Origin of the sequence: Arthrobacter sp. ZGTC412, assembly GCF_002929215.1 — a bacterium.
In the GTDB taxonomy this organism is placed as follows: Bacteria; Actinomycetota; Actinomycetes; order Actinomycetales; family Micrococcaceae; genus Arthrobacter.
In genome coordinates, this window is record NZ_PJII01000024.1 from 1 (window position 1) to 56,693 (window position 56,693).

The following is a 56,693-nucleotide window of genomic DNA, read 5'->3' on the forward strand; positions in this document are numbered from 1 at the left end:
ATGATGGCTCTTTTCAACAAGGTGCAATTGTCCGCCGTTCGGCTACAGCGGTCTCAAGCCCAATACCGTGCACGGGGCACTGAGCGGAACTGCCGAACCATCCTCTAGGTGGCCCGGCAGGTTGAAACAAAGTGTGAAACAGGGTGAGTCTGGCGCGGCACCTTAGAGGTGCCGCGCCAGGATCGTCAGTTCCCGGAACGGGTGCCGGAAGAGCGCGTGTTAGGCGTGGTTGTTATGTGCCCGGTTGCCGGCCTTCGCCAGGCCGCGGGCCACCATCAGGCCGACTGTGAGGAAGGTGATGTACTGCATCGCGTCGTTGGCGTTGAAGACGTCGACGCCGTTTTCGTTGGCGTCGTCTCCGACAACTGCCGCGGTGATGATCGTGGCGATGACCGCTGCAACGTAGACGGCGAATTCAAGGGTCCGGGTGGAGATCTTGATGTCGTTGGCGTTGCGGACAGTGCTGGAGTGTTCATTTTGGGTGTGGGTAGTCATGTGGTTCTCCTGAGACGGTGATGTGAGCGGCCGTGGCGGCCATGCAAACTTTGATCCCTCTACTGAAACCATGTCGACAACTTCTCTACACCGTAGACTGTACATGTAGACTACTTGATAAGCAAGCTTACGTATCTCTCAATGGGTGGGCCTGACGCAAACCAGCAGGACGGATCCACCATGGCCCCCGCACCGAACCCACATCCCCCCACCAGCCCCCGCAGGGCGCGCCTGAGCAGGGACCTTGTGCTTTCGACCGCGTTGGCGCTGGTGGATGCTGAAGGCCTGGACGCGCTTACAATGCGCCGCCTCGGGCACGAGTTGCAACGCGATCCCATGAGCCTTTACCGCTACGCCTCCAACAGGGCAGCCCTTCTCGACGGGGTTTCCGAAATGGTCCTGAACGAACTGGCCATCTTTCCCGACGACCCGGACTGGCAGGCGCAGCTACGTAAGATCGCCCACGACCTGCGGCTCCTGGCCCTGCGGCACCCCAACGTGGTGCCACTGTTGGTCACCCGCCCTCTCTCCACCCCCCTGGGGATGCGACCGCTGGGGACGCTGCGGCCCCTGGAACAGATCCTGGCGTTGCTGATAGACGCAGGCTTCACACCGGCAAGTGCCCTTCACGTCTACCGTGCCTATTACGGGTTCCTCTATGGGCACATCCTGAACGAGCTGCAGGAATACATCGTGGACCCGGACGAAAACGAAGCCATCCTGCGCCTGGGCCTCCACCGCCTGCCGGCCAAGGACTTCCCCCACCTCCGGGCGCTGGGTCCGGTCCTCGCCGATTACGACGGCGACGCCGAACTCGACCAAGGACTGAGCATCCTGCTCGCAGGATTAGCGACCCAACTGGCAACACCCCACGCCAGGGCGATACAGCAACCATAAGCCCGTGGGGGATGCGGACCTCTGGCAGCACCCGAAGCTCCTGCCACCTGCAGTAACACATCACATCCGGGAAGCAAGAGCGCTTGGTCATAGGGAGTCGGTTTTCCGCCGCTTCCCGCCATCGATGAACACCTGAACCGCGACGACATGCGCTTCCGTCAGGCCCTGTTCGGGTACCGGTTTCTCCAATAGGACAGGCTGGTTAAGGTGATGGGCCCAGTCGTGAACGTCAGGGCCGAGGACGTCATCGATCCACACGACCGAGTCCCAGTCCGCCTCACCGGAAGCCTCCATCCGTTCCAGCCACCGTGCCACTGATGACAGCTTCGGCGTCGGCTCCTCAGCGTCGCTGTCCCGCATTTCCACTTTCACTCGCAGGGGTTCCACGTCGAGTTCAAGCTGTGCGTCCAGGCCGGCCACGACATCCGCCGGCGAGGTTGTCACCCAGGCGATGCGGCCTTTAGTAGCGAGCCGCCGCACCAAGGCAACCTTCGCGTCCGAGAGGTGCAGGTCCGGGCGATCGCCATCACCGCGATGGACCTTCGGGTTCAGCACTCCGTCGACGTCGAGGAGGATGATCGGCTTCATGGATGTGACCTTAGTCCGTCTTACGGACGCGTGGTAGCCGGAATTTCATAGGAACCCGGCGGTTCGCTGATTCAGATAGTCCGGAGCGGCCTGTCTTAGCGCGTGGCTACTGAACGATGGATTCGATTGGCCTGAGCGCAGTTATGGGGTCGGCATGGCGGTGGAGAACTTTCCAGCCGCCGTCTTCCATCAGGAAGATTGTCGTTACCCTCAAGGCTATTGGTGAGAACCCGCCGGATCCACCGATTTTTACCCGCGTTCGTTCCAGTTCAACAATGTAAGCCAGGTCGGTTCCCACAAACTCCGAAACCCGCTCAAAACGGGTCGGCTCGCCCTCTCGGAAATGGGAGATGCATGATCCATGGTCCTCTCGACGTCCTTCCAGCCACGCACGGGAGGGCCGAGAGGATTGGCGAGTATGACTTCACCCCGCCTGGAAATCAACTCCTTCATCGGTGCGGAGTCCCCGGTAACAACAAGCCTAGTTTGGCGCCGGTGGCAGGTGCAGCCAGTTGTTCGCGCTGCTAACGGGGACGGAGCTGCCGGGGCGGGCCCAACCTGGTTGCGGCCTGGCTGTCAATGAAGCAGTTTCATTGAGTGAAACGGGCCCAGCGGGACCAAGTGCCGATGCGCAAAGGTTGAGTAGTGACGCGGTCCACATTTGGTGGCCCGGCGCATGAACGAGACGGCACGGTAGGACATGGAGTCAACGATGACGGCAGGGCCGGTACTGAAGGGCATCAAGTTTGCCCACCCGGAGGGCTCAGCCCCGCTGCTGCTTGATCTCTACCTACCCGCCGCCTCCCAGCCGGGCGCACAACAGTCCGCCGCCCCGCAGCAGCCCGGATCGTTGCCGGCAGTGGTCCACTTCCACGGCGGCGGCTGGCGTGTAGGTGGCCGTTCTTCCCTTGGCCCTCAGGTGGATTCCCTCAACCTGAGCCCGATCGAGCGCTTGGTGGACGCCGGCTTTGTGGTGGCTTCAGCTGATTACCGGCTGAGTTCCGTGGCACACTTCCCGGCCCAATTGCTGGACGCCAAGGCTGCTGTCCGCTGGCTCCGGGCGCATGCCTCTGACTTCAACGTGGACCCGGACAGGATCTACGCCTGGGGCGATTCAGCGGGCGGCCACCTGGCAAGCCTGGTGGGCCTGACGGCCGGGTCGGAAGAGTACCGCGGCGATAAGGATCGGGCGGACGTCAGCGACGTCGTTGCCGCCGTCGCCGTCTGGTACCCGCCCACCGACCTCCTCCGCATGGGGGAGCAGGCGCTGCCCAACGCCGTCGCCACCGCCGATGATCCAGGCTCACGTGAGGCGCTCCTCCTGGGAGCCCAGCCAGCCGACGCGCCGGAGAAGGCAGCGGCCGCGAGCCCGCTGACCTACGCGGGGAACCACGCCCCGCCGTTCTTCCTGGCCCACGGCACTGCGGACCGCTTTGTCCCGCCGGCGCAGTCCGCCACGCTGGCCGCGGCGCTGGAAGCCGCGGGCACCGACGTCGAACTTTTGCTGATTGAGGGCGCCGACCACATGTGGCAGCTCCCCGGGCAGGACCCTGCAGCGGCCGCGAAAGCCGCGGACGCCACCATCGATTTCTTCCGCCGCCAGGCGCACAAACCCTGACTCTAAACATCCCCGGCACCCAGCCCCGGCAAGACCTGAAAGGCCTCCCATGCAGTTTGTTGGCATCATTCACCAAGGCGAATCCTGGGCAGCGGCCCTTGTGGACCCGCACCTTTTCCCGCTCGCGCCGGTCACCGAATTCTGGACGGACCCCGCGGGCTGGCAGGACAAGGCAGTCACGCTAGTGGCCGACGCCGGCACCTCGGTGGAGCGCGGAACCGTCACCGAAGTGCCGCTTGTCCCCGCCTCGGCGCGCGTGATCTGCGTTGGGCTGAACTACAAGGCGCACGTCGCCGAAGGCAGCTACAAGGACCATGAGCTGCCCGCCTACCCGACCCTGTTCGGCCGCTGGACGGCATCCCTGTCCGTAGGAAACGTCCCCGTTCCCGTGCCCTCGGGAGAGGGCGGGCTGGACTGGGAAGGCGAGGTTGCCGCCTTCATCGGGCGCCGCGTGGAATCGGCGGACGAGGCGGAGGCTGCAGAATCCGTCTTCGGCTACTCCACCTTCAACGACCTCACCGCCCGCCGCGCCCAGAAGCTCACCACGCAGTGGACGCTCGGCAAAAACGGCGACTTCACCGGCCCGCTCGGGCCACTGGTCAGCCAGGACGAGGTGGGCGACCTCCGGGACGGCCTGCAGGTGCGGACCCGGGTAAATGGCACCGAGGTCCAGAACGGCAATACCCGCGACATGATCTTCTCCGTTCCGGCCATCATCTCCCTGATCAGCCAGACCCTGACGCTCCACCCCGGAGACGTCATCGCCACCGGCACCCCCGAGGGCGTGGGCTACGCACGAAACCCGCAGTGGCTGCTGCAGCCCGGCGACACCGTGGAAGTGGAAATCGACAAGCTCGGCACCCTGACCACCCCGGTGGGCGAACTGTCCCTGCGGAGCCGTGCCTGATGGTCTCTCATCGCCTAGCCTCCCCGGACAAGCTGCCGGCGGAGGCAAAGATCCTGATTGCCGGCGGCGGGCCGAGCGGCCTGTTCCTGGCGCTGGACCTGGCCTCCCGCGGGATCCCGAGCCTGGTGGTGGAGCCGCGGGATTTTGTGGACCACGCCCGGCCGCGTGCCAAAACGACCAACGCCCGCACCATGACGCACCTGCGCCGGCTTGGCATCGCGGACACACTGCGCGCCGCTTCTCCGCTTCCCGTTGGCTACTCACAGGACGTCAGCTTCTGCACCGGCCTCACCGGTGGCGATGCCCATGAACTGCGCCGGTTCCGGAATGCCTTCCAGCTGGTGCCCGGCCGCTACGGCCCGCAACCCGAGTGCGGCCAGCAGGTCCCGCAGCCCGTGCTCGAGGAAGTGCTCCGGGCCGCTGCTGCCGAGTCGCCCCTCGTAACGATGGTGACGGGCTGGAGCGTGGAGACGGTGGAGGCCGCTGCTGATTCCGCGGCCCTTGAGACCCGTTACACCGCTGTGCTTTCCGGCCCTTCCGGCACCACTCACGGCATCGCCGCGGACTTCGTGATCGGGGCTGACGGCGGATCTTCCGCCGTGCGCCGGAGCCTGGGCGTCCGGCTTGAAGGCGGGTCCGCCGCACTGTCCAACATCAGCATCCTGTTCCGGTCGTCAGGGCTCACCGCGGCGGTCGAACTGGACCCGGCGGTGCAGTACTGGGTTGTCGGCGCGGACACCTCGGGAATGGTGGGGCCGATGGACCTCGACGGCACTTGGTGGGCCATCATCCAGGGCGTGAACCCGCAGGAGGCGGTGGATGCCGCCGGGGCTGCTGCGATGGTCCGCTTGTTGGTGGGCGCCGACGTGGACATTGAGGTCCTGGCCACCGATCCGTGGACGGCACGGATGCTGCTGGCCCCGGAGTACCGGTGCGGGGGAGTGTTCCTGGTGGGCGACGCCGCGCACCTCAACCCGCCTTGGGGCGGACATGGCTTCAACACGTGTGTGGGGGACGCGGCCAATTTGGCCTGGAAGCTCGCCGGGGTGCTGGACGGCTGGGGCGGCGATGGCCTGCTGGACAGCTACGAGGCGGAGCGCCGCCCCGTGGCAGCGCGCACCATCAGTGACGCCGCCGCCAACGGCAAGGCGCTCGCCTACCACTTCGCCGACCCCGCGCTCCTGGCCGACGGCGCAGCCGGTGAAGCAGCCCGGGAGGCGGCACACGAAGCCCTGGCGGTAAAGCAGAGCGAGTTCGACTCCCTGGGCCTTGTCCTTGGATACGCGTACGGGGGCTCACCCGTGGTAGTCCCGGACGGCTGGCCCGCCCCGGTGGAGGATCCCATAGTGTACGTTCCCTCGGCCAGCCCGGGAGCCTTGCTTCCGCATGCCTGGCTGGACGAATCGACCTCGGTCTACGACCTTTTGGGCCAGGGCTTTACTTTGCTGGTTGATGCAGCGGCATTGGGCGGCAGGCCTGCCGCCCTCGTCTTTGCTCCCGTGGAACAGGCCGGAAACCGGAACGGAATCCCGGTGGCGACTGCCGCCGTCGAACGTTTCGACGACGGGACCTCACCCTCGGAGCTGTGGGGCGCCGACGCCGTGCTGGTCCGCCCGGACCAGCACGTGGTGTGGCGTGGGAATTCGGCAGAGGCGGCAGCAGCTGCGTTGGCTGTAGCGGCCGGGCACCTGCCGGCGGACCCGGAAGAGCAGAACCAGCACAACGAGCAGGAAGGGAAGGCCCGTGTCCGCGTCGTCGTTCCGTGATTATCTTTTTGCCCCTGACCACCCGCGGGTGGCGGAGATCCGCGGCCTGAACGCGCGCGAGTACGCCGAGGCGGCCACCAATGACTCGTTTGCCGGGCCCATGATCGAGGGCTGGAAGAAGCTGTATCCGCAGCCGTTCACAGGCATCACGAACGACGGCGTCCTCCGCCCCGGGATGTATCCCCTGACCCCGGCGCGGGTGGGGGAGGAGGCGCCCACCCCCGAGATGGTCGCCGCGGCCCGCAAGCTCCTTGGCACACTGAATCTTGAGCAGGCGTCCCGGCTGAGTTACGCCGTGGACGCGCCCGAGTGGCAGAGCTGGGCTAACCCGGAGTTTATGCAGCACGACACCGGGCTGCGCCTGGACGAGCTGGACGCCCCGGTGCGTGATGCCGTGTTCGCTGTAGTGGAAGCGTCACTGAGTCCGGCCGGTTTTGAGCTGGTGCGCAACCTCATGCGGATCAACGGCTTCCTCGGCGAGCTGGTGGAGCTGCCGCTGCTGATGAACGAGTTCAGCTACAACTTCGCGCTCTACGGGGAACCGTCCGAGACCGAGCCGTGGGGGTGGCAGCTGTTCGGCCACCACGCCGCGCTGAACTGCCTGGTAGCGGGAACGCAGCTGGTGATCTCGCCTGTGTTTATGGGAGCCGAGCCCGATGTTATCGACGCCGGGCCGTACCAAGGAGTGGCGGTCTTCAAGGAGCGCATCGCCCTGGCCCGCGGGTTGATGGCGGCGCTCCCTGTTGAGATGCGGGCTTCGGCCACCGTGTATGAATCCATGGTGGATCCCGCCATGCCCGAGGGCCGGATCCATGCCGGGGACGAGCGGCACCTCGGCGGCTGCTTTCAGGACAACCGGGTGATCCCGTACGAGGGCATCCGGGTGGCCGACATGCCGGCGGAAGCCCATGCGATCCTGGACGCCGTGGTGGAGGACTTCATCGCGTACCTGCCGGATGGTCCGCGCGCTGCCCGGCGCCGTGAGATCCAGGAGCATTACGACGAGAGCTTCTTCAGTTGGATTGGCGGCTGGGAGGGGCAGGAGGCCTTCTACTTCCGGCTGCAGAGCCCGGTGGTGGTCCTGGAACTGGACCACCACACAGGGGTTTTCCTCGGCAACGACGAGCCTGCGCCATTCCACATGCACACAGTGGTGCGGACTCCGAACGGCAACGACTACGGCCGCGAACTGGTCAAGCAGGCGCTCGCCGGCGGCTAAGATCGACGCTGGCGACTGGACGCTGCACAAGCGATGGCCCGGACTTCCTTTCGGAGGTCCGGGCCATTTGTTTGGGGAAGCGCTAGGAGATTTCCAGCGCGATCCGGCGCTCCGGCGGCGGACCGACCACGGTGAGGTCCATCTCGGCCTGCGCGCGACCGAAGCCTTCCATGTCCATGTACGGCTGGCCGCCCTCGGTGTACATGTAGTCCTCGGTGGGCTTATTGAAATATTCGAAGAAACCGTTGAAGACCGACGGCGTGAGGAAGCCCAGCATCTGGGTGTTGTGCGAGTCCAAGGCGAAGGAATGGATGGTGCCGGCCGGGGCGTGGACAAAATCGCCCTTGGTCAGCAGCATCTCCCGGCCGTTGGCGTAGAGCCACATCCGGCCTTCGGTGACGAGGAAGTTCTCGGTGTGCTGCTCGTGGAAGTGCAGCGGGATGTAGGGGGTCTTGGCCCCCTTGGTGTGCACAGCGAAGTAGTTCGAGCCGGTATTGGCGGGGCGGGACAGGTAGGTGAACATGGTCTGGTAGCTGACCAGGCGCTCGCCTTCGTGGGCGCTGAGGAAGTAGGGGCTCTGCGTGGGCGGCAGGCCGGCGTCGTGCTTGAAGGAAGGCTCCACGCGCTCAACCTCCGGGAAGCTGATGCCGAACTCGGCGCCTACTGCTGCCTGTTCCTGGAGGCTGGCGGTGTGGCCGGCCCGGACGGGCGGGATGTGGGAATCGATGGGGGTGCCGACGCGCTCGTAGTAGGCCTCAGCGCCGCCGGGCGTCATCCAGTTGAGGAAACGCGTGTAGTGGCTGGCCATGCGGTAGGCGTGGGGCGTGTTAGGTGGGATCACCACGGAGTCGCCGGGGGTGAGGATGCGGCTTTCGCCGGGGAGCCAGACGTGGAGGATGCCGTCGAAGACGTAGAGGGTCTTGTGTTCAACCTTGTGGCTGACGAACGGCGATTCCGCGCCCATGCCGCCGGAGATGTACGCGGCGCTGAAGATTCCGCCGGTGTCGGCCGCGCGGGCGATGACCGTGATCAGCTGGCCGTTGATCTCGTAGCGCGAGCCTTCGCCCGAGGCCATGTAATAGGGGACAGCTTCGCCGGGCAGGGTGTTGGCCACCGGCAGTTGCTGGTTCATTTCCTCCACGCTGAGGGACATGGTTCCTTCTTTCCAGTCGTCCGGCTGCGCCGGGATGTGACCTCCAGCATGACGTGCCGTTGCTCGTGGAGGGAGCCGGAATTTCAATAGTTGGAAGCCGACTGTGCTGCATCTTGTGCAGCTGGGATGCTGGCAGTTCCACCTTCACCTTCAGGAGCGCCAGCCGGCATGAGCCTAGACACCACGGTCACCGCCGCCACCATCGCTGAAGGAAGCATCCGCGGCAGTACTTTCTCCGCTGAGGGCCGCGAGGTCAGTTGCTTTCTGGGGATCCCTTATGCCGGTTCCCCGGCTGGGAAGCGCCGTTTCCTCCCGCCCCTCCCCGCGGTTGGCTGGACCGGGGTGCGCGATTGCACGGTGCCCGGCCCTGCGGCGCCGCAGAACCCCGAGGTTCCGGCACCTCCTGGCCGCAAACCGCGGACGTGGAGTGAGAGCGAGTGTTTGAACTTGAACGTCTGGACGCCTGACGTTGGCGGCTCCGGACTCCCGGTGATGGTGTGGATTCACGGCGGCGCGTATGTTTCAGGCGCTGGAAGCGACGCAATGTACGACGGCGGCAATCTCGCGGGTGCCACGGGCACCGTGGTGGTGACGCTCAACTACCGGCTGGGTGCGCTGGGATTTTTGCACCTGGCTGAGCTGCTGGGCCCTGGCTACGAGGACTCATCCAACCTGGCGCTCCTGGACCAGCTTGAGGCCCTGCGCTGGGTCACGAGGAATATCGCGGCCTTCGGTGGCGACCCCACGAACGCGACGGTCTTTGGTGAGTCTGCCGGTGCTGCTGCCGTGGGCACGTTGCTGGGAATGCCGGCCTCACAAGGACTGTTCCGGCGGGCGATCATGCAGAGCGGCACGGCCGAGAGGTACCGGCATCCGGAAGACTCTTCCCGTATCAGCCTTGAGTTCCTGGAGCTGTGCGGTTTGGACTCCGCCCGCGCCGGGGAGCTGCTGAGGCTTCCGGTGGAGCGGCTGCTCAAGGCCCAGGAAAAGCTGGTGCAGCGTGCCGCGGTTGAAACCTTTGCGGTGCCGTTGCCCTTCCAGCCGACCGTGGGAACGCCGTCGCTTCCAGTGCCCCCGCTGGAGTCGGTGCGGAACGGCCTGAATTCTGATGTTGACCTGCTAATCGGGACGAACCTGAATGAGGGGTCGTTTGCTGTGGAGATGCGGCCCAACAACCCGTTGGAGCCCTCGTACGAGCACCGTGCCGCCGCGGTGTTGGCAGATGCCGGAACTGCTCCTGGACGCGGGGGTGAGTATGCCCAGGCCCTTGCCTTCGCTTTGGGTGCGGAGCCCAATGGAAAGCAGGTGTTGGAAGCCGCCATTTCCGACACCGTCTACCGGCAGCCCAGCAACCGGTTGCTGGATGCCCGGCAAGGCTCCGCAGGCAAGAACTTCTCGTATCTCTTCACCTGGCGCAGCCCTGCCTTGGCCGGGAAGCTGGGCGCCTGCCACGCCCTGGACATTCCGTTCGTGTTCCGGCAACGGAGCTCACCAGACGCGGAGTTCCTCACCCGCGGAACGGCGCCGCAGAGCCTGAGCGACATGATGAGCGCCGCGTGGGCCGCCTTCGCCCGGACCGGGGATCCTGCTACCCCGGACTCTCCAGGCTGGCCGGTATACGGCCCCGGCCGCAGGACGATGATCCTTGATGAGCTGCCGCGATTGGAGGAGGATCCGCGCCGGGAGCTTCGCGAGTTCTGGACGGGGGCCTAGCGCTTTCGGACAACGCTTGCGGATGCTTACTGAAAGCCGGTTCGCTCAGGCCATTCCTCAATGCGACACGGACGTATGCTCTCCCGCTGTATACGTATACATTACTCTCCAAAAACTATTGTGCCCGAAAATGTATACGTATACAGTTGGTGATCATGCAGGCCGCTGGTCTGGCTCGGGGCGCTCTTGGGAGGCCCATCAATGAAGATGGAAGGTACATCCGATGACCGTTACAACAGCAATCAGTTCGGCCGTGGACTCCGTGATGCTGAAGGAGCCTGCCCAGAGCAGTGTCAACCGGGGCAGCACACCGGAAGTGCGCGCCACCGTCGAAGGCGTTATCGCCGACATCCGTGAACGCGGGGATGCCGCAGTTCGCGAGTACTCCGAGAAGTTCGACAAGTACGCACCCGAGTCCTTCCTGCTTTCCAAGGAGCAGCTGGACGAAATCATCGCCCGCGTTCCGGAGCAGACCATCGAGGACATCAAGTTCGTCCAGGAGCAGGTCCGGGTGATGGCGCAGAAGCAGCTTGAGTCATTGACTGACTTCGAAATCGAAACGATGCCGGGAGTCTTCCTCGGCCAAAAGAACGTTCCCATCCAGGCCGCTGGTGCCTACATCCCCGGCGGGAAGTACCCGTTGCTGGCCAGTGCACACATGACCATCATCACCGCCAAGGTTGCAGGGGTCGAACGCGTCGCTGCCTGCACACCGCTGATCCAGGGCGAAGTGCCCGACGCCACCGTCGCTGCCATGTATCTGGCGGGTGCAGACGAGATCTACCTCCTCGGCGGCATCCAGGCCGTAGCGGCCCTCGCCATCGGCACCGAGACCATCAAGCCGGTCAACATGTTGGCTGGACCCGGCAACGCCTTCGTAGCAGAGGCCAAGCGGCAGCTCTTCGGCGAGGTGGGTATTGACCTCTTCGCCGGTCCCACAGAAGTTCTGATCGTTGCCGACGAACACGCCGATCCGTTTATCGTCGCAGTTGACCTCCTGTCGCAGGCAGAACACGGCCCCGACTCACCAGCCGTCCTGATCACCACCAGCGAAGAGCTGGGCCGGAAGGTCATGGAGCACATCGACACGATTCTCGTGGACATGCCAACCCGTGACTACGCAGGTGCCGCATGGCGGGACTGGGGCGCCGTCCATGTGGTTTCAACCCTTGACGAGGCGTACGTCCTGGCCGACGAGTACGCCTACGAACACGTACAGATCCTCACCGAGAACCCCCGCGAAGCGCTGGACAAGATGCACGACTACGGCGCACTGTTCCTGGGTGAAGGAACCTGCGTCTCCTACGGAGACAAGGTCATCGGCACCAACCACGTACTGCCCACCCGCGGCGCCGCCCGCTACACCGGCGGCCTCTGGGTTGGCAAGTACCTGCGCACCGTCACCTACCAGGAAGTGACCAACACCGAATCCAGCGCCTTCTTCGGCGAACTCTGCGGACGTGCCTCACGGGTGGAACGGTTCGAAGGACATGCACGCTCCGGCGACGTCCGTGCGGCCAAGTACCGCGGCACCACCCTGCCCTGGTCCGACCACACTTTCGACAACTGACACGGACCCAACACTTTCCTCAAGAATCGAGTTTTGCCATGTCAGCCATGAAATCCATGACACCGGAACAGGTCCGGCGGAGGACCTTGTTCTCGGGCACCATCGGCGCGGTCGTTGAATGGTACGAGTACACCGTGTACGCGACCGCCGCTGCGCTGGTCTTCGGGCCCTTGTTCTTCCCCGCGATGGATCCGAGCATCTCCCAGATTGCGGCCCTCGCCACGTTCGGCGTCGGATTCGTTGCCCGCCCCCTGGGCGCTTTCGTCGCCGGCCACCTCGGTGACCGGATCGGACGAAAATCGACCCTGATCCTGACATTCGCCATCATGACGGCCTCCACCGCTTTGATCGGGATGCTCCCCACCTACGAGGCGGTTGGGGTTCTGGCCCCGGTTCTGCTTTGTGTACTCCGACTTGCCCAGGGCTTCGCCGTGGGCGGGGAATGGGGCGGCGCGGCCATCATAGCGGTCGAAAACGCACCCAAGGGAAAACGCGGCTTCTACGGTTCCTGGCCGCAGATCGGCGTGTCCTGCGGGTTGCTCCTGGGTACAGCCGCGGTGGCATTGGCAGGGGTGCTGACAGGTGATGCCTTCACAACCTGGGGCTGGCGAATTCCCTTCCTCCTGAGCATCGTGCTCGCCGCAGTTGGCCTCTACATCCGGCTTAACGCAGCAGAGAGCCCGGAATTCCTCGTGGAGAAGGAAAAGATGGCCAAGGAGACCCAGCACCGCAAGGCCCCAATTACCGAACTGCTCGCACACCACCGCAAGCCGCTGCTCATTGCAATCTTCGCCCGCTTCGCTGAGGCCGGAAACTACTACCTCTTCACCGTCTTCGTCCTCTCCTACGTCACTACTACCCTGAAGGTCCCGCAGCACTACGGGCTGACGGCAGTCATGATCGGTTCTGCCCTGAACATCATCATGATCCCGATCTTCGGCCGCCTTTCGGACCGCATCGGCCGGAAGCGGACCTTCCTGCTCGGCGGAACCGCAATCGTGCTGACCGCGTGGCCGATCTTCGCCCTCATCGGCACGGGCCAGCAGCTGGCGATCATCCTCGGTGTGGCACTGTTCCTGGCCCTGGGCCATGCGCTGGTCTACGCCCCGCTCCCGGCGCTGTACTGCGAACTCTTCCCCACCGCCGTGCGGTACTCAGGGATATCCATCGGCTACCAGATGGCATCGATCCTGCTCGCCGGGTTCATGCCGGCACTGGCAGGCGCACTCGTCCTCTGGAGCGGCGGCACCTGGCCCGTCGTACTGATCATCATCGCCTCAACGATCGTCGCCATGACCTCGGTTTCCTTCGCGAAGGAAACCAAAGACCTTGACCTGGCGGAAATCGGCAAGACGCCGGCATTCACCGGAACGAAGGCCTAGTCAGAAGGGTGGCTTCATCAGCGGGAACAGCGGAGACCGCATCAGCGGGATCCGCTGTTCTTGCTGGATGAGACGCGCGGTTGGCCTAGTCTGAAACAACGCAGTGCAGCAGCCCGGTGCGCCCCCGTACCGGAACAATCAATGTACGGAGGACGGCTCGATGGTCACAAGCCGAGATGTTGCGGAACTTGCCGGTGTCTCCCAGGCAACCGTCTCCCGCGTGATGTCCTCCCCCGCGAAGCTTTCCCCCGCCACAAAAGCGCGGGTACAGGCAGCCATGGAAACCTTGGGTTATGTGCCGCACGCCGGCGCCCAAGCCATGAAGACCCGGCGAACCAACACCATAGGCGTCGTTGTCGCGGACCTCACGAACCCGTTTTACCCGGAAGTATTAGACGAGCTAAGCCGCGAACTCGACGCCGCCGGTTTCCGCGTGGTCATCTGGAACGCGGGCGGCGGCAGCCACCACGACGCGCTGAAGGCCATCCGCGAACACGCCGTCGACGGAGTAATTTTCACAACCGCCACTGAAGACTCACTGGAGCTGCAAGCAGCCATCGAAAAAAACAGCCCGATTGTCCTGATCAACCGCGTTGTGGAAGGCCTGGAATGTGACCAGGTCACCAGCAGCAACACCGACGGGGGCGCCGCCGTCGCCGATTACCTTCTGGCGCACGGCAAGACGCGGGTGGCTTTCATCGGCGGCGCGCAAAACGCCAGTACGTCCCGTGAACGTGGGCGGGGATTCCTGGGAAAAATGGCCGGGCAGGGCCACGCCGTGCCAGAACACTTCCGCTTTGACGGCGGGTTTTCCCATGACATCAGCGCCCAGGTAACCAACCGTCTGCTCTCCCGCGCCGACCGGCCCCAAGCAATCTTCTGCGCCAACGACCACATGGCTTTTGGTGCCCTGGACGCCCTTCGGGCCCACAAGGTTCAGCCCACGGAGTGCTGGGTGATCGGATACGACGACGTCGACATGGCTGCCTGGGACTCCTTCAGCCTCACAACCGTCAGGCAGCCAAGCCGCGAAATGGCCCGCGTCGGCGCGGAAATGATGCTTGAGCGAATTCACTCGCCAGGACGCGCACCGCGGCAGGTGAACTTCCCCTGCGATCTCATCGTGCGGGGAAGCACCGAGCTGGCTGGGCTTTCCGGCGGCAACGGAACGGGCTCATCCCACCCGGTTGCATAGGCGGCCTCAGTTATGACTATCGCGATGCTGCAGCTTCAGTATGGCTGTAGCTTCGTCTGGTCTGGAGCCGCAGTTCCAGGTCATTCATGACGATAGCTGCCATGTTTTCCAGCGTGGAGATGTCGTCGTCCGTGAATTCTCTTGGCTTTTGATCCAAAACGCAAAGGGTCCCGAGATTGTATCCGTCAGGGGTGCGCAGCGGCACGCCTGCGTAAAATTGCATGCCCGCTTCCCCCGCAACCAGGGGGTTCGCCAAGGTGCGTGGATCGGTGGCGGCGCTTTCCACGACCCATGCCTCGTCCTGAAGAATCGCCGAGGCGCAAAGCCCGGGGTCCCTGCCAACCTGCTCAACGTCGGTGCCGTAGCGGGCCTTGAACCAGATGCGGTCGTGGTCCACAATGCTGACGATGGCAACCGGAACTTGAAACATGCGCGCGGCGACGGACACTACCCGGTCGAAAGTCCCATCAGGGAGCGTATCCAAAATGCGATACCGGTGAACGGCCCGCATTCTGGCTTCCTCGTCCTGAACCGAATCCGGGGACCCGGTCCGGCGCCTGCCAGCGCTGGAGGCGATCTCCTGCCGCAGCGCCAACGACACTTCGCGTGCCGACGGCCGGGCAGCCGGGTCGCGGGACAGCATATAGGTCAGCAGCGCAACCCATGTGGGGGCGATTTCCTCCGGGATGTAGGGATCGTGCAGCAACCGTGCCAGCGCTGACTGGATGGGAGCGCCGGGGTAAGTGATTTTCCCGGTCAGCCCTTCCAGGAGAACGAGCCCGAGTGAATAGACGTCGCTGGCCGGTCCTGACGGCTCACCTGCGGCCTGTTCTGGACTCAAATAGTGGGGTGTCCCTGAGGGAGCGCCCTCGAAGGTTTCATGGTCTTTCCCCAGCAGCAACGCAACGCCAAAGTCGCTCAGTTTGGCGCGGGGTCTGCTTTCGCCTCTGCCGTCTTCGACGAGCAGGACATTGGCCGGTTTGACGTCCCTGTGCACTATGCCGTGGTGATGAATGTAGGCCAAACCATCGGCAAGATCATGCCCAAGGTGTGCGATGCTTGCAGCCGGCATCGGGCCCAAAGTCCCCCGGCTGCGCAGGTCTGGCCCGCGGACCAGTTCCATCACCAGGTAGCTGAGCGGGTCAAGTGGATCACTTAGATCCGCGCCGGCGTCGAAAAGGGTGACGAGCGCGGGGTGGCTCATTCCTGCCAGGATGCGCGCCTCCGCTTCCTGACGACGGACTTGCTCAAGGTTCCCGTGGTGTTGCCGGAACAGCTTTACCGCTACGTCACGGCTTAGCAGCTCGTCAACGGCATGGTAAACGCTTGACTGAGCTCCTACGCCGATCAAATCTTTTACGCGGTACCGCCCGCTGAGCAAGTACCCGCTCCGTATTGATCCGGCCATCATCACTCCTCACGTCGCTTGCCTGCGCCGCCTGGCGTGCAGAATTACTCCGCTACCCCGACAGAGCGGTCCGCGGGAGACCGTCGTCTGGCCGAGCGGGGGTGATGAAGCAGCTCGCTCTACATCGTAAACGAGTTCCCTTGCATGCGCACCGGTTGAGGACATCACACCTGCACCACCGTCCTTGCCGGATGTGCAGATTCACAATGCGGCCTTCCGAATTGGTTGTCCCGACCCAGTGCCTGCGGCAGGCGGCCCTGACACGATTGAACAACCATTGATCAAGCCCAAAGGACAATCATGAGCAACGGTGCTGTGCCGGAACCAGATCCCACTAAGTTCACAGGAGGCGACGCCGTGTTCCTGCAGGACTTCGCTGTCCTGAGCGCTTTTGGTGCCACCCCTGGCGGGGGAGTGGAGCGGCAGGCGGGTTCACCCGCAGACGGGGAACAGCGGGCCTGGCTGGCCGGCATCCTTCGGCGCAAGGGGTTCGACGTATCCTTCGACCAGGTCGGCAACCAGTTTGGCCTGCTGGAACTGAATCCCGGTGCCCCGTACGTGCTGGTTGGCTCCCACCTTGATTCCCAACCGACAGCGGGACGTTACGACGGCGCCTACGGAGTCCTCGCTGCTGCCCACGCAGCCTTCCGCCTCGCAGAGGAATGGCGTGCGGTGGGGACAATTCTTCCGTACAACCTGGCCGTAGTGAACTGGTTCAACGAGGAAGGCGCCCGCTTCAAGCCATCCATGATGGGCAGTTCCGTCTACACCGGAAAGATGACACCCGAGCAAGTCCTGGCCATCACGGACCCGGCAGGCATCACCGTCCGGGAAGCGCTGGAAGCCACCGCGGCACTCGGCCAGGGCGCCGGGCCGAAGGCGGCCTACGCCGCCGAAATCCACATCCAACAGGGCCGCAGCATGGAACGTGACGGCATCACCATCGGCGTGGTCGACTCCAACTGGGCAGCCAACAAGTACCAGTTCGAGGTCCGCGGCGAACAGGCGCACACCGGCTCAACCGTCATCGCCGACCGGCGCGATGCCCTCCTCGGTGCGTCGATGCTCGTGGTCGCCGCAAGGGAGATCGCAGATCACTTTCCCGACGGCGCCGTCCACACCTCGGTAGGCCAGCTTGACGTCTATCCCAACTCGCCCGTCGTCGTACCCTCGCTGGTCACCTTGCTCCTTGACCTCAGGTCCGCCGACGAGAAGCTCCTCAAAGAGGCCGACCGGATGCTCCACGACCGCATCGACCAGATCCAACAGGCAGCCCGGGTAGAGATCCGCAAGACCGGATCCCACTGCTGGCCCGTCACCCCCTACCAGCCGGAAGGAGTGGCGCTCGCCGAGAAGATCGTCGCGAACCGCGGTCTGACCTATACAAGGGTCAAGACGCTGGCCGGCCACGACTCCACCAACCTGAAGGACCTCGTTCCCACGGTGATGTTGTTCGTCCCGTCAGTGGAGGGCATATCCCACAACGAGCACGAGTACACCACCGACGAGGACATCCTCAGTGGACTGCACGTGCTCACCGACGTCGTCCGCAGCCTGTGCCTCGGAGAGCTCGACCCCCGCTAGAAGCCCCAGACCACGCAGAAGGCGCCCGGCCATTGGCCGGGCGCCTTCTGCGTACGGAACGGGGCTAAGCCGCCTCGGTCACGCCGCACCAGTCGGCGATGAACAAGGCGATGGTCTTGGTCACCTGGCGCACCGATTCGATGCTGACACGTTCATCGAACCCGTGAATTGCCTCGGACACCGGCCCATAGACCAGCGCCGGGATACCCGCGTAGAGGTTGAAGACCCGTCCATCCAGGTATCCCGGCGTGGTGAAGCTCTGCAGCGCCATGCCGAACACATCCTGGTGTGCAGAGGCGAGCACCGCCTCAGCCTCCGACCCCTCCTCCAGGACATAGCCCTCGGAGAAGAAACCCGTCCGCTCGGCCGCTACCGACACCGACGGCCCTACCCCGGTGGTGCGGAGGCACTCCTGGATTTCGTCCCACGCCTCAGCGGCGGGGACCCCCGGATACAGGGCGGCGCGGACGTCGAACTCGCACCAGGACGGCACGCTCGAGGGCCAGTCGCCCCCGGAAATCATGCCGATATTGACGTTGATTGGATGGTCAACGTCCTCAAAGTACCGATGGCTGTCCTTGTCGGCGTTCCACTTGGCCTCAAGTTCCCGCAGCGCGCCCATGACGGTGTAGGCGGCGTCTATGGCGTTGAAGCCCGACGCCATTTCCCGCACGTGGGTCGGTTTGCCGGATACGCGCACCCGGAACCAGATCACCCCCACGTTCGCCCGCACCAGCATGTTCTCTTCCGGCTCCGGGATGATGACGGCATCCGCCGTATATCCGCGCTGCAGCGCAGCCAGCGACCCATTACCCGTGCACTCCTCCTCCACAACGGACTGGAAGTGGATGGTTGAGGCCGGCGTGAGCCCGGCTGCCCGGATCGCGTCGAACGCGAAGAGGTTGGCAGCGAGTCCGGCCTTCATATCACCGGCCCCGCGGCCGTACATCCAGCCGTCCTTCATCGCGGCATCCCAAGGGCTGCGTTCCCACGTCTCCTCAGGGCCGGTGGGCACCACGTCGATATGCCCGTTCAGGATCAGCGAGCGGCCCTTTTCCTCCGGCGGAGTGTAGGTACCCACCACGTTGGTGAGGTCCCCGAAGGCCACAGTGGTAGGACCGTAGCCCACGTGCGTGGCCAGGGCGTCGCCGTCGAGCGTCCAGCGGTCCATGGCAAGCCCGCGGGACTCAAGCTCCGCGAACATGAGGTCCTGCGCACTGGCCTCGGCTGCCCTCAGGGAGGGATGCCGGATCAGCTCTGCGGTGAACTCGAGTTGGCGGTCAAAGGCTGCATCAACGGCGGCGGTAATCCGGCGCACAGTTTCCGGGTTCAGCATGGCGCTCCTTACCGTACGATCGCTTTGTCCTTGACGCGGAGGCGCTCGCCGAAGAATCCACCTGCGGCGGTTATCAGCGACACCACGATCAGCAGCAGGGAAGCTGTCCACGACGCCCCACCGGAAACACCCAGCAGGGCGACGGCGATCAGCGGCAGGAATCCGCTAAGGGCACCTGCCAGGTTGTAGCCCAGGGCAACACCGCTGTAGCGCAGTTCCGGCGGGAACATTTCCGTCAGCAGGGCCCCGGTGACCGAGTAGGCCACGGACAGGAGCGCAATGCCGAGGGTGACAGCGAGGACGATGGCGAACGGATTGCGGGAGTCGATCATCCAGAAGAGCGGGAACGCTGCGGCAGCGGTTACCAGGCCACCGAAGAACGTCATCCGGCCAGGGCCCACCTTCTCGCTGATACGGCCAATGACCAGGATGACCCCGATCTGCACGACGGCGGCAATCAAGGTTGCGTTGACCATAAGTCCGCGGTCCATGCCAAGGGTGGTGGTGCCGTAGCTGATGACGAAGGTGGTCATGATATAGAACCCGCCGACCCCCAGGAAAGCGGCAGCGATGGCGACGATGAGCCGGCCCCAGGCCTGGCGGAAGACATCGACCGCCGGGATCTTGGCGCGCTTTTCCAGCTTGACCAGTTCGCGGAAGATCGGGGATTCTTCGACCTTCAACCGGATGTACAGCGCAACCAGCAGCAGCGGGAACGCTGCCAGGAACGGCAGCCTCCAGCCCCAGGAATCAAAAACCTCGGGGGGCATGAGCAGCACCAGCGCGAAGGCGCCCGAAGACATCAGCGTGCCGACGGGCGATCCGACCTGCACCAGCGCGGCATACCGTCCGCGCTTCTCAATGGGGGCGTGTTCCACCGCGATGGTCATGGCTCCGCCCCACTCACCGCCGACCGCGAGGCCCTGCACCAGGCGCAGGATGGCAAGCATGATGGGTGCTGCGAGGCCGATGGTGCCGAAATCGGGCAGGACGCCGATAAGGCCAGTGGCCACGCCAATTGCCACGATGGTGATCAGCAGCGCCGGGCGGCGGCCCACGCGGTCGCCGATGAAGCCGAACAGGACGGCGCCAAGCGGACGGGCGGCGAAGCCGACGCCAAAGGTGGCAAAGGCTGCGAGCGTCGCCGCCGTCGGGTCGAGGGACGTGAAGAACAGCCGGTTGAATACGATGGCTGCGGCGGTGCCGAAGAGGAAGTAGTCATACCATTCGAGGGCAGTGCCTACGAAGGCCGCGCGGGCAATTTTGCCCGCGTCGGCTCCACTGACAGTGGGTACGGCTGCTTCCTCTCCCTGGCTTGTCTCAGGTGATTGCATGATCAGTCTGTCTGCCTCTCAAGGTGGAACGGGGATTGGACGGTGGTGGTGTGGTGGGTAGTTTGTAGTTCATCGAGGTAGTCCTGGCCAAAGACGCAGCTGCCCTCAAGCACAGTCGCCAGCACGTTGATCCGGCCGATTTCGTCGGGCGGTACGTCTGCCGGATGGGCTGAGAGGACGACGAAGTCGGCAAGTTTGCCGGGCTCCAGCGTGCCTCGCCGGTCCTCCTCGCCGGCGGTCCAGGCGGCGTCCACCGTGTAGGCCCGGAGGGCGGTTCCGGCGTCGACGCATTCCTGGTGGCTCAGTGTTGCTCCGCCGGAGGTCCGACGCGTCACCATGGACTGCATACCGAGCAGGGGTGCGCCGGAAGCCACCGGGCGGTCCGAGCTGCCGGGGACGCGGATACCGAGGTCGAGGAAGGACTTGTGGCGGTACAGCCATGGCGTCCGCTCGGGACCGACGGCGGCCGCCATCGTATCGCCCACCTCAAACAGGAAGTGCGGCTGCGGAACCGGCGTGATTCCAAGGGATGCGAACCGGGAAAGCTGGTCGGGCCGCACCATGCCGCCGTGCTCGACGCGGTGCCGTGCTTCGGGGCGTGGAAGCTTCTGCTGCGCGGCGGCGAAGGCATCCAGGGCAACGTCGACGGCGGAATCCCCGATTGCGTGCGCGGCAACGTTCCAGCCCGAACAGTGGGCGTCCAGGATCCGCTGTGTGAGTTCCTCGGGGGAGAGTTGGAAGCTGCCGGTGCCGTGGCCATGGTCGCAGAACGGCTCGGTCACGGCAGCAGTGCGGCCGATCAGGGAGCCGTCGATAAAGATTTTCATGGCTCCGAGCCGCACGTGGTCATCGCCGAACCCGGAGGCGATGCCGAGGTCCAGGCCGAAGGTGATCCCGTCTGCAGAGTGGGACTGCAGCGGATGCAGGGCATCACTGGCAGCCATTAGCTGGACCCGGGTTTTCAGGAGGCCGCGGCGCCGGGCTTCCACATAGGCGGCGAGTTCCACGGGTGTGCGGCCGATCCAGCCCGAACCAATGCCGGCCTCCACCACGTGCGTCAGGCCTTCGGACGCGTACACGGCGCTCGCCGCACCGATCGCGTCCGCCAGGTCCGCTACAGGGTAGGGGACCACCAGCGCCGTGACGAGCTTCTGGGCCTGTTCCTCGAGCAACCCTGTCGGCCCCTCGGAATCCCGAACGACCTTGCCGCCCTCGGGCGTGACCGCTGATCCGTTCAGGACGCCCGTGCGTTCAAGCACTTCGGTGTTGACAGTGCACATGTGCCCGGACCGGTGCTTGAGCCACACCGGACGGCCGGGCGCGGCCTTGTCCAGGCCGCTGCGGTGCGGGTGGCCGCCCATAGCTGTGTCGTCATAGCCGGATCCCACCGCCCACGCGCCTTCGGGAAGGTCGAGCGCAAACTTGGCAACAGCGTCGTACGCCTCGTCAAGGGTCCGGCACCCGGACAGATCCAGCTCGGCCAAAGACTGCCCAAACCACGCCATGTGATTGTGCGAATCGCCAAAGCCGGGGACGACGACGGCGCCGGCGCAGTCGAGCGTACGGTGCGCGGGGAGGTGAAGGATGTCGTCGTCGAGCCCGACAACCCGCCCGTGCAGCACTCCCATTGCGCGCGCCGTGGGAGCGGCATCAGCCATGGTGAAAATGCTGGCATTGAGAAGTTTCAGATCGAGCATGGCAGTGCATACGTCTTTCCGGACTAGAGGGCGCAGCCGCACAGGACCGGCTCATTCAATGGTGGTCTGGATCACTTCCGTAAACAATGGATGATCACAGTGCACTCCGGTTCTAGAATGGGCATATGCCCAGCGAAGCGTCCGCCGACGCCGTTCATGCGTCCCGGAGACCGGCCACCCGATCGGTGGTCTCGGAAGTCGTGTCAGACTGCCTGGCCGACATCGACCGGATCGCGCACGAGTACCTGCTCGAGGTGCAGGAGATCGACGATTACGCGGGCTCCCTGGTAGCCGGCCAGGACTTGGAGGAAACGGCCGTTGCGTCGATGGAACTATTGCTGCGACTGGTGGGCGGCCTGCCAATACCGGACCGGCTCGCCGGGTTGTCCGAAGCACTCGGCCACCGCCGCGCCCAGCAGGGCCTGCCTCTGGAGTCCCTCCTGCGCGCGGTACGCATGGATTTCCGGGTCCTCTGGAACGCAATGCTGGAGAAAGTTCCCGCCGAGTTCCTGCCGAATTTCACCAAGGACGCGGTGCGCGTCTGGGAAGCGGTCGAATTCCACACCATCCGTGTGCACGCGGGTTACCTCAACGAACTCGCCACCATGGCACAGGAAAAGGAGACGCGGCGTGCATTCTTCCTGTCGGGACTCCTGAACTCGGACGGAAAGGATCCGCAGTTGCTGGGCCAGGCCGCCCGCGCGCTCGGCGTGAAACCGGAGAGCAACTTCATCGTTGCCGTCGCGGCGGGACATGCGCAAAAGGCATTCCGGGCCGGGGTGCTGCGCGCCGGCGTCGGGCAGTTCCTGCACGAGCGCGACGGCGCGCTGATCCTCATTCTTGAAGATGTTCCAGCCCGGGTGGGACGGGAGCCGGAGGGGACGCGACCCTGGCTTGCCCCGCTGGACTGCTTTGTAGCGCCTCCCGCCCGATCCCTGGCCGGAGTGCCCCGAATGCTACGGATCGCCATGGAGTCGCTGCCGGTGGTGACGCCGGCGCGGCCGGGCCTGCAGACCGTGCGTGATGCGTGGGGGGCCGTTGCTGCCACTCGCCTCGGAGAATACGGAACCGTTCTGGCGGACACCGTCCTGGGGCCGCTCGCAATTATTTCCGGGCACGAGAGGGACAGGCTTATCGAGACGGTCCAGGCGTACTTCCAGTCCGGGTCGGTGTCGGAAACTGCCGGGGAGCTGTACTGCCATCGGAACACCGTGCTGAACCGGCTTGCCCGCTTTGGACAACTCACCGGCTTCGATCCCGCCAATCCCCAGGACGCCGCTACGGTAATTGCCGCCCTCCATGTCCACTTTCCGCTCGGAGAATAGCCTTACCCGCTTACACCGCATCCGGGCTCAAACACTCGGCCCGCCACTACTTCTTCGTTAGCCGGTACCGCTCAATTTCTTTGAGGCGCCGCAGGAGGCTGTCGCGCCGGGGGTGCGGGACGGCGTCGGCCGCCTCTGCCGTGAGGTCGATGTGTTTGGTGCCGTACTGCCAGAGCAGCAGGTCATCGAGCAGCCGGTCGGGCCCGGGAGAGTAGCGGTGGTCCAGCGCCCTGCGGACCTCGGTAATGCGGTTGGCGCTCAGCAGCCCGGCCAGCTGCATGGTCTGGTTGAGGCCGTGTGCCGCGAGGAGTTCTGCCGCCCACCCCCAGTCGTCGTCCACCTTCCGGTCCACGTGCGGGAGCAGCGTGCGCCACACGTCGCGGATCCGGTTGGGCGTCAGCGGTGCGGCGCCCTCACCCTCGGTATCCCAGAAACTGCGGACTTCCTCGTATCGTTCATGCAGGTCGGCGAAAGCCGTTTCAACCGTTTCCAGCATCGCCGCGGTGGCTGTGAACTGCCGGTCGAAGTGCGGTGTCCAGGCGCGCGGGTCCTCGGCCTTGAACCTGATGTCGTGCTCGATCTCGCTCCAGGCGTGCGCGAAAATGGTGCGGATCTGGCATTCGAAAAAGTAGCTGCCGTTGGGCTGGGCATCCGGATTGAAGACCTGCTGGTACTCCTTGACGGCCTCGTTCTGGATGGTCCGCAGGATCAGGTGCCGGCTGGAATAGCCATAAGTGCCGGACTCGATGGAGCCGATGTCCTTCTCCCGGTCCCCGCGGCAGTCGAACAGCTGCCGCTGGCGTTTGATGATGTTGGCCACCGCGGCGTTCTCGGCCGGCAGCTTGGTGATGACGCGGATGCCCACCATGTCATTCAAGGTCCGGAACGGGTCGGGGAACTTCAGCACGGGCGGGCCGCCCGGCTCCAGCGGCTCCTCGATCCGGGAAATTTTTTCGCGGAATGATTCCACTGTCTTGGTCCGCCCGGTGACGAACAGCGGTGTGACCTCGCTGCCCTTCAGCATGTCCCGCATCAAGAGCAGGACATCCCGCGTGACCAGTTTCAAGGCAGGCCGGACGCGCGCGTACGTCTCCACGTTCTGCTCCACGGAATCGCGAAGGCTCACGTCCAGGCTGTCCCAGTTACTCGGCATAATCCCAGCTTACGGCGGGCCACAGACAGAACGGCGGCGCGGAGCAGTGTCCAACGCCCCGGTCCGTCACACGGCGCGAGAGTTTCATGCGCGGCGTTGACATGGTCAATGAGGAGGCCTAGATTTCTTCCCATCTGCGGGGAGCGGCACGTGCAGCCGCCGGTACTGGTCTTGTCGCCGCAAAGGCACTCATCTGCTTGTCCATGCAGATTCGAGCGAGACAACGCCCGGCTTCGGCCCCGTTCAGGACCACCACCATGACCAACTTGATGAGGAAATACCGCCGCGCAGCGGTTGCCGTGATGCTGGTGACCGCCAGCCTTGCCGGTATCAGCAGCCCGGCGCAGGCCACGAACCAGCTCGCAGCTTCGGGCGCACCGGGAAGCGGTGACCCCTACTTTCCCAACGCCGGCAACGGCGGGTACGACGTCCTGCACTACGACCTCGATCTCAGGTACACCCCGCCGTCGGACCCGGCTGTGCTCGTGGGGCACCTCACCGCCGAGGCAACCATTACCCTGCGCGCAACAGAGGATCTGGACGCCCTCAACTTCGATCTGCGCGGCCATGAGGTCTTCGCCGTTTGGGTCTATGGCAGGGACAAAAATGACGGGAATTCCAAGGGCCAAACTGTCCCTGCGGAATGGTCCCAAATGCGGGATGACGCAAGCCGCGTGTGGGAACTGGGCATTCAGCTCCGGCCAAAGCTGAAGGCCGGCCAGCAGGCAACTATTGAGATTGAGTACAGCGGCAACACCGGTCGGCCTGTCGACACTACCGGGGCACTCTACGGCTGGGTCACCACCGCGGACGGCGCCATAGTGGTCAACGAGCCGGAGGGTGCTTCCACCTGGTACCCGGTCAATGACGATCCTGAAGACAAGGCCACGTACACGTTCCGCATCACCGTGCCGGAAGGGAAGGCGGCCGTCGCCAACGGACTTCCGAACGGCGGGCCCGTAACGAAGGGAGGGTGGACGACGTGGGCATGGGAAGCATCGGATCCCATGGCCAGCTACCTGTCCACGGCGAGCGTCGGTGACTTCGTCCTGTCTTACGACGAGGGGCCCCGAGGGTTGCCGATCATCAACGCCATCGACGCCGGCGTCACGGGCCAGGCGCTAACAGACACAAACGCGGCCCTCGCCCTGCAGCCCCGGATGATCTCGTTTTTGGAGCGCCTGTTTGGACGGTACCCGTTCGAGGCCTTCGGTGCGATCGTCGATGACGATTCCGTTGGCTACGCCCTGGAGACTCAGACCCGGCCGGTCTATTCGCAAGTCGCGAGCGAAAACACCATTGCCCACGAACTCGGACATCAGTGGTTCGGCAACGCCGTCAGCCCGGCTGACTGGCAGGACATTTGGCTCAACGAGGGCTGGGCGACATACATCGAGTGGCTGTGGGCCGAGCACCAAGGAAAAGCTACGGTTGAGAAGCAATTTACGGACGCCGTGGCGGAACTGGATCGGAAAAACCTCTGGGCGCTGAACATCGCCGACCCGGGACGGGACAAACTGTTTGTGGAACAAATCTACCGGCGGGGCGGGGCTGCCATCCATGCGCTGCGCGCCAAAGTGGGCGAGGCCGCATTCTTCAAGGGAGCGAGGGAATGGCTGGGCCGGTATGACGATTCGTCGGCAACAACGGAAGACTTCGAAGCGGTGATGGAAGAAGCCTCAAGCCAGCCGCTCGACGCGTTCTTCAACGATTGGCTACGGGAGCTCAACAGGCCCGCGATGCCGTAAGAAGGTTGCCGCAATAACGACGGCGGCTGGAACCTTTAGCGTTCAGCGGCAACGGTGGAGCCGCGCACCACGAGGGAGCTTTCCAGCGTGACCCCGCTCTGCTCCAGCGCCTGGCCCTCCATCAGGCGGCGCAGCTGCTCGCCGGCCTTCAGACCCAGGGGAGTGGCGGGCAAATGGACGCTGGTGAGGCCGGGATTGCTCGTGGCCGAGTAGGGGAGATCGTCAAAGCCGGCCACTGCCAGCTGCTCCGGAATCCGCACCCCGGCCACGCGGGCCTCCTGCAGCACACCGTAGGCGTGGGTGTCAGTGCCGCAGACGACGGCGGTCACCCCTTCGCGCTGCCACGCCGGCCAGGCGGAGGCGAACGCGGAAGCGGCAGTGCCGACGTCGATGGTGGTGCTGATGATGCGGTCCGCACCCACGGTGATGCCGTGGGAAGCGGCCTCATCCAGAAAAGCTTTTCGACGGAGGGCGAAGGTTTCGGTGCCGGTGACGCTGTCCACATAAGCCACCACCCGGTGCCCGGCCTTGGCGAGGTGTGCCGCCAGTTCCCGCGCCCCGCTGGCCACGTCCAGGTTCACCGACGGTGCGTACGCCTCCAGCCCGGGGGCGTCCAGCAAAACAAGCGGCGACGGCGACGCAAGGTCTTCGAGGAAGCCTGCGTTGGGTGCGTCCACCAGGAGTCCGGCCGGGCGGAGGGACATCAGCCGCCGGACGTCGTCGGCCTGGGGAAATTCGCCCGCCTCGGTGACGGAAAGCAGCAACTGGTACTGGGAGCCGAGGGACTCCCGCACGCCGGCGATCACCTTGGCGAAGAACGGGTTGGAGATGTCCGGCGCCACGAGGATGACGATCGAGCTGACACCCTTGGCCAGCGAACTGCCGATGCCGTCCACCACGTAGCCAAGCTCGGCGATGGCCTCGCGGACCTTGGAAACGTTGTCCTCCGAGACACGGCCCGCCGTCTTGCCGTTGGCCACCAGCGAGACGGTGGCTGTTGAGACTCCTGCCTTGGCTGCAACCATGGCTGCAGTGATCCGCCGCGAACGCGCGGGCTGCTGCGGCTGGTCGGCAAATTCCATACTTCGATCGTAGTAGGCGGTGGGGCATGCTCTGCTCGGGAAGCCAGCCTTAGTGGTTGAGCCCGAGCGCCTCGACGACCCCTGCCACTCGGTCGCGTTGTTCCTCTGTAAGCCCCTGGATGGGCAGCGGCAGGCAGGACCTGCCCACCATTCCCAGGTGTTCCGCGATGGCCGCAACCACCCGGATGCTGCCGCCGAATTCGGCGAACAGCTCCCACAGCGGACCAAGCCGTTCAGACTCTGCCGACGCATCGGCGAACCGGCCTTCCCGGGCAGCGCGCGTGATCCGCAGAGCGAGGGCGGGCAACGTGCCGCCGATCACCGAGTACCAGGCATCGCACCCGGCCGCCAGGCCCGCAGCAGCGCGGGCATCCCCGGATACCCCGATAGTCACGTGGGCCGGTACAACCGAGCGGATCTCCTGGACCCGTTCCCGCGCCTGCTCCGGGCCTGCCGGTACACCGGGGATTTTGATGGAGGCGATGCGGGGCAGCTCGGCAATGCGTGCGTAAAGTTCCGTGCTGAAGGTGAAGTGGGTGGTCGCCGGGTTGTCATAAACGACGACGGGCAGCGACGAGTGCGCCGTGACCGCCCGGAACAGCTCGAACACGTCGTCGTCCGTGAGGGGCTGATAGGTCATAGGCGCGAGCAGCAGTCCGGCAGCACCGGCCCGCTGCGCGCCTTCCGCATTGGCGAGCACCTGCGACGTCCGCAGCGCCCCGATCCCCACAATCACGGGAGTGGAGCCGGCGTGCTCAACCGCCAGCCGGGCAACGCGACTCCGCTCCTCGCCGCTCAAGTACGCGTAGGAGCCGGTGGATCCGAGGGTGGTGATGGAGTCGACGCCCGCCCCGCTGAGGCGCTCGACCAAGCGGACGAAAGCTGATTCGTCCACCGCATCCTGGGCCAGCGGGGTGAGGGGAAAAGCGCTTAGGCCGGCGAACATCGGCTAGCCTACAAAGTCGAGATCGGCGGGGCTGGCAGGCTGCTCTTTGCCGGGGCGGCGCCCGCCGCCCCGCTGCGCGGCGGCTCCGGCGAGGACCACCAGCAGGATGCCGACAACCTGGATGGCCGAGGGCTGCTGATGGAGGATGAGCAGTCCAAGGAGGACTCCGACAGCTGGCTCGAGGGCCATCAGTGTTCCGAACGCGGTGGGCGTCATCCTACGCAGGGCCAGCATTTCCAGAGCGAACGGCAGCACCGGCAGCAGGATGGCCAGCCCGGCTGCGGCCACCAGGATGTCGAGGCTGAGGTGGCCCGCGGCCTGCGGAATTCCGACGGCGGCGGCCGCCACCGCGGCGATGGGCACCGTGAGCGTGAGCGCCCCGATGCCGGTGAACCGGTCGCCGATCCGTTGCGTCAGGAGAATGTAAACGCCCCACCCGACAGCCGCCACCGCCGCCCATGCCACACCCGTTGGGTTAAAGTCGCCCTGCCAGGGCTGGGTGAGCAGGACGACGCCGGCCAGCGCCAGGGCAGGCCAGGCCAGGGCTGTCCGGTTGTGGCTGCGGATGGCGGCCACCGTCAGCGGCCCGAGGAACTCGATGGCGACGGCGGTGCCCAGCGGTATGTGCTCCACTGCGGCGAGGAACCCAACCGTCATCACACCCGTGGTGATCCCAAGGCCAAACAGCGGCAGCACATCGGGACGGCGGATGGAGCGCAACGGCGGGCGGCCGATGGCCAGGAGGATTACCGCTCCCATGCTGAGGCGCAACCACGCGGTTCCGGCGGGCCCCACCGTTTCAATCAGGTTCACCGACAGGGCCGAGCCCAGCTGCACCGACAGGATCGCCGTGACGGCCAGCCCCCACGGAGGTACCGGGACGTTTCGCTTGACCACCTTAGACTCCTTCATTGGGTTGTTTGGCCGCATCGTCAGCCTCGGGGCGGTGTCCCGAGCCCACACCGGGTTCGAAGACGGCAAGGGAGAACCTGGCCGGATCGCTGCCAGGGTTGGCGTAGGAGTGCTCAACGTCGCCGGGGAATGAGACGGCGTCACCGGCTTCGAGCACAAAGGCCTCGCCGGCGACCACTATTGTCACGGACCCTTGGCGGACCTGAAGCAGCTCCTTGGTGCCGGGCGCGTGCGCCTCACTCTCGTGCCGGTCGTCAGGGCCGAAGGTCCAGTCCCAGAGCTCCACCACATCCGGTGATTCGGTCCCGGCCACCAGTACACCGCGGCCGCCGGAGTCAGAACTCCACAGTGCCGCGCCGTCTCCGCTCCGGGTGACGGTCACGGGCTTGGGGCGCGGAGTGTCCACCAAAGCAGGCAGGCCGATGCCCAGCGCGTCACTGATTCTCAGCAAGGTTCCCACACTGGGATTCGCGGCGCCCTGCTCAACGTTGACCACCATGCGGCGGCTCACTCCGGCAGCCTCAGCAAGCTGATCCAGGGTCCAGTTCCGCGACTGCCGTTCGTGCTTCACCCGGTTGCCGATCGCCGTTGCAAGGGCAGATGTGCTTTTGTCCATTAGTGCATCATACTGCACTGTCAGTGCACTTGCCGCTACAAACGCAGAACACCCGGAAGGTGGGCTGTGCACCTCTTCCTGAAGCGTCCGCAAGGTGGGACGATGCAACTATGAGCGATATCAGCGGAGGCGCTGCGCGCGACCTCGGCCCGCACCAGCATGCGCACGCAGCACCCAGCACCCAGCAAATGAGGACCGTCGGGCAGCGCCGGCGGGACGCGGAAGAGAAGTTGGAACACCACCTTCAGGAAGCCCGCCACAAGGGCAAACTTCACGACCTCGCCGATGAGACCGAGGCCGCGAGCCCCGACGTCGCGAAGCCCTAAGGGCCCGGCCCCAACTTGAATTCCAAGAACCAGCAGCTCGCATGGTTGCTGGCATCAAACGCTTGACCTACAGTTACGTCAAGCGTTTGACGTGCGTCACGAACAAGTGCCATGATCTCTCCTGAACGCTTTCGCTCCCCGCCCTCGTGCGGGCCCCAATGACGTGGAGATCATCGTGGAACCCACTGCCCAGTCCCAACGGCAATCCCCGGACCGCAAGAAGATCATTCTTGACTGCGACCCCGGGCATGACGACGCCGTGGCGTTGCTGCTCGCGCACGGCAACCCGGACATCGAACTGTTGGCCGTCACCACGGTGGTGGGAAACCAGACTCTCGAAAAGGTCACCCGCAACGCCTTGGCAGTGGGCACCATCGCCGGCATCACCGGCGTCCCCTTCGCCGCCGGCTGCGGCCGCCCCCTGGTCCGCAGCATCGAAACCGCCCCGGACATCCACGGAGACAGCGGCATGGACGGCCCGGAACTGCCGCCGTCGGCCATTGAACTGGATCCCAGGCACGCCGTGGATCTCATTATCGATACCGTGATGGCCCACAAACCCGGCACCGTCACCCTGGTGCCCACCGCCGGCCTGACCAACATCGCCCTGGCCGCACGCAAGGAACCGCGCATCGTGGAACGCGTGAAGGAAGTTGTCCTCATGGGCGGCGGCTACCACGTGGGCAACTGGAGCGCCGTGGCCGAGTTCAACATCATCATCGACCCCGAGGCCGCGCATATCGTCTTCAACGAGAAGTGGCCCGTGGTCATGGTGGGACTGGATCTGACACACCAGGCGCTCGCCACCCCGGATGTGGTGGCTAAGATCGCCGCCATCGGCACCAAGCCGGCCAAGTTCGTCACCGAGCTGATGGACTTCTTCGCCCACACTTACAAGGACGCCCAGGGCTTTGACTCCCCGCCCGTCCACGATCCGTGCGCCGTTGCCTACGTGATCGACCCGAGCATCGTGAGCACCCGGAAGGTGCCGGTGAACATCGAACTGCAGGGCACCCTGACGCTCGGCATGACCGTGGCCGACTTCCGGGCCCCCGCTCCGGCGGACTGCCACACGAGTGTCGCCGTGGACCTCGACCACGAGCGGTTCTGGAACCTCGTCACCGAGGCCCTGGTCAACATTGGTGAGCCGGATGACGGCGGACGCAGCGAAGGGGAGGCGGGCGCCAACAATAACGCGGCCGACGTCGAACGCCAGGAACGTGCCGATCTTTCCGTGGGAGGGGTCAAGTAGATGACTGCCACCATCGCCGAAACCAAGACCAGCCGCGGCAACGTCACCGCGCTGATGGTCGCCCTGCTGGCCGCCTGCGTGGCCTTCCAGCTCAACGCCTCCATGCTCAGCCCTGCCCTCGTGACCATGGGCGAGGAGCTCAACACGGACCAGGCTGTCATCGGCCTCTCCCAAACGTGGTTCTTCACCGCGGCCGCCCTGTTCTCCCTGTTCCTGCCCCGCCTGAGCGACATCGTGGGCCGCAAGAAGGTCCTGGTGGGCATGATGCTGCTGATGGCCGTCGGTTCGGTCATCGCCGCCCTCGCGCCGGATGTCACCTGGCTATTTGTGGGCCGCATCATCCAGGGTGTCAGCGGCCCCACCGTTCCGCTCTGCCTGATCATGCTGCGCTCCGCTGTCAGCAACCCCCGCAAGTACGGCACGCTGATGGGCCTCATCACTGCCGTCAACGGCGGCGTGGCCGGCGTCGACTCCTTCGTAGGCGGCTACTTCGCCGAGCACTACGGCTTCCGCAGCATTTTCTGGCTGATGGTGGTGTTGGCGCTGGTGGCCACCGCACTGATCGCGCTCCTCGCCGGTGAAAGCAAGCCCGCGGCGGGCACGCGGATGGACTGGCTGGGCGTGTTCTTCATCGTGGTGGCCGTGGGCGCGCTGCTCACCGCCCTGAACGAAGGCGCCAAACTGGTGGGGGCGTTCTCGTCCGGCACCCTGATGCTGAGCCTTGCTCTGGTACTGGTTTCCGCCGTCGCGTTCTACCTGTTCTGGCGGACGGAGACGCGGGCCAACCAGCCCATGGTGGAAACCCTGCACCTGCGCCAGCGCTCCACTTGGGCCCCGCTGCTGACCACCACCCTGACGATGACCGGCATTTTCGCTGTCATCAACGGCATCGTCCCCGCCTACGTCCAGGCCGCAGATGGCTTCGGCATTGGACCCACCGAAATGTCACTGATCATCCTGACGCCGTACGCCCTGCTGGGCTGGATTGTGGGACCGCTGAGCGGCAAGCTCGCGCCGGTGCTCGGCTACACAAAGGTGCTGCGCATCGGCCTACTGGGCAGCATCGCGGCGCTGGCCATCATCGCGTTCTTCGGCCTGAGCAGCCTGCCGCTGATGGTTGCGGGCACCGTCTTGCTGGGCATCATGTATGCCGGTACGGTCAACATCATGCTCAACGGACTCGGCGTTGTCCTCTCGCCGGCGGGGAACCCCGGCTTTCTGCCCGGCATGAACGCCGGCGCTTTCAACCTCGGAGCAGGCCTCAGCTTCCTGGTGCTCCCCGCCGTTTTGGTGGCGACCTCCTCGCTGGGTGATGCCAAGGCGTCCTACCTCACCGTGATCGTGGTGGGACTGGCCCTTACCGTGGCGGCCTTCGCTGCGTCGCTGCTGATCCCCAAGCCAGTTGAAGCCGAGGTGGCCGAATGAACGCCGCCGCTGACTTCACCCCTGCGGAAGGCGACGGCCGGCATACTGCCGTCAATAACACCGGCCGGATCGTCGTCGTCGGCTCCCTGAACGCCGATCTCACCATTTACTGCGAACGCCTCCCGCTCCCCGGCGAGACGGTGCATGGCAACGGGTTCGCCGTGAATCCGGGCGGCAAGAGCGCCAACCAGGCGGTCGCCGCGAGCCGGCTGGGTGGGAACGTCAGCCTTGTCGGGGCGGTGGGGGAGGACTCCAATGGTGACATGCTGCTGTCTTCCGCGGCTGGTGTGGGGGTCGACGTCGGGCACGTCCGGCCGACGTCCGAGCCCACCGGAGTCGCGGTCATCGCCGTGGACGCCAGCGGCGAGAACAACATCATCATCTCGGCCGGTGCCAACGGCACCCTGTCACCGGCGGACGTGGCGGAAGCCTCGGACGTTATGGAACAGGCCGCCGTCGTATGCCTCTGCTTGGAAGTCAGTATGGACACTGTGCTCGCAGCCGCCCGGGCAGGGCACGACGCCGGTGCCAGAGTCCTGCTGAACCTCTCGCCTTACGGTGAGGTTCCGAAGGAATTGACCGCCCTTTCAGATGTCCTGCTGGTCAACGCGCATGAGGCCGCGCTGTTCCTGGGTGAGGGTGCCGACGTTCCGGGCCCCGATGCGGCAGACGCTGAGTGGGACAAGGTGCGGATGCGGTTTGTGGAGCGGGGGATTCGCCAGGTCCTGGTGACGCTCGGTTCGCAGGGTTCAGTAGTGCTGGATTCGCTGGCTCACGAGGGTAGCCAGGTGGCTCGGATTGCTCCCACTAAGGTCCGCGCTGTTGACACCACGGGCGCGGGCGACGCTTTTACCGGCGCTGTCGCAGTCCGGCTGGCAGCGGGCGATGCGCTCGCCGATGCGGCGGCGTTCGCTTCTGTAGTGGCTGCGCTGGCCACCACCCGGAAGGGGACGCAGGCGGCCTACCCGGAAGCGGCTGAGGTGGAGCGGCTGCTGCGGAGCTCACCAATCGCTCCGGGTGGGGCCCTAACGAGGCCCCACCCAGAAGAATTAGATGCGAGTCGGATCCCTAGCTAACCGCAGCGTTGGTGTCGGCGGTAGCAACGGCATGCGGGACCGCCAGGAGGGCCACCACTGCCAAGGCGCCCGCTGCCGCGAACAGGTAAAAACCCCATGGGTATGCGATTCCTGCTGCGACCAACCCGCCTGTAACAGCAGGTCCTGCAATGGCGCCCACGCGGCCCACGCCGGCAGCAAACCCGAGTGCCGTTGCGCGCAGGCGGGCCGGGAACAGTTGGCTAACCCAGGCGTAAACGAGTACCTGGGAACTGAAGACAAACACTCCCGTTACGAAGACCAGGGCGTTGAGCAGGAACGCATTGTCGACCTTGATGCTCAAGAGGGCAAGGCACACCGCCGAAAGGCCGAACCACAGCAACACGATGGGCTTGGTCCCGTGCTTGTCCGCCAGGATGCCGGCGATAACGAGTCCGGCAACGGCGCCGAGATTCAGGACCAGGAGCAGGGACAGCCCTGCGCTGACAGGATATCCAGCGGAAGCCATCAGCTGCGGAAGCCAAGTATTCAGGCCGTATACCAGCAGCAGCCCCATGAACGATGCTGCACCTATCGCCGCGGCGATCAGAGGGTAGGGCTTCTTCACCAGGTTCCGGAACCCGGTTTTTTCCACTGTCCCGGCAGCCCGCACTGCCGGCAAGGTCTCCGGCAGTTTGAACCACAGGAACGGCAGGAGGACCAGGCCTGAAACGCCTCCCACCACGAACATGATTCGCCAGTCAGGAATGACCATCAACGCCAGGAAGGCTGTAGCCACCGCTCCGACGTGGTACCCAGTCATGGTGCGGGTGGTTGACTTGCCGGCGGAACCTGCCGGGGCATAGTCGTTCATGTAGGCAAGGGCGGCCGGCAGGCATGCCCCGAGTCCGGCCCCGGCCAAAAGCCGAAGAGCACCAAACACAGCAACGTTCGGAGCCCACACCACCGCGAGGGTGAAAAGCGAGAACCAGAGCACACATGCAACCAACAAGTTGCGGCGCCCGAAACGGTCCGAGAGCGGGGCGATAAAGAGCGCTCCCAAACCCACGCCCACCAGGGATATCGTGGCGACGAACGTAGCACCCAGGGCGTCGAAGCCAAGCTCGCCGGTCTTGATCAGAGTGGGAATGACGGTGCCGAGCACCACGAGGTCGAAGCCGTCCAGGACCATGGCCAGCCAGCAAAGCCACACTGGCCATCGTGAGGGAGCGGCGGAGGGTGAAGGTGTCATGGAATCCTCATTGATTTAGGGAAGAGAATTGAAGCGGCAGAGTTCGAGAGTTCTGCCACAACCGTTTGTGATTCGCGGCATACTTTCGCCCACAAGAGTACAGGCATGTTCATGTGACGCACAAAAGTTCGCTAGTCGAACGTGGCGTAGCGCTGTAGTCTCGGACCCATCAACGAATCAACAGTGCAGCGGCACACATATCGCTACGGCACGGATCCCAGCCAGTGGGGTGAGTTGTTCCTCCCGGACCTGCCCAACGGCGGAACGCGGCGCGGCGTGGTGGTGGTGATTCACGGCGGCTACTGGCGCTCACAGTACGGAGCGGAACTGGGGGAGCCGCTGGCCCTGGACCTCGCGGCACGCGGGCTGGCGGCGTGGAACCTGGAGTACCGTCGGGCGGGAAACGGCGGCGGCTGGCCCCACACCTTCACCGACGTTCTGGCCGGCATCGACAAGCTGCTGGAACTCGCCGTGCCCCATGCCCTTGACTTGGCCAAAGTGGTGGCGCTCGGCCATTCAGCCGGCGGGCACCTCGCGGTGTGGGCGGCAGGGCGGGATCGGCTGAGCGGGTTGGGGGCAGAGCACCGTGAGGTCGGGGCGAATGCCGGCGGCGTCCGCCTCGCCGGAGTGGTGAGCCAGTCCGGCGTCCTGAATCTCGGCGAGGCCGGGAAGCTCAACCTCAGCAACGGCGCGGTGGCCAACCTGCTAGGCGGGCCGTCGTCGGAAGTTCCGGCCCGGTACCGGTTCGCGGACCCAATGGCCGCGCTGCCCCTGGAGGTTCCCGTCTACGCTGTCCACGCGACGGAGGACGAGGACGTTCCGGTGGCCATGTCCGGCTCCTACGTTGAGGCGAGCCAGATTGGCCCTGTGCCCGCTCGGCTGGTTATGGTGCCGGGGGACCACTTTGCCCTGATCGATCCCGACGCTGCCGCCTACGCGACGTGCCGGGAGCTGGTGCAGGAGTTGCTCGCATAAGCGCTGGCACGGGCTGCCTGGCTGTTGGCCAGCAGCTTCGGTGGATGCTGCGGGGCGCCGGGGGAGGCCATGATCACGAGCTCTTCCCGCGAGGTTTCCCCAGGGACGTTCTGTAGGTCTTGGAGTACGTACTCCTGGGGCTAGGAAGCGCTCCGAGCCGAGGTGGCAAGGTCCGCCTCAGCGCCGGCCTTTTTGGCTTCGGTGGGCTGCAGGTCCGCCTCGGCTTACTCCGCGACGCAGCTGTTTCGAGGGGACAAAGCGTTGATGGTGGCTGAGAGCAGGCGCCGAAATGGCAGAGGGAAGCGGACTGCGGCGGTAGTACCGCCGTCGTTCGCCTGCTTGCGCAATCCCTGTCGGCGAGATCCTGGACGAAGGACGGCAGTCGCAGCCCTAGCCGCCCTGGTACAGCCCGGTGAGCGCATCGGCCAAGGCGGTGATGCCCGACGGCGGCTCGTCGTGCCACCAGGCGAGCCATACGGGGATGCGCGGCCCGTCGCTTACTGGCCTGTAGCTGACGCCCTGCCGGGGATGGTGCACCGCAGTCGCCTCCGACGTCATTCCCACACCTTTGCCTGCGGCGATGGCGTCCAGCCAGTTGTCCAGGCCAGGGGTGTGCAAGGTGCGTGGGCCTTTGCCCTCCGCCCAGAGGTCACTTGTGGTGGTTCCGGTCCTAGGGTCAACGATCACCGGCCTTCCCGCAATCTCCTTCATCCGCAGGCTGCGGCGGCGTGACCATTCGGCATCATCGGAGGCGAACACCGCCACCCGTCGTTCCAGCCCCACAATGACAACGTCGAAGCGCTGCGGATCGAGCGGCGTTCGGACAATCGCGGCGTCACACATCCCCTCGGCGAGGCCTCCGGTAGCGGAGTTGTGCCGGACCAGCTCCAGCTCAATATCCGGATGCGCCTTTGCCCAGCTCCTCAGCAGGGGCGTGGTGTGCTTCCCGACGGCGGACCAGGCGTACCCCAGCCGCAGCGACGTGTGGCCGGCGCGGAGCAGGTCATCGAGTTTGGCCAGTTCGGCCACCACTCGCCGCGCCTGCGGCAGGAAGCGTTGGCCCAGTGCGGTGGGTTCGCAGCCGCGCGGCAGCCTGCGCAGCAGCCGGCCCCCTGCCCGGCGCTCCAGGCTTGCTATTCCGCGCGATATTGCGGCCTGGGAGACGCCCAGTTCCAGGGCCGCATCCGTGAACGTCCCCGTCTCAACCACGGCAACGAAGCCACGCAGTTCATGAAGCTTCCAGTCCATAACCAAAGCGTATAGGTGTGTCGTCGTATGCATTAGGCGCATGTTCTCACCGCGCCTAATCTCCTGGCATGGAAGAGAAGACGCACACCGCCGGGGGAGCCGCCGCAACCAAGCAGCCGCAGGGCCGCGCACTGGGAATCACCCTGATGCTGACGAGCGCCGCGAGCAACCAAGGCGGGGCTGCCGCCGGTGCGCTCGCCTTTCCCGCCATCGGTCCCTTCGGGGTGGTGGCTGTCCGCCAGCTGATCAGCGCAGCGGTGCTGGCCGCCCTCGCGCGCCCCTCCTTCCGTGGGCTGACGCGCCGGGAGTGGTTGCCCGTCGTCGGCCTCGCACTGACCTTCAGCGTGATGAACCTCAGCCTGTACAGCGCTGTGGAGCGGGTGGGCCTTGGGCTCGCGGTGACGCTCGAATTCCTGGGTCCGCTGGCGGTGGCTGTCTGTGCCTCCCGCCGTGCTGTGGACATCGGGGGTGCCCTTGCCGCCGGCGCCGGCGTTGTCCTGCTCACCAACCCCGGCCCCACGAGCGACCTGCCAGGCATTGGCCTGGGGCTGATCGCAGCCGCCGCGTGGGCCGCTTACATCCTGCTCAACCGGACGGTGGGCCGGCGGCTTCCCGGGTTGCGCGGCACCGCGACGGCGAGCGTCCTGGCCGCAGCAGTGTGGTCGCCTTTGGCGGTTCTCTGGTTTCTCAACCACCCGCCTACCCTGCCGGCTCTGGGACTGGCCCTGGTCTGCGGCATTCTCGCCTCGGCAGTTCCGTACGCGGCGGACGTCATCACCCTGCGACGGGTGCCCACGGCCCTCTTCGGGACGTTCATGAGCATCAATCCGGTCTGGGCCGCCGCAGCAGGCTGGGTCATCCTCGGCCAGTCCCTTGACGCCGGGGAACTGGCCGGGATCGGCGTCATTGTCCTGAGTAACGTGCTGGTGAGCCGGTCCTCTGGCAGAGTATGACCATGCTCACTGTAATTGGCGAAGGCCTCGTCGACGTTGTCCAGCGCGCCTCAGTAATTGAAGCCCACGTGGGTGGCAGCCCGCTGAACGTGGCGGTGGGCCTGGCCCGCCTTGACCACCCCGTGCAGTTCATTGGCCGCTACGGCCGGGACGCTTACGGCGATTCTGTCGCCGCGCACCTGCGTTCCAGCTCAGTGATGCTTCCCCTCGGCCCGGATGACCTTCCCACCAGCGTGGCCACCGCCCTGATTGACGACGACGGCGCCGCCACCTACACGTTCGACCTCACGTGGGAGCTTCCCGGCATCGCCGATCGGCTGGCTTTTATGCTGCAGGGCACCACGCTGCTGCACACCGGCTCCATCGCCACGATGCTGGCGCCGGGTGCGACTGACGTGCTTGCCGCCGTCGAGTATGCACACCCGCGCGCCACGATCAGCTTCGACCCCAACTGCCGGCCCAGCATCATCACCGACGTGGATTACGCGCGCCGTCACGCGGAAAAGTTCGTGACCCTCGCCGATGTGGTGAAGGCGTCCGACGAGGACCTTGCCTGGCTTTACCCGGAGCTGGACGTGCTGGACGCGGCGCGCCGCTGGCTGGAGCTGGGCGGAAACGAGGGGCCTGCCATGGTGGTGGTCACGCGTGGAGCAGAGGGGCCCTGGGGAGTAACCCGGGCAGGCGAGGCGCAGGTTCCTGCGCCCCTGGTAGACGTGGCAGACACAGTAGGCGCCGGTGATTCCTTTATGGCGGCGCTGCTTTCCGGCCTGGTGGACCGTGGCCTGGACGGTGCGCAGAACCGCAAGGACCTCCGCGAACTCCCGGCCGAGGGGCTTGCCGAACTGCTGGCGCACGCGGCCAAGGCGGCGGCCGTTACGGTGTCGCGCCCCGGTGCCAACCCGCCGACCCGTGCCGAGCTCAACGGGGCCTCCGAAGAGGGATAAGCAGAATCGGCTGGCACATCGATTGCTCCGCAGATGCCGTTTAGAGGAGTCAAAAGGGCACCTGCGGAGCAATCGATCAAGAGCGGTCCTACTCCTTGCCCAGCCCCGCGGCCGAGGTCTTCTCACCGGACACGCTGTTCAGCGCAGCCAGGTCGAAGATGCCGTTGATGTCGGCCTGCTTGGTGGTCCCGGCAGTCACGCCGTCGGCCAGGAGCTTTTGGTAGGTGCCGGCGAGCGGGTCCACGGTGAACACGATGTTCTTCAGGGACCGGTCGATCACGTCCGCCTTCAGCTCCGCGCCGGCAGCTTCCTTCAGGGCGGCGTTGATGACAGTGGCCTTCTCGCCGTCGGCCGCCTTGTTCAGCCACTCAACCGACTTCACATGGCCCTTCAGCAGCGCCTTCACGGTGTCCGGGTGGTCTGCGGCGAACTTTTGGTTCACGATCAGGATGGTGGTGGGGAACTCGCCCGGCTTGCCGGACAGCGAGCCGTCCCACAGGTCCTTCTCGTCCACCAGCACCTTCGCGCCGGCGGTCAGCACCAGACGTGAGGCCCAGGGCTCAGGCAGCCACGCGCCGTCGAGCTTTCCGTCCTGGAACAGCTTCAGGGTCTGGGCGTTCTCGGTGGGGTTGATGGCGACGTCGCCGCTGCCGTCAACATTGGTCTTGTAGCCCTGTGCGGTGAGCCAGGCGCGGAGGGCGACGTCCTGCGTGCCGCCGAGCTGCGGGGAGGCCAGGGTCTTGCCCCTGAGGTCTTGCGCCGACGTGATTTCTGGCTTGACCACCAGCTGGGCGCCGCCGGCCGAAGCGCCGGCGATGATGTTGACCGACTCGCCGCTGCTCTTCACGAATGAGTTGATGGCGGGATTCGGGCCGATGTAGGTGGCGTCGATGGCACCGGCATTGAGCGCTTCGATCGCTGCGGGGCCGGCGTTGAACATCTGGGTGGTCAGCTTGGTGTCGCCGAGTTCAGCGGCGATGTGGCCCTGGCTCACGCCCACCAGCGCGGGGGCGTGGGTGACGTTGCCGAAGTATCCGAGCTTCAGTTCCGCAGCCGCGTTACCGGCGGGGGCGGTCTCCTGGACTGCTGCGGGGGTGCCGCTGTTGAAAGTGGTGGCGACGGCGGCACCACCACCAATCAAGGCCAGGAGGCCGGCGGCGATGCCGATCTTGAGGCCGAGGGGGCGCTTGGGGGTGTTGGGCTGGCCGGCCACAATCCGGGTGGAGCCTTGCTCGTTCTGCGGACTCTTGTCCTGGCTTTCTGACATTGGGGATTCCTTTGCTGGGGCGGGTGCTGAAATGAGATTACGGAGCACCAGGCAGCGCCACAATCATTCCCGTAGCGGGCGTTCACGGGACGTCGCGAACGCTCAACAGGACGTAGCGCAGCGTTAAGGAACGTCTTGGAAAGACATGGAACGGAGGGCGTACGACGGCGGATCCCGCCTCAGCGGGCACGGTGCGTTGGGAGGGGGCGCCTGCGGATGAAGTACTCCGCCACGCCGAGATTGATCACCCATGCTGCCCCCATAAGGACTGCCCTCATGGTGACGTCCGGCGGGCTGGAAAGGAGCTCCGGCACAATGAGGATCAGGGCCTGGGTCCCGGCGCCGACCCCGAGTGCATAGGCCCGGGTCATCCACGCACCATGCCGCACGAAGTCGCGGCGCAACACTGCGCGAAGTCCCAGGATGAGGCTTGCCACCATGCCGATTCCGACAATCAGCCTAAAGACCAGGAGCAGCTGTCCGTCGCTGGGCGGCAGGGTGTAGAAGAGCGCCATCCACAGGCCGGAGAGGGCGGCCAGGAGGCCTGCCGGTAAGAGGATCCGCCCTGCGACGCTGTGCCAGCGGCGCCTGCGCTGGCGAAGTGAAGGTACGAACTGGAACGCCCCGAGGAGGGAATATACGGTGACGCTGACAATGTGGATCAGCACCGGTGCGGGGGAGTCGAAGAACCTGGCGTTGCGCTCCGTCACTTCAGCTCCACCCGTCAACTCGGTGAGCCTTGCGGCGCCGGCAAGCACAGGGATCAGGCTAAGGAAGATCAGCCCTGCGGGCACCAGCCACTCTGGGCGCCGACGTACCGTTACGGTTGCTGCGGCCGGTGCACTCTGCCTGGTTACGTTCATGTGAGTCCCGATCCTGTGGGTGATAACAGCGGTGCCGGTACCTGAGATGGCTCCCGTTAGCGCCTCATCCTGCCGAGGTGTACGGCGTACACCTTCTAGGACCAAATGTAGGTGTACGCCGTACACTGGTCAAGGGGCAATGCGACGATTTTGGGCAGGAGCATTTCTAATGGACAGGCAGGTCTCGGCGCAGCGGGTACGCCTCAACCGCGAGAAGGTGCTGCGGGCGGCCGTCGCGCTGGCTGACGATATCGGCATCGCGCCGCTGAGCATGCGCAGGCTGGCCCAGGAGCTCGATGTGGTGCCTATGGCGCTTTACAAGCACGTGGCCAACAAGGATGAACTTCTTGATGCCATGATCGACGTGATCATCACCGAGATCGATCCGCCGGCCGCTGGCCCGGACTGGAAAGATGTTGTCCGGCGCCGGATTCTTTCGGCAAGGAGCGTGCTTCTCCGGCATCAATGGGCCCGTCAGGTCCTTGAAACGCGTACCAACAAAACTCCCGGCGTCCTCGGGTACATGGACTCCTTTATCGGCATCTTCCTCGACGGCGGCTTCTCCGTTGACCTGACGCATCACGTGATGCACGCCATCGGCAGCCGGATGTGGGGCTTCACCCAGGAACTGTTCGACGAGCCGGCCGGCCAGGACAGCGGGCCAGTGCAGGCGTTGGACGAGGCCACACAGCAGGCGATGTTCCAGGAGATGGCCACGCGCTATCCGAACGTCCTCCAGATTGCCATGGCTTCCGCTCACGACGAGGACGGAGTGGTGGGGCAGGGCTGCGATGACCAGTTTGAATTCGAGTTTGCGCTGGACCTGCTGCTGGACGGCATCGAGAAGCTTCGCGCCCAGGGGTGGACGTCGGCGCGGGCGGCAGCTGTGGGTTAACCAAAAGTGGAGCGGTAGCGCGCCCGCTAAGGGGCGCAGTACCACTCCACTTTTGCAGCGCCGTTTAACTCCCGGCAGCTGCAGGCCTGGACTCCCGAACCACTGGCGGCGTAAACCGTGCTCCTGTGTCAGGGAAGGACGGCACCTCGATCCGCGCGTGGGTGTGAACCTCCTGGGCCGTCCTGCGGGTATGCTCGGCGATCTCTTCCATTGTGGTCACCCACATGCCGTCCATAGCCTTGACCCGCTCAATGAGCCGCTCCAGCGCCACTGCTTTGGAGGGCCGGCCGGAAATGAACGGGTGGTTGGTGAGGACAAAACAGCTGCCCTGGGCGTGGTGTGCTTCCGCTTCGAGCGTCCACATTTCGAGGACCTTCGCCGGGCTCTCGATCACGCCGCTCCCCGTCACGCCGGGGTAGAACGCGTACTGCTCCCAGTCGTCCAACGCCCAGTCGACCGGAATTTCCACGATGTCCCGGCTGTCACCCGGGGCGACGCTGAAGCGGTACGGGGCATCGCCGTCGAGCAGGCTCGAATCGTAGAGGAAGCCGCGGTCCGCGAGGAGGCCCGCCGAATGCCAGTTGAGTTCCCACCACGGCGCCCGGTAGCCCACCGGTTCAACCCCGGCGGCCTTGGCCAGCGCCTCCAGCCCACGGTCGATGTAGCGGCCCTCCGTTTCGGCGTCGATGCCCTGCATGGGCTCGTGCAGGTAGCCGTGGTGGGCCACCTCGTGTCCCGCGTCCACAATTCGCCGGACGGTGTCCGGGTAGCACTCGGCCGTGAAGCCAGGGACGAAGAACGTGGCGCGGATGTCCTGGCGCTGGAGGATCTGCAGCAACCGGGGAACTGCCACCTTGGGTCCGTACGACTGGTGGGTCATCAGCGACATCCGCTGCGTGCTCTTGGGATCATGCGCAATGGTGCAGGATTCGGCGTCGACGTCGAAGGTGAAGGAGGCTGCTGCGCGCTTGCCCTCGGGCCAGCTAATCGGGTGGGCAGAGTCGGGGAATGCTTCGAGAGTCATGCTGGGGTCCTGTCGTGACGGGGCGGTTCAAAAGTGCGGCGGTTCAGAGAGCCGGCTGCGTGCCGGGAGTGGAGGCGCTAGCCAGTTCGTTGGGGAGCTGGTGTGCAACTGGCGCCGGTGCATCGATGAATTTGCGGTGCATCTTCGGGCCCAGAATGGCGTAGCTGGTGGCGCTGGCAACGCCGCCGGCGAGCCAGGACAGGTCCCAACCGCCCAGGGCCACGGCGATGGGGCCCTGCATCGCGGGGACGAGCCCGTACATAAACAGCCAGGTGGCGAAGATGCCTACCAGGAGGGAGGTGACGCCCGCCCAGTTGACGCCGGGGAGGCGCCGGGTGCCAACGGCGTCGAACAGCCTCTCAGGGTTGCCCGGCCAGCGCTTGTCAATCCAGAAGTAGTGCACCAGCATGACGCCGCCCCAGGCAGCGACCCAAGCCACCAGGCCAATGAGCCAAGCGTCGAGGACTGCTGCAAAGTCCTCCTGGAAGATGAAGAATACGACGGCGGCCAGCGAGAAGACGCCGACGAACAGGTTGAGCTTGCGGCGGCTGATGGTGATGTCCAGCGCCTGCGTAGCTACCGAGAAGGTGTAAATATTCAGGATGTTGGTGGCGATGGGGCCGTGCAGCACCATCAGGAGAACGGGCAGCGCGAGGACGCCGAAGTTCTGGACGATGAGCTTGCCGGGGTCGATCTCGCCGCTGTTCGTCGCCAGGCTGGCGCCCAGGACGCCGAGCCAGACGACGGGAATGAACTGGCCGAGGACACTTGCGAGGTAGACCTTTTTCTTGGGGACTTCGGTGCTGACGAACCTGGAGTAGTCCGCGGCGTAGGTGAACCACGTGATGCCCCAGCCAATGCCGATGGCGGTCATCACGGCGCTCATGGCGGCGATCCGCTCTGAGCCCTCCAGGATGTTGCCTGCGGGGCCGGCGTAGGACCAGTTGATGTCCATCCCGAACCAGGCCACGGCGGACATCACGGCCAGGATGACGATGGTGGGCGGGACGGTCCACTTTTCGAAGGCGGCGATTGCTTTGTAACCGAACCATGCGATGGCCACCTGCGCGGCCATGATTCCCGTGGCTACCGCAATCTTCCAGCCATAGTTGTGGGCTGTGGGATCAACCCAGCCGAGGGTTCCAAACAGTGCCATGACCAGGTCAAGGATGATCCAGGTGTTGACGGCACACCAACCGATCACCAGGAGCGCCTGGATGGCTGCAGGGAGGTAATTGCCGCGCCGGCCGAATGCGGCACGGGCGAGCACCATGCCGGTGGCGCCGGTCTTCTGGCCGAGCAGGACGAAGCAGCCGAAGAGCAGCATGCCGATCAAGTTGCCCAGCACCAGGACCGTCACGGTGTCTGCAAACCCCAACCCCAGATGGATTCCGAGGGCACCCAGTACCCAGTTGATCGGTGCCAGGTTGGCGCCGGCCCAGATCCAGAACTGGCCTGAGACTTTGTGTGTGCGCTGGGACTCGGGAATTGGCTGGAGCCAGGCTTCGACGTCTTCCGCATGGGCGGACTGATCGACTCCTGGGCTTTTGGGTTGTTGTTGCATCGAGGCCTCTTCGTTGAGGGGGTGGGGGTTCTTCAAGATTATGTGTCGGGGAGCACATCCACCATCTACAATGTGTCTTGAGCTTTCCCCTTCTACTTGACGGAGTGTCATGCCTGTTCGTTTGGAGGATGTCCTGAACCATCCCACCGTCACTGCTGCTGACCCGGTGGTCCGCGCGGCGGCGGTCGTTGTTTCACAGACCCAGCTTCGCTGGATCCACTCCAGCGAAGTTTTGGATATTGCGTCGCTGCTGGGCGGCGGCGAGCTGCTTCTCACGGGCGGCCAAGCCCTTGCGCTGGCTTCCGATGAGCGCCGCACGGGCTACGTACGGGACCTGGCCGAACGTGGGGTGGCGGCGCTCGCCGTCGAAACCGGTAGCGTGCTGCCTTCGATCCCTTCCTCAATGATTTCGGCTGCTGAGGAGGCCGGCCTTCCGTTAATCGAACTGCGCCGCGTGGTGCCTTTTGTCACGGTCATGGAGGCGATCAACTCACAGCTCGTCAGCCAGTCCGCTGCCCAGTTGCAGCAGGCCGACCAGGCAAGCCATGCCATGGCGGTGGAGCTCGCCCACGGCGGCAGTCTTGACCGAATTCTTGAGGTGCTTGCCGCGGCCACGGGTTCGGAGGTGGTGCTCACGTCCACTGCCGGCGTGACCCTGGCCAGCGCCGAGCCCAATGGGCACTTGGATAAGCGTGAATCTCCGCTCAACGTTGACGACGCAGGGGACCATTCGACGCCCGTCCACGTGGAGGTTCCGGTGCGGGGGATTCCGTCCGCCCGGCTGTCGCTGTTCGTCCGCGGGGAAGCTGATGTGAACCTCGCTCGGATTGCCGGGAGCCGATCCGTGGACATCCTGGCCCTGGCGCTGTTACAGCGGATGCCGCCGGGCTTGAAGGAGATGGCCGGCGCTGCCCTGATCCGGGCCATCGATTCCGGAAAGCAGAACTGGCGGCTCCAGGAATTGGCGCCAGCCGCCGGAATTCCGGTCACGGCAGGGGTGGTGGCGGTGGTGGTCCGTTCCCCTGCTTCCAAGCAACTCCGAAAAGATGTGGAGCATTTGCTCGATCCAGGAGGGCAGCATGGCGCCAGTTATGCGGACAATGCGGAGCTCCTGGCCCTGGGTGTCCTTCGGTCCGGAAATGCTCAGAATGAACGTCAGAAGATTCTGGACGGCCTGCAGTCGCTGGAGGTGCCGGAGGGAACAGTGAGCGCCGTCGGGCCGATTGCTTCGGGTATCTCCTCGGCTCCTTGGTCCCTCTCGGAGGCGAGGCTGACGCTGGAACTTGCTGCCGGCGTCGGCCAGGCCCGTTTGGGGGCAACCGCACCTGGGCGGGTCCTGGATGCCCAGGCCTTCGCTGTGGAACGGTTGGCGGTTCAGTCGATGGACGAGGCCCTGCGCCGGGACTTCGTCAACCAGCAGCTGGCCGCCGTCCTCGAACATGACGCCCAACGCCAGTCCAAGCTGGTTGAGACGCTGCGTGTCTGGCTGGACTCCGGCTGCAACACCGCCCAGGCTGCAAGGGAGCTTCATGTGGAGCGGCAATCCATGCACCAGCGGCTGCAGCGGATCTTCTCCCTTTGCGGCGGCGACCCCCGCGGCACCGGCAGGCTGCCCGCACTGCACCTGGCTACCCGCCTGGCCGTACTACAGCCCAAATAGCCCAAACGATCCATCACCTCCCGCAGAAATACCGGCGACGCTCTCTCACTTAACGCGGGTTTTCGGGCCACCCTCTCTCAGTTATTGCACGTTTTGGGCGAACGCTCTCTCACCTCCGGAGCGCCAACAGCTGCCTGTGGATAACTTCTGCAGCGTCCTGCCGTATCGGAGCACAGTGCCAGCATGCGAAAGCAAGAATTTCTGCCCCCGCCGTTGGCGACAGCTCCCTTCACCTTCGACGCAGCTCTGACTTCCGGCGTCACCTTGAACAGGCTGCGCCGCAAAGATGTCATCAACGTGGGCCGCGGTCTCTACCGCCCGGCGGACTGGGATTTTGATCTGGAAGGCGCCGCTCGAGCGTTGTCCGCTGCGTCGCCCGGAGCCTGGATCTCGCACGTAACCGCCGCCCGGCTTCGGTGCCAGCTGCTGCCACCGTGGCTGTCGGATTCCGCTGAGCTGCATCTCAGCAAGCCGCGTTCGCTGCCATCGGTCCGCCGGAAGGGCGTGATCGGCCATACCGTCCTGGCCCTTGAAGATGAAATTGAACTGGTGGACGGCCTCCGCTTGAGCACTCGTATACGCACTTGGCTCGATTTGGCACGGGTCCTGCCGCTCCATGATCTGGTGAGTATGGGTGACGAACTGATCCGCATCCCGCGGGTGGATTTCGAGAGCAGGACGCAGCCCTATGCCACCATGCCGGGGCTGCGCATCCTGGTGGGCCGCCACCCGAATCTCCAAGGCATCGTCCGGGCCCGCGAAGCGTTGGATCTGATGCGTGTGGGTGCCGACTCCGCGCCGGAATCGAAACTCCGGCTGGCTATCGCCAGGGCGAACTTACCTGAGCCTGAACTCCAGGTGCCATTGCGCGCCGGAGACGCGAGGTCGCCGTCGGCCGATCTCGGCTACCGTCCGCGCCGCCTTGCAATCCAGTACGACGGCGAACATCACCTCGATGACGCACAGAGCCTCAGCGACAGGAGACGAGATAGAGCCTTCGAATCAGCCGGCTGGACGGTCCTTGTTTTCGACAGGGACGATCTTGCTGACGATTTTGGGCGAGCAGTGGAAAGAATCAAACGGGCGCTCCGGAACGGCTGGCTTGACCATCCCCAAGCGTCGGGCTTTGCTAGCCGTGACTAGCGTCGGTGCGGCCGTGCGCTATGGCGAAGAAGGGCTATTAAAGCCGTGACGCTCCCTCGCCAAAGTGAGAGAGCGTCACAAAAATGCGCATTGAGTGATAGAGGGCCGCCCGAAAACCCGCAGTAAGTGAGAGAGGGTTGGCGGAAATGGAGCAGGCAGTGAGAGAGCGTCGCTACCGCAGCACTACGGTGCGGTTCCCTTGCAGGATGACCCTGCCCTCGCAGTGCCAGCGCACAGCGTTGGACAGCGCCTTGCATTCGGTGTCGCGGCCGGCTGCCACAAGGTCCTCTGGCCCGTACGTGTGGTCCACCTCCACGGTCTGCTGCGAGATGATCGGTCCCTCGTCAAGTTCGCTGTTGACGTAGTGCGCGGTGGCGCCCACAGTCTTCACGCCCCGGGCGTAGGCCTGGTGGTACGGCTTGGCACCCTTGAAGCTGGGCAGGAACGAGTGGTGGATGTTGATCGCCTTCCCGTCCAGCTTGCGGGTCAGGTTGTCGCTGAGCACCTGCATGTAACGGGCAAGCACCACGAGTTCCACGTCGTACTCGTCCACGAGTTCCAGCAGCCGCGCCTCCGCCTCCGACTTGGTAGCGGCAGTGACGGGGACATGGAAGAACGGGATCCGGTGCCATTCCACCAGTGCCTGGTGGTCCGTGTGGTTGGACACCACGGCCACCACGTCCACCGGCAGCTCACCGATGCGGGCACGGAACAGCAGGTCGTTGAGGCAGTGCCCGAACTTGGACACCATGATCAGCACCCGCCGCTTGGAACCGTTCAGCTCCAGCCGCCAGCGCATTCCAAACTTTTCAGCAACGGGACCGAAAGCGGCCCGCAGCGTGTCCGCGGTGGAGGCATCGCCGTCGGACGCGAAATGCACCCGCATAAAGAAGTGCCCCTCGGAACGTTCGCCGAACTGCTGGTTGTCGATGATGTCGCAGCCGTGCTCCAGCAGGAAGCCGGAGACGGCGTGGACGATGCCCGGCGACTCGCGGCAGTCCAAAGTGAGGACATGCTCCACTGTCGTCACCGGCGCGGGAAAGGAAGTTTCAGTCTCAATGGCAGTCATGATTCAGCACTCGATTACGTTGACGGCAAGGCCTCCGCGGGAGGTTTCCTTGTACTTGGTTTTCATGTCGGCTCCTGTTTCGCGCATCGTTTTGATGGCTTTGTCGAGGGATACCTTGTGGCTGCCGTCGCCGTGCAGGGCAAGGCGGGCGGCGTTGATGGCCTTGACGCTGGCAATGGCGTTGCGCTCGATGCAGGGGATTTGCACCAGCCCGCCCACCGGGTCACACGTCAAGCCCAGATTGTGTTCGATGCCCACCTCGGCGGCGTTTTCCACCTGTGCAGGGGTTCCAGCAAGCACTTCGCAGAGCCCGGCGGCGGCCATGGAGCAGGCGGACCCCACCTCACCCTGGCAGCCCACTTCGGCGCCGGAGATGGAGGCATTGATCTTGAACAGAATTCCGACGGCGCCAGCAGCCAGCAGGAAGCGGACCACACCGTCGTCGTTCGCGCCTGGCACAAACTTCATGTAGTAGTGCAGCACGGCCGGGACGATGCCCGCGGCGCCGTTGGTGGGTGCCGTGACGATGCGTCCGCCAGCCGCGTTTTCCTCGTTCACGGCCAGCGCGAACAGGTTCACCCACTCCATCGCCCGCAGCGGGTCGGTCACCCCGGTGTCCGCCGTCAGGGTCTGGAATAACGACGGCGCCCGCCGCCTAACGTTGAGCCCGCCGGGAAGGATGCCTTCCGCGGCGCAGCCGTTATCCACGCATTCGCGCATCACCGCCCACAGCCCCAGCAGTTTCTCCCGCAGCTCCGCCTCCGTCCGCCACACCAGCTCGTTGGCGAGCATCACATCCGAGATGGACATGCCTTCGCGTTCGCAAATCGCGAGGAGTTCGTCCGCAGTGCTGAACGGGTAGGGGAGGACGGTGGAATCGGCCACCACGCGGTCGCCGGCGTCGGCGTCCCCGTCAACCACGAAGCCGCCCCCAATCGAATAGAAGCTCCGTTCGCTGAGCACGGCGCCAGCATGGTCCAGCGCCCTGAACGTCATGCCGTTCGGGTGCGCCGGAAGGGCCTTGCGCCGGTGCAGCACCACGTCCTCGTCCCAGTTGAATTCCACCCGGTGGTCGCCGCCCACCCAAAGCTCGGCATCCAAGGCGGCGGCGGCCACCTGGTCATCGGCGGTGAAGGTGTCCACGGTTTCGGGGTCCAGCCCCTTGAAACCCAGGACCACGGCTTTGTCCGAGCCGTGGCCCCGTCCGGTGGCGCCCAGCGAACCGAACAGCTCGGCCTGGACCCGCCTGGTGGAGCTCAGGTGTCCGTCGCCTTTGAGTCCGTCGGCGAACAGCTTTGCTGCCCGCATCGGGCCAACCGTGTGTGACGACGACGGCCCGATGCCAACGGAGAACAGGTCCAGGACGCTGAGGGCCATTTAGGGGACCTCGGGGGAGGCGTACTCCCGCATCGCGTCAAGCAGCCAGCGGCCCAGGAAATCAGCGAACGACGCGCGGGGGAAGATCCGGAAGGTATCCTCACCCGTCTTCCACAGGACTACGGGGATGTTCCCGATCTCCGTGGACAGGGCAGTGCCGGCCTTGAGGACCCGCGGGTGCAGGTCCAGCGAGCAGCCCTTTTCCAGGACTGCCCGGGACCGCGGCCCGGTGAGTTCGAACGTGGTGCGGTTGGCGGAAAGGTCCACCACTTGGCCTTCGCCGTCTGCCAGAGCCTCGCGGAGTGCCTGGATCAGGTCGCCGCCGAGGGATTCGTGCGCCTCGGTCGGGGCTACCACAAGGAACTCTTCGGGACCGAGCCACAGGACGGACGTGCTGCCGGGGCCGGCCACGCCGCCGCACCCTGCGGGCAGGCCACCGGTGACGGAAGCGACGCGCTGCCCGGCGTCACTGTTTCGGTTGACTCGAAGGCCCACCATGGTCAGGAAGGGTACTTCGCTAAGTTCCACCAGGCCGCGGACGGAGTCGGTTTCAAACGCGGCCCGGAGCTGGGCGGCGGGGCTGACGCGCAGGGAGAGGTCCTTCTGTCGGGTGGTTGCGGGTGCTGCTGTTTCAGCCATCTTTGCGGGTCCCTTCGGGGTCAAAAAGTACAGTTTCGGCGACGACGACGTCCACGAGCTGGTCGCCTGCAGCAGCCACCAGGGTCTCGCCGATGCGGTTGCGGCCGTTCTTGATCAATGCCAGGCCGAACGACCTCCCCAGCGCTGCGCTGTGGTAGCTGGAGGTAACGAAGCCTTCCATGGGGACCGGCCCGTAGGCAGGGTTGGTGGAGCGTCCCTTTTCAACGAGCTGGGTGCCTTCCGGCAGGCGCAGCGTACCGTCCACCGGCAGCACGCTCACCAGGTGCTTGCGGTCCTCGCGCTGGCCGTCGGCCCGGGAGTAGGAACGCTTGCCGATGAAGTCCTTGGCCTTGGAGACGACCCACTCCATCCCGGCGTCCTGCGGGGTGACTGTGCCGTCGGTGTCCTGGCCGACGATCGGGTAGCCCTTTTCAGCGCGGAGCACGTGCATGGTTTCCGTGCCGTAGGGGGTGATGTTGAATTCGGCGCCGGCGGCTGCCACCGACTCCCAGGTGTTCAGCCCGTACCAGGACGGCACGTTGATCTCGTACGCCAGTTCACCGGAGAAGGAGATCCGGCAGACCCGGGCGCGGACGCCGGAGGCAAGGGTGGTTTCGCGGAAGGTCATGAACGGGAAGGCTTCTGCTTCCAGCCCGCCGTTGGCGGCCAGCTCCGGTGCCACCTTCGCGAGGACCGCGCGGGATTTGGGCCCGACGACGGCAATGGTGCTCCACTGCTCTGTCACCGAGGTGCAGTGCACGTCCAGCTCCGGCCACTCGGTCTGCAGCCATTCCTCCAGCCAGTCCAGCACCTTGGCGGCGCCGCCGGTGGTGGTGGTCATGAAGTAGGTCTCTTCATCCAGGCGCAGGGTAACGCCGTCGTCGAAAATCATGCCGTCAGCCATGCACATGACGCCGTAGCGGGCGGAACCCGGGGCTAGCTTCTTGAACGCGTTGGTGTAGATCCGGTTCAGGAACTCACCGGCGTCCTTGCCCCGGATCTCGATCTTGCCCAGGGTAGTGGCGTCCATAAAGCCAACGGAGTCGCGGACGGCGGCGCATTCACGCAGCACGGCCTCGTCCATGTCCTCCCCGTCCTGCGGGTAGTACCAGGGCCGCTTCCACTGCCCGACGTCCTCGAACAGGGCGCCCTTGGCAACATGCCACGGGTGGATCGAGGTGACGCGGGCGGGGTCGAACAGCTCCCCGCGCTGGCGGCCGGCGAGGGCGGCAAACGCTACGGGGGTGAACGGGGCGCGGTAGGTGGTGGTCCCGATGTCGCCTATGCCGCGGGACGCCTCACCGGCGGTCCGGAGTGCTGCGGCGATAACGCCGATCGCGTTGACGCCCGAGGTCTTGCCCTGGTCGTTCGCGGTGCTGATGGAGGTGTAGCGCTTGATGTGCTCCACGGACCGCATGCCGGCGCCGGTGGAGCGCAGCACGTCAGCCACAGACTGGTCGCGCTGGAAGTCCACGAAGTGGTGGTGCCAGTCATCCGGGGTTCCGGTCTCGCCCGGCACCAGCCACAGCTGGCGGGTGGGTGCGGAGGCCTTGGGATCAGTCAACGGTGCGGGCTTTGTGCTGGTGCTGAAGCCGGCTGCGATTACCGCGGAGGCGCCGGCCGCGACGCCTTCCGCGACGCAGTCCTGGAGTTCGAAGCTGCCGCGGCCCGAGCCGATGGTCTGCTGGTTGGGAACCGCAGTGCTCGGCACAAAGGCGGCCAGCTCGTCATCCCAGCGCAGCTTGCCCTGCCGCTGGGAGTGCAGGTGCACCAGCGGGCTCCAGCCGCCGGACACAGCCAGCAGGTCGCAGGCGATCTTTTCGATGCCCGAGGTGAGTTCGCCGTCGTCGTTAATGCTGCGGACAGTGACACCGTCCAGGCGGCCGTCGGCTGTGCCTTCTCCGGAGGAGGAGGTGTTGACCACCGCGCTGCCGATCAGCACCCGGGTGCCGGCTTCGACGGCGGCAGCAGCCACGGCGGTGAGCTGCGGACGGGCGTCCACCACTGCGGCGACCTTAACGCCGGCGGCGCGCAGGTCCGCGGCCAGGGCGTAGGCGCTGTCGTTGGTGGTGCTGATGGCCACACGCTGCCCGGCGGCGACGGCGTAGCGGTTGAGGTAGCTGCGGACAGCGGAGGCGAGCATGATGCCGGGGCGGTCGTTGTTCTCGAACACCAAGGGACGTTCGTGCGCGCCGGGGGCCAGTACCACCTGGTTGGCACGGATGTGCCAAATACGCTGCCGGGACACACCGGACGCGGCCGGGGACGACAGGTGGTCAGTGCGGTTTTGGACGGCGATGACGTAGTTCGCGTCGTACGCGCCAAAAGCCGTGGTGCGGTTCAGGACGGTGGATTCAGAGCCGGAAACGAGCTCCGCTTCGACGTCCGCCACCCACTCCAAGGCCGGCTTGCCTTCAATGGTCTCGGCGAGTTCAGCCGCGGTGGAACCGGACAGGAGCGATCCGCCCAATTCGGGCTGGTCGTCCAGCAGCATCACGCGGGCGCCGGAGCGAACGGCTTCGCGGGCGGCGGCCAGGCCGGCGGGGCCGCCGCCGACCACCAGGACGTCGGTGTGGACGTACTTCTTGTCGTACTCGGCACGGTCATCCGCCGGGTCCAGCTTGCCCAGGCCCTCCAAATACTCCGCTTTGAGGCCGTCCACCAAGGTGACCGTGGTGGCGGGAAGCATGGACTCGGCTACGTGGCCGGGGAAGCGCGGCTCAACGCGGACCAAAGCGTTGGATTCCTCCACCCCGGCGGACAGGATGCCGCGGGGCCGGTTCTCGTATAGTGAGTTGCCGGCGGCGATGCGGCCGTTGGCGAGCAGGGCCGAGGCGAGGGTGTCGCCGGGATGGCCCGTGAACTCCTCACCGTCCAGGGTGAAACGCCAGGAGATGGTGCGGTCGATGCGTCCGCCGGCGGTGAGGCGGGTGTTCTGGGAAGTCACTTGGTTGCTCCTTCCGGGGCGGTGGTGCTGGTTGAAGAAGTACTCGTACCGGAGATGCTTGTCCCTGAGATTTTCGGCGCCGCGGTCCCGGTGGTGGTGCTGTCAGCGGCAGTGCTGGCAGTGCCGGACTCCGGTGCCGGGCCGGGTGTATCCGGCCGGGGCGAGCCCATCGGGTAGACGGCCTGGATCTCATAGGTGACCGTGTCGCGAAGCATGTTGAACCACTGGCGGCAGCCGGTGCTGTGCAGCCAGCGCTCGGCGAAGGCGCCCTTTGTGTTGTCCCGGTAGAAGAGGAACTCGGCCCACTCGCGGTCGTTCAGCGCACTGGGGTTTTCCGGGTAGGCCACGTGGGCCTGGCCGCCGTAGTGGAATTCGGTCTCGTCGCGCGAGCCGCAGTTGGGGCAGGAGATGAGCAGCATGTGCGTCTTCTTTCTAAAGTGCAGGTTCGCTGGCGGCTAGTGGGCCACGGCCGCGGCGCCGTGTTCGTCGATCAGCGCGCCGGTTTCGAAGCGTTCCAGTGCAAACGGCTTGTTCAGCTTGTGCGGGGTCCCGGTGGCGATATTGTGTGCGAAGGTCATGCCGGCGGCGGGGGTGCCCTTGAAGCCGCCGGTGCCCCAGCCGCAGTTCACGAACATGTTCTCCACGGGGGTGTTACCCACAATGGGGGAGGCATCCAGGGTGGTGTCCACGATGCCGCCCCAGGTCCGGAGCACGTGGGCCCGGGCAAAGATCGGGAAGAGCTCGACGGCGGCCGCCATCTGGTGCTCGATCACGTGGAAGGACCCGCGCTGGCCGTAGCCGTTGTAGGAGTCCACGCCGGCGCCCATCACCAGTTCGCCCTTGTGGGCCTGGGAAACGTAGACGTGCACGTGGTTGGACATCACCACCGTGGGGTGGACGGGCTCGTGCAGTTCGGAGACCAGGGCCTGGAGCGGGTGGGACTGGATGGGGAGCCGGAAGCCGGCCATTTCCGCCAGGACCGAGCTGTGCCCGGCAGCGCAGAGGCCCACCTTTTCGGTGTTGATGGTGCCCTGGTTGGTTTTGACGCCCACCACACGGTTTCCGTCCTTGACAAAGCCGGTGACTTCGCAGTTCTGGATGATGTCCACACCCAGCTCGTCACACTTGCGGGCAAAGGCCCAGGCCACATGGTCGTGCTTTGCGATGCCTGCGCGCGGCTGATAGGTGGCGCCCATGACGGGGTAGCGGATGTTGTCGCTGATGTTCAGGATGGGGCAGAGTTCCTTGACCTGCTTGGGATCAAGCCATTCAGCGTCCACACCGTTGAGCTTGTTGGCTCCGACCCGCCGCATGCTCTCGCGGACGTCGCCCAGGGTGTGGGCGAGGTTCATCACGCCGCGCTGGCTGAAGAGGAAGTCGTACTCGAGTTCCTCCGGCAGGATCTCCCAGAGCTTGAGGGCGTGCTCATAGATGGCCGCGCTCTCATCCCAGAGGTAGTTGGAGCGGATGATGGTGGTGTTCCGGGCCATGTTGCCGCCGGCCAGCCAGCCTTTTTCCAGGACGGCGATGTTGGTCATGCCATGGTTCTTGGCCAGGAAGTAGGCAGTGGCAAGGCCGTGCCCGCCGCCGCCCACGATCACGGCGTCGTAGGAGGACTTGGGTTCCGGGTTGCGCCAGAGGAAGTCTGGGTGCTCGGGGAGCTGTTCGGTGCTCACTGGGCTGCTCCAATCATGTCTGCTTCAAGAGCGCCGATGGCGGCGGCGTCGTTCAGGTGGGGGTAGAGGGGGAACTTGCCGGCCAGGGCCGTTACCCGTGCGCGGAGTTCGACGGCGGTGTCCCCGTCCAGGGTGCCGGTGCCTGCGGTGCCCTTGCCCGCAGAGGCGATGAGCGCCGCCGCGATGATGTCCGCAACCTCGGCGAATTCCTCCGCGCCGAATCCACGGGTGGCGAGAGCGGGAGTCCCGATCCGGAGGCCGGAGGAGACCATCGGCGGGCGCGGGTCGAAGGGGACGGCGTTGCGGTTGACCGTGATGCCGATGCGGTGCAGGGCGTCTTCGGCCTGCTGTCCGTCCAGCTCGGAGTTGCGGAGGTCCACCAGGACCAGGTGGACGTCGGTGCCGCCGTTGACCACGGAAATTCCTGCTGCGGCAACGTCGTCGTTGAGGAGCCGTTCGGCCAGGAGCTTGGATCCCTGCAGGACGCGTTCCTGGCGTTCCTTGAATTCGGGGCTGCCGGCGAGCTTAAACGCTACGGCCTTGGCGGCGATGACGTGCTCCAGCGGGCCGCCCTGCTGGCCGGGGAATACTGCGCTGTTGATCTTTTTGGCGTACTGCTCCTTGGCGAGGATTACGCCGCCGCGCGGGCCGCCAAGGGTCTTGTGGGTGGTGGTGGTGACCACATCGGCGTAGGGAACGGGGTTGGGGTGCAGCCCTGCGGCGACGAGGCCGGCGAAGTGCGCCATGTCCACCATGAGGTAGGCGTCCACGAGGTCGGCGATGCGCCGGAATTCGGCGAAGTCCAGCTGGCGGGAGTAGGCGGACCAGCCGGCAACGATCAACTTGGGACGGTGTTCGAGAGCCAGCGCTTCGACTTCGGCCATATCGATACGGAGGTCCGATTCGCTGACGTGGTAGGGAACCACGTTGTAAAGCTTGCCGGAGAAGTTGATCTTCATGCCGTGCGTCAGGTGGCCTCCGTGGGCCAGGCTGAGACCCATGATGGTGTCGCCCGGGTTCAGCAGGGCGAACATTGCGGCAGCGTTGGCCTGTGCACCGGAGTGCGGCTGGACGTTGGCGAATTCTGCGCCGAACAGGGCCTTGACCCGGTCGATGGCCAGCTGCTCCACCACATCAACATGCTCGCAGCCGCCGTAGTAGCGCTTGCCCGGGTAGCCTTCGGCGTACTTGTTGGTCAGAACTGAGCCCTGGGCCTCCATGACCGCGGACGGGGCAAAGTTCTCGGATGCGATCATTTCCAGGGTGGACTGCTGGCGCACCAGTTCCTGGGCAATGGCCTGCTGGACCTCGGGATCGACTACGGAAAGTCGCTCGTTCAACTGCTCAACCACGGGTGCTCCTTTGAAATACCATTTGCTTTGTAACTGATATATCAGTGTGAGCTCAATGGTATGATCGGGATCACAGCAGAGTCAATAGCTGGGCCGAAAGCGGTGAAACACTACGCGTTCGGGCTCAGCGGGTGTCGACGAATGGAGCAGCCCCTTGAACGCAC

General features: G+C 65.2%; 49 protein-coding genes (1 of these 49 running past the window's edge). 23 read left to right on the top strand and 26 right to left on the bottom strand.

The window, feature by feature from the left end; all coding sequences use genetic code 11:
- Window positions 1-219: 219 nt before the first annotated feature.
- Window positions 220-495 (bottom strand): hypothetical protein, encoded by a 276-nt coding sequence (locus CXQ88_RS19415; protein ID WP_104045760.1) that lies wholly within the window; start codon window positions 493-495, stop codon window positions 220-222.
- A 180-nt stretch (window positions 496-675) separates the two neighbouring features.
- Here CXQ88_RS19415 and CXQ88_RS19420 point away from each other — a divergent pair, with 180 nt between their 5' ends.
- Complete coding sequence (locus CXQ88_RS19420) at window positions 676-1,392, top strand: TetR/AcrR family transcriptional regulator C-terminal domain-containing protein (protein ID WP_104045809.1); 717 nt, start codon at window positions 676-678, stop codon at window positions 1,390-1,392.
- 87 nt (window positions 1,393-1,479) lie between these two features.
- Here CXQ88_RS19420 and CXQ88_RS19425 read toward each other — a convergent pair whose 3' ends face one another.
- Both CXQ88_RS19425 and CXQ88_RS22760 read right to left on the bottom strand, forming a co-directional pair.
- Window positions 1,480-1,980, bottom strand: coding sequence for an HAD domain-containing protein (locus CXQ88_RS19425; RefSeq protein WP_104045761.1), 501 nt, complete (start codon window positions 1,978-1,980; stop codon window positions 1,480-1,482).
- Window positions 1,981-2,086: 106 nt separating this feature from the next.
- Complete coding sequence (locus CXQ88_RS22760; protein WP_219816363.1) at window positions 2,087-2,365, bottom strand: nuclear transport factor 2 family protein; 279 nt, start codon at window positions 2,363-2,365, stop codon at window positions 2,087-2,089.
- A gap of 327 nt (window positions 2,366-2,692) precedes the next feature.
- Here CXQ88_RS22760 and CXQ88_RS19435 point away from each other — a divergent pair, with 327 nt between their 5' ends.
- From CXQ88_RS19435 to CXQ88_RS19450, 4 genes are read left to right on the top strand one after another with little or no spacing between them, the layout of a single operon-like run.
- Entirely contained in the window at window positions 2,693-3,598 is a 906-nt protein-coding gene (locus CXQ88_RS19435) for an alpha/beta hydrolase (protein ID WP_104045762.1), read from the top strand.
- Window positions 3,599-3,647: 49 nt separating this feature from the next.
- Entirely contained in the window at window positions 3,648-4,505 is an 858-nt protein-coding gene (locus CXQ88_RS19440) for a fumarylacetoacetate hydrolase family protein (protein WP_104045763.1), read from the top strand.
- On the top strand, window positions 4,505-6,271 hold the full coding sequence (locus CXQ88_RS19445; protein ID WP_104045764.1) for an FAD-dependent monooxygenase: 1,767 nt from the start codon (window positions 4,505-4,507) through the stop codon (window positions 6,269-6,271). Before CXQ88_RS19440 ends, CXQ88_RS19445 begins: the two co-directional genes overlap by 1 nt.
- Window positions 6,249-7,490, top strand: a complete 1,242-nt coding sequence (locus tag CXQ88_RS19450) for a DUF3500 domain-containing protein (protein WP_104045765.1) — start codon at window positions 6,249-6,251, stop codon at window positions 7,488-7,490. Before CXQ88_RS19445 ends, CXQ88_RS19450 begins: the two co-directional genes overlap by 23 nt.
- An 82-nt stretch (window positions 7,491-7,572) precedes the next feature.
- On the opposite strand, the gene CXQ88_RS19455 is transcribed toward CXQ88_RS19450, so the two are convergent.
- The gene (locus CXQ88_RS19455; protein WP_104045766.1) at window positions 7,573-8,643 is read right to left on the bottom strand and encodes a quercetin 2,3-dioxygenase; all 1,071 of its coding nucleotides are present in this window, start codon (window positions 8,641-8,643) and stop codon (window positions 7,573-7,575) included.
- Window positions 8,644-8,811: 168 nt separating this feature from the next.
- On the opposite strand from CXQ88_RS19455, the gene CXQ88_RS19460 reads away from it, so the two are divergent.
- From CXQ88_RS19460 to CXQ88_RS19475, 4 genes are all read left to right on the top strand, one after another.
- A complete protein-coding gene (locus tag CXQ88_RS19460; protein WP_104045767.1) occupies window positions 8,812-10,356 on the top strand; it encodes a carboxylesterase/lipase family protein in 1,545 nt (514 codons plus the stop codon).
- A 223-nt stretch (window positions 10,357-10,579) separates the two neighbouring features.
- Complete coding sequence (hisD, locus tag CXQ88_RS19465; protein ID WP_219816361.1) at window positions 10,580-11,926, top strand: histidinol dehydrogenase; 1,347 nt, start codon at window positions 10,580-10,582, stop codon at window positions 11,924-11,926.
- Between the two features lie 38 nt (window positions 11,927-11,964).
- On the top strand, window positions 11,965-13,308 hold the full coding sequence (locus CXQ88_RS19470; RefSeq protein WP_219816362.1) for an MFS transporter: 1,344 nt from the start codon (window positions 11,965-11,967) through the stop codon (window positions 13,306-13,308).
- Window positions 13,309-13,468: 160 nt separating this feature from the next.
- A complete protein-coding gene (locus tag CXQ88_RS19475) occupies window positions 13,469-14,503 on the top strand; it encodes a LacI family DNA-binding transcriptional regulator (RefSeq protein ID WP_104045768.1) in 1,035 nt (344 codons plus the stop codon).
- A gap of 16 nt (window positions 14,504-14,519) precedes the next feature.
- Here CXQ88_RS19475 and CXQ88_RS19480 read toward each other — a convergent pair whose 3' ends face one another.
- On the bottom strand, window positions 14,520-15,914 hold the full coding sequence (locus CXQ88_RS19480) for a GAF domain-containing serine/threonine-protein kinase (RefSeq protein ID WP_306737185.1): 1,395 nt from the start codon (window positions 15,912-15,914) through the stop codon (window positions 14,520-14,522).
- 297 nt (window positions 15,915-16,211) lie between these two features.
- On the opposite strand from CXQ88_RS19480, the gene CXQ88_RS19485 reads away from it, so the two are divergent.
- A complete protein-coding gene (locus CXQ88_RS19485; protein WP_104045770.1) occupies window positions 16,212-17,495 on the top strand; it encodes a M20 family metallo-hydrolase in 1,284 nt (427 codons plus the stop codon).
- A gap of 64 nt (window positions 17,496-17,559) precedes the next feature.
- On the opposite strand, the gene CXQ88_RS19490 is transcribed toward CXQ88_RS19485, so the two are convergent.
- Genes CXQ88_RS19490 through CXQ88_RS19500 form a run of 3 tightly spaced genes read right to left on the bottom strand, consistent with a single transcriptional unit; the run spans window position 17,560 to window position 21,823 of the window.
- On the bottom strand, window positions 17,560-18,831 hold the full coding sequence (locus CXQ88_RS19490; protein WP_104045771.1) for an ArgE/DapE family deacylase: 1,272 nt from the start codon (window positions 18,829-18,831) through the stop codon (window positions 17,560-17,562).
- 8 nt (window positions 18,832-18,839) lie between these two features.
- Complete coding sequence (locus CXQ88_RS19495; protein ID WP_104045772.1) at window positions 18,840-20,165, bottom strand: MFS transporter; 1,326 nt, start codon at window positions 20,163-20,165, stop codon at window positions 18,840-18,842.
- A gap of 2 nt (window positions 20,166-20,167) precedes the next feature.
- Window positions 20,168-21,823 (bottom strand): amidohydrolase, encoded by a 1,656-nt coding sequence (locus CXQ88_RS19500; protein ID WP_258062028.1) that lies wholly within the window; start codon window positions 21,821-21,823, stop codon window positions 20,168-20,170.
- Window positions 21,824-21,987: 164 nt separating this feature from the next.
- On the opposite strand from CXQ88_RS19500, the gene CXQ88_RS19505 reads away from it, so the two are divergent.
- Window positions 21,988-23,187, top strand: coding sequence for a PucR family transcriptional regulator (locus CXQ88_RS19505; protein ID WP_104045774.1), 1,200 nt, complete (start codon window positions 21,988-21,990; stop codon window positions 23,185-23,187).
- A 46-nt stretch (window positions 23,188-23,233) separates the two neighbouring features.
- On the opposite strand, the gene CXQ88_RS19510 is transcribed toward CXQ88_RS19505, so the two are convergent.
- Window positions 23,234-24,340 carry a GTP pyrophosphokinase gene (locus CXQ88_RS19510; protein WP_104045775.1) on the bottom strand — a complete coding sequence of 369 codons (1,107 nt, stop codon included), beginning with the start codon at window positions 24,338-24,340 and terminating at the stop codon, window positions 23,234-23,236.
- A gap of 257 nt (window positions 24,341-24,597) precedes the next feature.
- On the opposite strand from CXQ88_RS19510, the gene CXQ88_RS19515 reads away from it, so the two are divergent.
- A complete protein-coding gene (locus tag CXQ88_RS19515; RefSeq protein WP_104045776.1) occupies window positions 24,598-26,088 on the top strand; it encodes a M1 family metallopeptidase in 1,491 nt (496 codons plus the stop codon).
- A gap of 35 nt (window positions 26,089-26,123) precedes the next feature.
- Here CXQ88_RS19515 and CXQ88_RS19520 read toward each other — a convergent pair whose 3' ends face one another.
- The 4 genes from CXQ88_RS19520 to CXQ88_RS19535 form a co-directional block, all read right to left on the bottom strand.
- Window positions 26,124-27,113 carry a LacI family DNA-binding transcriptional regulator gene (locus CXQ88_RS19520; RefSeq protein WP_104045812.1) on the bottom strand — a complete coding sequence of 330 codons (990 nt, stop codon included), beginning with the start codon at window positions 27,111-27,113 and terminating at the stop codon, window positions 26,124-26,126.
- A 106-nt stretch (window positions 27,114-27,219) separates the two neighbouring features.
- Complete coding sequence (locus CXQ88_RS19525; RefSeq protein ID WP_104045777.1) at window positions 27,220-28,116, bottom strand: dihydrodipicolinate synthase family protein; 897 nt, start codon at window positions 28,114-28,116, stop codon at window positions 27,220-27,222.
- Between the two features lie 3 nt (window positions 28,117-28,119).
- Window positions 28,120-29,013: an EamA family transporter gene (locus CXQ88_RS19530; protein ID WP_258062029.1), complete on the bottom strand. Its 894-nt coding sequence runs from the start codon at window positions 29,011-29,013 to the stop codon at window positions 28,120-28,122.
- Between the two features lies 1 nt (window position 29,014).
- Window positions 29,015-29,644, bottom strand: coding sequence for a helix-turn-helix domain-containing protein (locus CXQ88_RS19535; protein ID WP_104045779.1), 630 nt, complete (start codon window positions 29,642-29,644; stop codon window positions 29,015-29,017).
- 110 nt (window positions 29,645-29,754) lie between these two features.
- On the opposite strand from CXQ88_RS19535, the gene CXQ88_RS19540 reads away from it, so the two are divergent.
- From CXQ88_RS19540 to CXQ88_RS19555, 4 genes are all read left to right on the top strand, one after another.
- Entirely contained in the window at window positions 29,755-29,970 is a 216-nt protein-coding gene (locus CXQ88_RS19540) for a hypothetical protein (RefSeq protein ID WP_104045780.1), read from the top strand.
- A 175-nt stretch (window positions 29,971-30,145) separates the two neighbouring features.
- Entirely contained in the window at window positions 30,146-31,222 is a 1,077-nt protein-coding gene (uriH, locus tag CXQ88_RS19545) for a uridine-preferring nucleoside hydrolase UriH (RefSeq protein WP_104045813.1), read from the top strand.
- Window positions 31,223-32,647 (top strand): uridine transporter UriT, encoded by a 1,425-nt coding sequence (uriT, locus tag CXQ88_RS19550; RefSeq protein WP_104045781.1) that lies wholly within the window; start codon window positions 31,223-31,225, stop codon window positions 32,645-32,647.
- A complete protein-coding gene (locus tag CXQ88_RS19555; protein ID WP_104045782.1) occupies window positions 32,644-33,723 on the top strand; it encodes a ribokinase in 1,080 nt (359 codons plus the stop codon). The genes uriT and CXQ88_RS19555 overlap by 4 nt, the downstream gene beginning before the upstream one ends.
- On the opposite strand, the gene CXQ88_RS19560 is transcribed toward CXQ88_RS19555, so the two are convergent.
- Window positions 33,716-34,933 (bottom strand): MFS transporter, encoded by a 1,218-nt coding sequence (locus CXQ88_RS19560; RefSeq protein ID WP_258062030.1) that lies wholly within the window; start codon window positions 34,931-34,933, stop codon window positions 33,716-33,718. The two genes, CXQ88_RS19555 and CXQ88_RS19560, sit on opposite strands and share 8 nt — an antisense overlap.
- A gap of 183 nt (window positions 34,934-35,116) precedes the next feature.
- On the opposite strand from CXQ88_RS19560, the gene CXQ88_RS19565 reads away from it, so the two are divergent.
- Window positions 35,117-35,908 carry an alpha/beta hydrolase family protein gene (locus tag CXQ88_RS19565; protein ID WP_104045784.1) on the top strand — a complete coding sequence of 264 codons (792 nt, stop codon included), beginning with the start codon at window positions 35,117-35,119 and terminating at the stop codon, window positions 35,906-35,908.
- 390 nt (window positions 35,909-36,298) lie between these two features.
- Here CXQ88_RS19565 and CXQ88_RS19570 read toward each other — a convergent pair whose 3' ends face one another.
- Complete coding sequence (locus CXQ88_RS19570; RefSeq protein WP_104045785.1) at window positions 36,299-37,156, bottom strand: LysR family transcriptional regulator; 858 nt, start codon at window positions 37,154-37,156, stop codon at window positions 36,299-36,301.
- A 68-nt stretch (window positions 37,157-37,224) separates the two neighbouring features.
- Between CXQ88_RS19570 and CXQ88_RS19575 the strand changes: the two genes are divergently transcribed.
- Together CXQ88_RS19575 and CXQ88_RS19580 are read left to right on the top strand one after the other, a co-directional pair.
- Window positions 37,225-38,109, top strand: coding sequence for an EamA family transporter (locus CXQ88_RS19575; protein WP_258062031.1), 885 nt, complete (start codon window positions 37,225-37,227; stop codon window positions 38,107-38,109).
- A gap of 2 nt (window positions 38,110-38,111) precedes the next feature.
- The gene (locus CXQ88_RS19580) at window positions 38,112-39,053 is read left to right on the top strand and encodes a carbohydrate kinase family protein (protein ID WP_104045815.1); all 942 of its coding nucleotides are present in this window, start codon (window positions 38,112-38,114) and stop codon (window positions 39,051-39,053) included.
- 88 nt (window positions 39,054-39,141) lie between these two features.
- Here the strand turns inward: CXQ88_RS19580 and CXQ88_RS19585 are convergent, their stop codons facing one another.
- Window positions 39,142-40,320, bottom strand: a complete 1,179-nt coding sequence (locus CXQ88_RS19585) for an ABC transporter substrate-binding protein (protein ID WP_104045786.1) — start codon at window positions 40,318-40,320, stop codon at window positions 39,142-39,144.
- 179 nt (window positions 40,321-40,499) lie between these two features.
- Entirely contained in the window at window positions 40,500-41,183 is a 684-nt protein-coding gene (locus CXQ88_RS19590; RefSeq protein WP_104045787.1) for a DUF2306 domain-containing protein, read from the bottom strand.
- A 169-nt stretch (window positions 41,184-41,352) separates the two neighbouring features.
- Here CXQ88_RS19590 and CXQ88_RS19595 point away from each other — a divergent pair, with 169 nt between their 5' ends.
- Window positions 41,353-42,078, top strand: a complete 726-nt coding sequence (locus tag CXQ88_RS19595; protein WP_104045788.1) for a TetR/AcrR family transcriptional regulator C-terminal domain-containing protein — start codon at window positions 41,353-41,355, stop codon at window positions 42,076-42,078.
- Window positions 42,079-42,142: 64 nt separating this feature from the next.
- Here the strand turns inward: CXQ88_RS19595 and CXQ88_RS19600 are convergent, their stop codons facing one another.
- On the bottom strand, window positions 42,143-43,102 hold the full coding sequence (locus tag CXQ88_RS19600) for a polysaccharide deacetylase family protein (RefSeq protein ID WP_104045789.1): 960 nt from the start codon (window positions 43,100-43,102) through the stop codon (window positions 42,143-42,145).
- Between the two features lie 43 nt (window positions 43,103-43,145).
- Window positions 43,146-44,666: a purine-cytosine permease family protein gene (locus CXQ88_RS19605; RefSeq protein ID WP_104045790.1), complete on the bottom strand. Its 1,521-nt coding sequence runs from the start codon at window positions 44,664-44,666 to the stop codon at window positions 43,146-43,148.
- Window positions 44,667-44,775: 109 nt separating this feature from the next.
- On the opposite strand from CXQ88_RS19605, the gene CXQ88_RS19610 reads away from it, so the two are divergent.
- Entirely contained in the window at window positions 44,776-46,326 is a 1,551-nt protein-coding gene (locus CXQ88_RS19610) for a PucR family transcriptional regulator (RefSeq protein WP_104045791.1), read from the top strand.
- Window positions 46,327-46,509: 183 nt separating this feature from the next.
- Window positions 46,510-47,469: a DUF559 domain-containing protein gene (locus tag CXQ88_RS19615; protein ID WP_104045792.1), complete on the top strand. Its 960-nt coding sequence runs from the start codon at window positions 46,510-46,512 to the stop codon at window positions 47,467-47,469.
- Between the two features lie 172 nt (window positions 47,470-47,641).
- Here CXQ88_RS19615 and purU read toward each other — a convergent pair whose 3' ends face one another.
- The 7 genes from purU to glyA are packed head-to-tail and all read right to left on the bottom strand — an operon-like array spanning window position 47,642 to window position 56,529.
- Window positions 47,642-48,538, bottom strand: a complete 897-nt coding sequence (gene purU, locus CXQ88_RS19620) for a formyltetrahydrofolate deformylase (protein ID WP_104045793.1) — start codon at window positions 48,536-48,538, stop codon at window positions 47,642-47,644.
- Between the two features lie 3 nt (window positions 48,539-48,541).
- Window positions 48,542-49,915 carry an L-serine ammonia-lyase gene (locus CXQ88_RS19625; RefSeq protein WP_104045794.1) on the bottom strand — a complete coding sequence of 458 codons (1,374 nt, stop codon included), beginning with the start codon at window positions 49,913-49,915 and terminating at the stop codon, window positions 48,542-48,544.
- Complete coding sequence (locus tag CXQ88_RS19630) at window positions 49,916-50,554, bottom strand: sarcosine oxidase subunit gamma (protein ID WP_104045795.1); 639 nt, start codon at window positions 50,552-50,554, stop codon at window positions 49,916-49,918.
- A complete protein-coding gene (locus CXQ88_RS19635) occupies window positions 50,547-53,501 on the bottom strand; it encodes a sarcosine oxidase subunit alpha family protein (RefSeq protein WP_104045796.1) in 2,955 nt (984 codons plus the stop codon). The genes CXQ88_RS19630 and CXQ88_RS19635 overlap by 8 nt, the downstream gene beginning before the upstream one ends.
- Window positions 53,498-53,920 (bottom strand): sarcosine oxidase subunit delta, encoded by a 423-nt coding sequence (locus CXQ88_RS19640; protein ID WP_104045797.1) that lies wholly within the window; start codon window positions 53,918-53,920, stop codon window positions 53,498-53,500. Before CXQ88_RS19640 ends, CXQ88_RS19635 begins: the two co-directional genes overlap by 4 nt.
- Before the next feature lie 36 nt (window positions 53,921-53,956).
- Window positions 53,957-55,177 (bottom strand): sarcosine oxidase subunit beta family protein, encoded by a 1,221-nt coding sequence (locus CXQ88_RS19645; protein WP_104045798.1) that lies wholly within the window; start codon window positions 55,175-55,177, stop codon window positions 53,957-53,959.
- Window positions 55,174-56,529 carry a serine hydroxymethyltransferase gene (gene glyA / locus CXQ88_RS19650; RefSeq protein ID WP_104045799.1) on the bottom strand — a complete coding sequence of 452 codons (1,356 nt, stop codon included), beginning with the start codon at window positions 56,527-56,529 and terminating at the stop codon, window positions 55,174-55,176. Before glyA ends, CXQ88_RS19645 begins: the two co-directional genes overlap by 4 nt.
- Window positions 56,530-56,683: 154 nt before the next feature.
- Between glyA and CXQ88_RS19655 the strand changes: the two genes are divergently transcribed.
- Window positions 56,684-56,693: the start of a GntR family transcriptional regulator gene (locus CXQ88_RS19655; protein ID WP_104045800.1), read on the top strand. It continues 665 nt past the right edge of the window; 10 of the gene's 675 nt are visible here — the first part of the coding sequence; its start codon is at window positions 56,684-56,686; the stop codon falls past the right edge of the window.

What these genes read in the sequence shown, in the direction of transcription:
- CXQ88_RS19415 (WP_104045760.1), bottom strand. Translation starts at nt 495, where the DNA reads ATGACTACCCACACCCAAAATGAACACTCCAGCACTGTCCGCAACGCC.
- CXQ88_RS19420 (WP_104045809.1), top strand. Translation starts at nt 676, where the DNA reads ATGGCCCCCGCACCGAACCCACATCCCCCCACCAGCCCCCGCAGGGCG.
- CXQ88_RS19425 (WP_104045761.1), bottom strand. Translation starts at nt 1,980, where the DNA reads ATGAAGCCGATCATCCTCCTCGACGTCGACGGAGTGCTGAACCCGAAG.
- CXQ88_RS19435 (WP_104045762.1), top strand. Translation starts at nt 2,693, where the DNA reads ATGACGGCAGGGCCGGTACTGAAGGGCATCAAGTTTGCCCACCCGGAG.
- CXQ88_RS19440 (WP_104045763.1), top strand. Translation starts at nt 3,648, where the DNA reads ATGCAGTTTGTTGGCATCATTCACCAAGGCGAATCCTGGGCAGCGGCC.
- CXQ88_RS19445 (WP_104045764.1), top strand. Translation starts at nt 4,505, where the DNA reads ATGGTCTCTCATCGCCTAGCCTCCCCGGACAAGCTGCCGGCGGAGGCA.
- CXQ88_RS19455 (WP_104045766.1), bottom strand. Translation starts at nt 8,643, where the DNA reads ATGTCCCTCAGCGTGGAGGAAATGAACCAGCAACTGCCGGTGGCCAAC.
- CXQ88_RS19460 (WP_104045767.1), top strand. Translation starts at nt 8,812, where the DNA reads ATGAGCCTAGACACCACGGTCACCGCCGCCACCATCGCTGAAGGAAGC.
- hisD (WP_219816361.1), top strand. Translation starts at nt 10,580, where the DNA reads ATGACCGTTACAACAGCAATCAGTTCGGCCGTGGACTCCGTGATGCTG.
- CXQ88_RS19470 (WP_219816362.1), top strand. Translation starts at nt 11,965, where the DNA reads ATGTCAGCCATGAAATCCATGACACCGGAACAGGTCCGGCGGAGGACC.
- CXQ88_RS19475 (WP_104045768.1), top strand. Translation starts at nt 13,469, where the DNA reads ATGGTCACAAGCCGAGATGTTGCGGAACTTGCCGGTGTCTCCCAGGCA.
- CXQ88_RS19480 (WP_306737185.1), bottom strand. Translation starts at nt 15,914, where the DNA reads ATGATGGCCGGATCAATACGGAGCGGGTACTTGCTCAGCGGGCGGTAC.
- CXQ88_RS19485 (WP_104045770.1), top strand. Translation starts at nt 16,212, where the DNA reads ATGAGCAACGGTGCTGTGCCGGAACCAGATCCCACTAAGTTCACAGGA.
- CXQ88_RS19490 (WP_104045771.1), bottom strand. Translation starts at nt 18,831, where the DNA reads ATGCTGAACCCGGAAACTGTGCGCCGGATTACCGCCGCCGTTGATGCA.
- CXQ88_RS19495 (WP_104045772.1), bottom strand. Translation starts at nt 20,165, where the DNA reads ATGCAATCACCTGAGACAAGCCAGGGAGAGGAAGCAGCCGTACCCACT.
- CXQ88_RS19500 (WP_258062028.1), bottom strand. Translation starts at nt 21,823, where the DNA reads ATGGCTGATGCCGCTCCCACGGCGCGCGCAATGGGAGTGCTGCACGGG.
- CXQ88_RS19505 (WP_104045774.1), top strand. Translation starts at nt 21,988, where the DNA reads ATGCCCAGCGAAGCGTCCGCCGACGCCGTTCATGCGTCCCGGAGACCG.
- CXQ88_RS19510 (WP_104045775.1), bottom strand. Translation starts at nt 24,340, where the DNA reads ATGCCGAGTAACTGGGACAGCCTGGACGTGAGCCTTCGCGATTCCGTG.
- CXQ88_RS19515 (WP_104045776.1), top strand. Translation starts at nt 24,598, where the DNA reads ATGACCAACTTGATGAGGAAATACCGCCGCGCAGCGGTTGCCGTGATG.
- CXQ88_RS19520 (WP_104045812.1), bottom strand. Translation starts at nt 27,113, where the DNA reads ATGGTTGCAGCCAAGGCAGGAGTCTCAACAGCCACCGTCTCGCTGGTG.
- CXQ88_RS19525 (WP_104045777.1), bottom strand. Translation starts at nt 28,116, where the DNA reads ATGTTCGCCGGCCTAAGCGCTTTTCCCCTCACCCCGCTGGCCCAGGAT.
- CXQ88_RS19535 (WP_104045779.1), bottom strand. Translation starts at nt 29,644, where the DNA reads ATGGACAAAAGCACATCTGCCCTTGCAACGGCGATCGGCAACCGGGTG.
- CXQ88_RS19540 (WP_104045780.1), top strand. Translation starts at nt 29,755, where the DNA reads ATGAGCGATATCAGCGGAGGCGCTGCGCGCGACCTCGGCCCGCACCAG.
- uriT (WP_104045781.1), top strand. Translation starts at nt 31,223, where the DNA reads ATGACTGCCACCATCGCCGAAACCAAGACCAGCCGCGGCAACGTCACC.
- CXQ88_RS19555 (WP_104045782.1), top strand. Translation starts at nt 32,644, where the DNA reads ATGAACGCCGCCGCTGACTTCACCCCTGCGGAAGGCGACGGCCGGCAT.
- CXQ88_RS19560 (WP_258062030.1), bottom strand. Translation starts at nt 34,933, where the DNA reads ATGACACCTTCACCCTCCGCCGCTCCCTCACGATGGCCAGTGTGGCTT.
- CXQ88_RS19570 (WP_104045785.1), bottom strand. Translation starts at nt 37,156, where the DNA reads ATGGACTGGAAGCTTCATGAACTGCGTGGCTTCGTTGCCGTGGTTGAG.
- CXQ88_RS19575 (WP_258062031.1), top strand. Translation starts at nt 37,225, where the DNA reads ATGGAAGAGAAGACGCACACCGCCGGGGGAGCCGCCGCAACCAAGCAG.
- CXQ88_RS19580 (WP_104045815.1), top strand. Translation starts at nt 38,112, where the DNA reads ATGCTCACTGTAATTGGCGAAGGCCTCGTCGACGTTGTCCAGCGCGCC.
- CXQ88_RS19585 (WP_104045786.1), bottom strand. Translation starts at nt 40,320, where the DNA reads ATGTCAGAAAGCCAGGACAAGAGTCCGCAGAACGAGCAAGGCTCCACC.
- CXQ88_RS19590 (WP_104045787.1), bottom strand. Translation starts at nt 41,183, where the DNA reads ATGAACGTAACCAGGCAGAGTGCACCGGCCGCAGCAACCGTAACGGTA.
- CXQ88_RS19595 (WP_104045788.1), top strand. Translation starts at nt 41,353, where the DNA reads ATGGACAGGCAGGTCTCGGCGCAGCGGGTACGCCTCAACCGCGAGAAG.
- CXQ88_RS19600 (WP_104045789.1), bottom strand. Translation starts at nt 43,102, where the DNA reads ATGACTCTCGAAGCATTCCCCGACTCTGCCCACCCGATTAGCTGGCCC.
- CXQ88_RS19605 (WP_104045790.1), bottom strand. Translation starts at nt 44,666, where the DNA reads ATGCAACAACAACCCAAAAGCCCAGGAGTCGATCAGTCCGCCCATGCG.
- CXQ88_RS19610 (WP_104045791.1), top strand. Translation starts at nt 44,776, where the DNA reads ATGCCTGTTCGTTTGGAGGATGTCCTGAACCATCCCACCGTCACTGCT.
- CXQ88_RS19615 (WP_104045792.1), top strand. Translation starts at nt 46,510, where the DNA reads ATGCGAAAGCAAGAATTTCTGCCCCCGCCGTTGGCGACAGCTCCCTTC.
- purU (WP_104045793.1), bottom strand. Translation starts at nt 48,538, where the DNA reads ATGACTGCCATTGAGACTGAAACTTCCTTTCCCGCGCCGGTGACGACA.
- CXQ88_RS19625 (WP_104045794.1), bottom strand. Translation starts at nt 49,915, where the DNA reads ATGGCCCTCAGCGTCCTGGACCTGTTCTCCGTTGGCATCGGGCCGTCG.
- CXQ88_RS19630 (WP_104045795.1), bottom strand. Translation starts at nt 50,554, where the DNA reads ATGGCTGAAACAGCAGCACCCGCAACCACCCGACAGAAGGACCTCTCC.
- CXQ88_RS19640 (WP_104045797.1), bottom strand. Translation starts at nt 53,920, where the DNA reads ATGCTGCTCATCTCCTGCCCCAACTGCGGCTCGCGCGACGAGACCGAA.